At 68.9% G+C, this 54,621-nt stretch carries 54 protein-coding genes and 1 pseudogene (2 of these 55 only partly in view); 22 read left to right on the top strand and 33 right to left on the bottom strand.

Translation table 11 applies throughout. The features are described from left to right. From ACZ2G1_RS19010 to ACZ2G1_RS18990, 5 genes are all read right to left on the bottom strand, one after another. A protein-coding gene (locus ACZ2G1_RS19010) for a hypothetical protein (RefSeq protein WP_229587098.1) crosses the window boundary here: on the bottom strand, window positions 1–330 show its 5' portion. The gene continues 309 nt to the left of window position 1, outside the view; the window shows 330 of its 639 coding nt (coding positions 1–330); the start codon lies at window positions 328–330; its stop codon lies off the left edge, out of view. A 386-nt stretch (window positions 331–716) separates the two neighbouring features. Beyond that, a complete protein-coding gene (locus ACZ2G1_RS19005; RefSeq protein WP_470377810.1) occupies window positions 717–1,355 on the bottom strand; it encodes a class I SAM-dependent DNA methyltransferase in 639 nt (212 codons plus the stop codon). 210 nt (window positions 1,356–1,565) lie between these two features. Continuing rightward, window positions 1,566–2,087 (bottom strand): hypothetical protein, encoded by a 522-nt coding sequence (locus ACZ2G1_RS19000; RefSeq protein ID WP_470377809.1) that lies wholly within the window; start codon window positions 2,085–2,087, stop codon window positions 1,566–1,568. 173 nt (window positions 2,088–2,260) lie between these two features. Next, window positions 2,261–2,488, bottom strand: coding sequence for a hypothetical protein (locus tag ACZ2G1_RS18995; protein WP_470377808.1), 228 nt, complete (start codon window positions 2,486–2,488; stop codon window positions 2,261–2,263). 30 nt (window positions 2,489–2,518) lie between these two features. Next, window positions 2,519–2,968, bottom strand: a complete 450-nt coding sequence (locus tag ACZ2G1_RS18990) for a hypothetical protein (protein ID WP_470377807.1) — start codon at window positions 2,966–2,968, stop codon at window positions 2,519–2,521. A gap of 881 nt (window positions 2,969–3,849) precedes the next feature. Between ACZ2G1_RS18990 and ACZ2G1_RS18985 the strand changes: the two genes are divergently transcribed. The 5 genes from ACZ2G1_RS18985 to ACZ2G1_RS18965 all read left to right on the top strand — a co-directional run bounded on the left by ACZ2G1_RS18985 (window position 3,850) and on the right by ACZ2G1_RS18965 (window position 7,923). After that, window positions 3,850–4,623 (top strand): ABC transporter ATP-binding protein, encoded by a 774-nt coding sequence (locus tag ACZ2G1_RS18985; protein ID WP_470377806.1) that lies wholly within the window; start codon window positions 3,850–3,852, stop codon window positions 4,621–4,623. 26 nt (window positions 4,624–4,649) lie between these two features. Then, a complete protein-coding gene (locus ACZ2G1_RS18980; protein ID WP_470377805.1) occupies window positions 4,650–5,897 on the top strand; it encodes an ABC transporter permease in 1,248 nt (415 codons plus the stop codon). A gap of 49 nt (window positions 5,898–5,946) precedes the next feature. Beyond that, window positions 5,947–6,561, top strand: coding sequence for a hypothetical protein (locus tag ACZ2G1_RS18975; RefSeq protein WP_470377804.1), 615 nt, complete (start codon window positions 5,947–5,949; stop codon window positions 6,559–6,561). Between the two features lie 125 nt (window positions 6,562–6,686). Further along, window positions 6,687–7,364 (top strand): hypothetical protein, encoded by a 678-nt coding sequence (locus ACZ2G1_RS18970; RefSeq protein ID WP_470377803.1) that lies wholly within the window; start codon window positions 6,687–6,689, stop codon window positions 7,362–7,364. A 55-nt stretch (window positions 7,365–7,419) separates the two neighbouring features. Then, window positions 7,420–7,923: a hypothetical protein gene (locus ACZ2G1_RS18965; protein ID WP_470377802.1), complete on the top strand. Its 504-nt coding sequence runs from the start codon at window positions 7,420–7,422 to the stop codon at window positions 7,921–7,923. 118 nt (window positions 7,924–8,041) lie between these two features. Here the strand turns inward: ACZ2G1_RS18965 and ACZ2G1_RS18960 are convergent, their stop codons facing one another. After that, a complete protein-coding gene (locus ACZ2G1_RS18960) occupies window positions 8,042–8,548 on the bottom strand; it encodes a RidA family protein (RefSeq protein WP_219931179.1) in 507 nt (168 codons plus the stop codon). 58 nt (window positions 8,549–8,606) lie between these two features. Here ACZ2G1_RS18960 and ACZ2G1_RS18955 point away from each other — a divergent pair, with 58 nt between their 5' ends. Beyond that, window positions 8,607–9,359 (top strand): maleate cis-trans isomerase family protein, encoded by a 753-nt coding sequence (locus ACZ2G1_RS18955; RefSeq protein ID WP_109244444.1) that lies wholly within the window; start codon window positions 8,607–8,609, stop codon window positions 9,357–9,359. A 94-nt stretch (window positions 9,360–9,453) separates the two neighbouring features. Here the strand turns inward: ACZ2G1_RS18955 and ACZ2G1_RS18950 are convergent, their stop codons facing one another. Next, on the bottom strand, window positions 9,454–10,164 hold the full coding sequence (locus ACZ2G1_RS18950; protein WP_470377801.1) for a maleate cis-trans isomerase family protein: 711 nt from the start codon (window positions 10,162–10,164) through the stop codon (window positions 9,454–9,456). 121 nt (window positions 10,165–10,285) lie between these two features. On the opposite strand from ACZ2G1_RS18950, the gene ACZ2G1_RS18945 reads away from it, so the two are divergent. Further along, entirely contained in the window at window positions 10,286–10,789 is a 504-nt protein-coding gene (locus ACZ2G1_RS18945; protein WP_017831931.1) for a DUF3830 family protein, read from the top strand. A 111-nt stretch (window positions 10,790–10,900) separates the two neighbouring features. Further along, window positions 10,901–12,181: a Glu/Leu/Phe/Val family dehydrogenase gene (locus ACZ2G1_RS18940; RefSeq protein ID WP_109244442.1), complete on the top strand. Its 1,281-nt coding sequence runs from the start codon at window positions 10,901–10,903 to the stop codon at window positions 12,179–12,181. A 555-nt stretch (window positions 12,182–12,736) separates the two neighbouring features. On the opposite strand, the gene ACZ2G1_RS18935 is transcribed toward ACZ2G1_RS18940, so the two are convergent. Further along, window positions 12,737–13,738: a D-2-hydroxyacid dehydrogenase gene (locus ACZ2G1_RS18935; RefSeq protein WP_470377800.1), complete on the bottom strand. Its 1,002-nt coding sequence runs from the start codon at window positions 13,736–13,738 to the stop codon at window positions 12,737–12,739. A gap of 65 nt (window positions 13,739–13,803) precedes the next feature. On the opposite strand from ACZ2G1_RS18935, the gene ACZ2G1_RS18930 reads away from it, so the two are divergent. Genes ACZ2G1_RS18930 through ACZ2G1_RS18920 form a run of 3 tightly spaced genes read left to right on the top strand, consistent with a single transcriptional unit; the run spans window position 13,804 to window position 19,642 of the window. Further along, the gene (locus tag ACZ2G1_RS18930) at window positions 13,804–15,084 is read left to right on the top strand and encodes an aspartate aminotransferase family protein (protein ID WP_229587022.1); all 1,281 of its coding nucleotides are present in this window, start codon (window positions 13,804–13,806) and stop codon (window positions 15,082–15,084) included. Between the two features lie 8 nt (window positions 15,085–15,092). Further along, window positions 15,093–18,155, top strand: coding sequence for an FAD-binding and (Fe-S)-binding domain-containing protein (locus ACZ2G1_RS18925; protein WP_470377799.1), 3,063 nt, complete (start codon window positions 15,093–15,095; stop codon window positions 18,153–18,155). Then, a complete protein-coding gene (locus tag ACZ2G1_RS18920) occupies window positions 18,152–19,642 on the top strand; it encodes an NAD-dependent succinate-semialdehyde dehydrogenase (protein WP_470377798.1) in 1,491 nt (496 codons plus the stop codon). Before ACZ2G1_RS18925 ends, ACZ2G1_RS18920 begins: the two co-directional genes overlap by 4 nt. A gap of 241 nt (window positions 19,643–19,883) precedes the next feature. Here ACZ2G1_RS18920 and ACZ2G1_RS18915 read toward each other — a convergent pair whose 3' ends face one another. Then, window positions 19,884–20,546: a GntR family transcriptional regulator gene (locus tag ACZ2G1_RS18915; protein ID WP_229587019.1), complete on the bottom strand. Its 663-nt coding sequence runs from the start codon at window positions 20,544–20,546 to the stop codon at window positions 19,884–19,886. A 760-nt stretch (window positions 20,547–21,306) separates the two neighbouring features. Here ACZ2G1_RS18915 and ACZ2G1_RS18910 point away from each other — a divergent pair. Both ACZ2G1_RS18910 and ACZ2G1_RS18905 read left to right on the top strand, forming a co-directional pair. Then, window positions 21,307–22,722 carry an amidase gene (locus ACZ2G1_RS18910; RefSeq protein WP_470377797.1) on the top strand — a complete coding sequence of 472 codons (1,416 nt, stop codon included), beginning with the start codon at window positions 21,307–21,309 and terminating at the stop codon, window positions 22,720–22,722. A gap of 223 nt (window positions 22,723–22,945) precedes the next feature. Then, window positions 22,946–24,349, top strand: coding sequence for an MFS transporter (locus ACZ2G1_RS18905; protein WP_298590888.1), 1,404 nt, complete (start codon window positions 22,946–22,948; stop codon window positions 24,347–24,349). Window positions 24,350–24,636: 287 nt separating this feature from the next. Here ACZ2G1_RS18905 and ACZ2G1_RS18900 read toward each other — a convergent pair whose 3' ends face one another. The 4 genes from ACZ2G1_RS18900 to ald form a co-directional block, all read right to left on the bottom strand. Further along, window positions 24,637–25,839: a M20 family metallopeptidase gene (locus tag ACZ2G1_RS18900; RefSeq protein ID WP_470377796.1), complete on the bottom strand. Its 1,203-nt coding sequence runs from the start codon at window positions 25,837–25,839 to the stop codon at window positions 24,637–24,639. Window positions 25,840–25,875: 36 nt separating this feature from the next. Then, entirely contained in the window at window positions 25,876–27,168 is a 1,293-nt protein-coding gene (locus tag ACZ2G1_RS18895) for an aminotransferase-like domain-containing protein (protein ID WP_229587013.1), read from the bottom strand. A 7-nt stretch (window positions 27,169–27,175) separates the two neighbouring features. Beyond that, window positions 27,176–28,312: a M24 family metallopeptidase gene (locus ACZ2G1_RS18890; RefSeq protein WP_470377795.1), complete on the bottom strand. Its 1,137-nt coding sequence runs from the start codon at window positions 28,310–28,312 to the stop codon at window positions 27,176–27,178. Window positions 28,313–28,633: 321 nt separating this feature from the next. Continuing rightward, window positions 28,634–29,752: an alanine dehydrogenase gene (gene ald / locus ACZ2G1_RS18885; protein ID WP_470377794.1), complete on the bottom strand. Its 1,119-nt coding sequence runs from the start codon at window positions 29,750–29,752 to the stop codon at window positions 28,634–28,636. A gap of 121 nt (window positions 29,753–29,873) precedes the next feature. Between ald and ACZ2G1_RS18880 the strand changes: the two genes are divergently transcribed. Next, window positions 29,874–30,371, top strand: a complete 498-nt coding sequence (locus ACZ2G1_RS18880) for an Lrp/AsnC family transcriptional regulator (protein ID WP_470377793.1) — start codon at window positions 29,874–29,876, stop codon at window positions 30,369–30,371. Window positions 30,372–30,618: 247 nt separating this feature from the next. Here the strand turns inward: ACZ2G1_RS18880 and ACZ2G1_RS18875 are convergent, their stop codons facing one another. Further along, window positions 30,619–31,071 carry a hypothetical protein gene (locus ACZ2G1_RS18875; RefSeq protein ID WP_470377792.1) on the bottom strand — a complete coding sequence of 151 codons (453 nt, stop codon included), beginning with the start codon at window positions 31,069–31,071 and terminating at the stop codon, window positions 30,619–30,621. Window positions 31,072–31,676: 605 nt separating this feature from the next. Here ACZ2G1_RS18875 and ACZ2G1_RS18870 point away from each other — a divergent pair. The 4 genes and pseudogenes from ACZ2G1_RS18870 (at window position 31,677) to ACZ2G1_RS18855 (ending at window position 35,211) form a co-directional block, all read left to right on the top strand. After that, window positions 31,677–31,904: a helix-turn-helix transcriptional regulator gene (locus ACZ2G1_RS18870; protein WP_470377791.1), complete on the top strand. Its 228-nt coding sequence runs from the start codon at window positions 31,677–31,679 to the stop codon at window positions 31,902–31,904. Continuing rightward, window positions 31,901–32,446 (top strand): hypothetical protein, encoded by a 546-nt coding sequence (locus tag ACZ2G1_RS18865; protein WP_470377790.1) that lies wholly within the window; start codon window positions 31,901–31,903, stop codon window positions 32,444–32,446. Before ACZ2G1_RS18870 ends, ACZ2G1_RS18865 begins: the two co-directional genes overlap by 4 nt. Before the next feature lie 280 nt (window positions 32,447–32,726). Next, window positions 32,727–33,317, top strand: a pseudogene (locus tag ACZ2G1_RS18860) (dihydrofolate reductase family protein). A gap of 415 nt (window positions 33,318–33,732) precedes the next feature. Beyond that, window positions 33,733–35,211 carry a glutamine synthetase beta-grasp domain-containing protein gene (locus ACZ2G1_RS18855; RefSeq protein ID WP_470377789.1) on the top strand — a complete coding sequence of 493 codons (1,479 nt, stop codon included), beginning with the start codon at window positions 33,733–33,735 and terminating at the stop codon, window positions 35,209–35,211. 80 nt (window positions 35,212–35,291) lie between these two features. Here ACZ2G1_RS18855 and ACZ2G1_RS18850 read toward each other — a convergent pair whose 3' ends face one another. The 16 genes from ACZ2G1_RS18850 to ACZ2G1_RS18775 form a co-directional block, all read right to left on the bottom strand. After that, window positions 35,292–35,870: a DedA family protein gene (locus ACZ2G1_RS18850; protein WP_470377892.1), complete on the bottom strand. Its 579-nt coding sequence runs from the start codon at window positions 35,868–35,870 to the stop codon at window positions 35,292–35,294. 163 nt (window positions 35,871–36,033) lie between these two features. Further along, complete coding sequence (locus ACZ2G1_RS18845) at window positions 36,034–36,228, bottom strand: hypothetical protein (protein ID WP_470377788.1); 195 nt, start codon at window positions 36,226–36,228, stop codon at window positions 36,034–36,036. A gap of 123 nt (window positions 36,229–36,351) precedes the next feature. Beyond that, entirely contained in the window at window positions 36,352–36,582 is a 231-nt protein-coding gene (locus tag ACZ2G1_RS18840; protein WP_470377787.1) for a hypothetical protein, read from the bottom strand. A 249-nt stretch (window positions 36,583–36,831) separates the two neighbouring features. Beyond that, window positions 36,832–37,464, bottom strand: coding sequence for a potassium channel family protein (locus ACZ2G1_RS18835; protein ID WP_470377786.1), 633 nt, complete (start codon window positions 37,462–37,464; stop codon window positions 36,832–36,834). A 109-nt stretch (window positions 37,465–37,573) separates the two neighbouring features. Further along, window positions 37,574–38,092, bottom strand: a complete 519-nt coding sequence (locus ACZ2G1_RS18830; RefSeq protein ID WP_470377785.1) for a DUF421 domain-containing protein — start codon at window positions 38,090–38,092, stop codon at window positions 37,574–37,576. A gap of 265 nt (window positions 38,093–38,357) precedes the next feature. Further along, a complete protein-coding gene (locus ACZ2G1_RS18825; protein ID WP_470377784.1) occupies window positions 38,358–38,591 on the bottom strand; it encodes a hypothetical protein in 234 nt (77 codons plus the stop codon). 65 nt (window positions 38,592–38,656) lie between these two features. Further along, window positions 38,657–39,073 carry a CBS domain-containing protein gene (locus ACZ2G1_RS18820; RefSeq protein WP_470377783.1) on the bottom strand — a complete coding sequence of 139 codons (417 nt, stop codon included), beginning with the start codon at window positions 39,071–39,073 and terminating at the stop codon, window positions 38,657–38,659. A gap of 72 nt (window positions 39,074–39,145) precedes the next feature. Continuing rightward, window positions 39,146–39,568 (bottom strand): ChaB family protein, encoded by a 423-nt coding sequence (locus ACZ2G1_RS18815; protein WP_470377782.1) that lies wholly within the window; start codon window positions 39,566–39,568, stop codon window positions 39,146–39,148. Between the two features lie 133 nt (window positions 39,569–39,701). Then, a complete protein-coding gene (locus ACZ2G1_RS18810) occupies window positions 39,702–41,474 on the bottom strand; it encodes a thiamine pyrophosphate-requiring protein (protein WP_470377781.1) in 1,773 nt (590 codons plus the stop codon). A gap of 229 nt (window positions 41,475–41,703) precedes the next feature. Continuing rightward, window positions 41,704–41,910 carry a hypothetical protein gene (locus ACZ2G1_RS18805; protein ID WP_035923991.1) on the bottom strand — a complete coding sequence of 69 codons (207 nt, stop codon included), beginning with the start codon at window positions 41,908–41,910 and terminating at the stop codon, window positions 41,704–41,706. Window positions 41,911–41,959: 49 nt separating this feature from the next. After that, window positions 41,960–42,241, bottom strand: coding sequence for a hypothetical protein (locus ACZ2G1_RS18800; RefSeq protein ID WP_368796267.1), 282 nt, complete (start codon window positions 42,239–42,241; stop codon window positions 41,960–41,962). A gap of 713 nt (window positions 42,242–42,954) precedes the next feature. After that, window positions 42,955–43,146, bottom strand: a complete 192-nt coding sequence (locus tag ACZ2G1_RS18795) for a CsbD family protein (protein ID WP_470377780.1) — start codon at window positions 43,144–43,146, stop codon at window positions 42,955–42,957. A gap of 219 nt (window positions 43,147–43,365) precedes the next feature. Beyond that, window positions 43,366–43,977 carry a flavodoxin family protein gene (locus ACZ2G1_RS18790; protein WP_470377779.1) on the bottom strand — a complete coding sequence of 204 codons (612 nt, stop codon included), beginning with the start codon at window positions 43,975–43,977 and terminating at the stop codon, window positions 43,366–43,368. A 191-nt stretch (window positions 43,978–44,168) separates the two neighbouring features. Then, complete coding sequence (locus tag ACZ2G1_RS18785; RefSeq protein WP_470377778.1) at window positions 44,169–45,380, bottom strand: alcohol dehydrogenase catalytic domain-containing protein; 1,212 nt, start codon at window positions 45,378–45,380, stop codon at window positions 44,169–44,171. A 141-nt stretch (window positions 45,381–45,521) separates the two neighbouring features. After that, on the bottom strand, window positions 45,522–47,075 hold the full coding sequence (locus tag ACZ2G1_RS18780; RefSeq protein ID WP_470377777.1) for an alpha/beta hydrolase fold domain-containing protein: 1,554 nt from the start codon (window positions 47,073–47,075) through the stop codon (window positions 45,522–45,524). Between the two features lie 143 nt (window positions 47,076–47,218). Next, on the bottom strand, window positions 47,219–48,136 hold the full coding sequence (locus ACZ2G1_RS18775) for an SDR family oxidoreductase (RefSeq protein ID WP_470377776.1): 918 nt from the start codon (window positions 48,134–48,136) through the stop codon (window positions 47,219–47,221). A gap of 546 nt (window positions 48,137–48,682) precedes the next feature. Between ACZ2G1_RS18775 and ACZ2G1_RS18770 the strand changes: the two genes are divergently transcribed. Beyond that, the gene (locus ACZ2G1_RS18770; protein ID WP_470377775.1) at window positions 48,683–49,651 is read left to right on the top strand and encodes an NAD(P)/FAD-dependent oxidoreductase; all 969 of its coding nucleotides are present in this window, start codon (window positions 48,683–48,685) and stop codon (window positions 49,649–49,651) included. An 87-nt stretch (window positions 49,652–49,738) separates the two neighbouring features. On the opposite strand, the gene ACZ2G1_RS18765 is transcribed toward ACZ2G1_RS18770, so the two are convergent. The 3 genes from ACZ2G1_RS18765 to ACZ2G1_RS18755 form a co-directional block, all read right to left on the bottom strand. Further along, the gene (locus tag ACZ2G1_RS18765; protein ID WP_470377891.1) at window positions 49,739–51,139 is read right to left on the bottom strand and encodes a selenium-binding protein SBP56-related protein; all 1,401 of its coding nucleotides are present in this window, start codon (window positions 51,137–51,139) and stop codon (window positions 49,739–49,741) included. A gap of 154 nt (window positions 51,140–51,293) precedes the next feature. Next, window positions 51,294–51,626, bottom strand: a complete 333-nt coding sequence (locus ACZ2G1_RS18760) for a carboxymuconolactone decarboxylase family protein (RefSeq protein ID WP_470377774.1) — start codon at window positions 51,624–51,626, stop codon at window positions 51,294–51,296. Window positions 51,627–51,882: 256 nt separating this feature from the next. Beyond that, window positions 51,883–52,041, bottom strand: coding sequence for a zinc transporter permease (locus tag ACZ2G1_RS18755; protein ID WP_470377773.1), 159 nt, complete (start codon window positions 52,039–52,041; stop codon window positions 51,883–51,885). A gap of 351 nt (window positions 52,042–52,392) precedes the next feature. Between ACZ2G1_RS18755 and ACZ2G1_RS18750 the strand changes: the two genes are divergently transcribed. The 3 genes from ACZ2G1_RS18750 to ACZ2G1_RS18740 form a co-directional block, all read left to right on the top strand. Continuing rightward, the gene (locus ACZ2G1_RS18750; RefSeq protein WP_470377772.1) at window positions 52,393–53,211 is read left to right on the top strand and encodes an alpha/beta fold hydrolase; all 819 of its coding nucleotides are present in this window, start codon (window positions 52,393–52,395) and stop codon (window positions 53,209–53,211) included. Between the two features lie 84 nt (window positions 53,212–53,295). Beyond that, window positions 53,296–54,099 carry an SDR family NAD(P)-dependent oxidoreductase gene (locus tag ACZ2G1_RS18745; RefSeq protein WP_470377771.1) on the top strand — a complete coding sequence of 268 codons (804 nt, stop codon included), beginning with the start codon at window positions 53,296–53,298 and terminating at the stop codon, window positions 54,097–54,099. A gap of 131 nt (window positions 54,100–54,230) precedes the next feature. Continuing rightward, window positions 54,231–54,621, top strand: partial view of a haloacid dehalogenase type II gene (locus tag ACZ2G1_RS18740; RefSeq protein WP_470377770.1) — the 5' portion only. Its footprint extends 287 nt past the window's final position; 391 of the gene's 678 nt are visible here — the first part of the coding sequence; its start codon is at window positions 54,231–54,233; its stop codon lies beyond the right edge, outside the window.

Raw genomic sequence — 54,621 nt, 5'->3', positions numbered from 1 at the left:
CAGCACCACGCAGGTCAGTGCGGCGATCAGGAAGCAGAAGGCACTGAGCAGGATCGAGCACCACATCAGAACTAGGGCCTGCTGGGGGGCCTCGGTGACCACTAGCCGCAGCCGCTCGGCGAACACGGTTACCGTCTGCGGGTCCAGGGAGCCGGGGGGAAGTTCGTGGGTGGTGGGGACGCTGATCTGGATATCACCTTGTGCGAGGGTGCGCAGGGGATACCCAGTGAGGAACAGGGCCAGTGCTGCGGCCAGCAGGACGGCGACGGCGCCGGACAGGGCGCCGGCCCATCGGAGGATGGACTGTGGTGTGCGTTGTTGAAGTTCCATCAGGGGACCCCTCACTTTTATGTTTATCGTTATTAACGAATATCATAATGGGGCGCATGAGGGCAGGACGGGAGGCGCCCATGCAGGGAGCCCGTCGATGCGGGCGAATGGGTGTCGGTCGCAGCCGCCCAATCTGGAGGGCAGGAGAAGCGGTTCGCGTGTCGGTCCGCTGTGGGCGTCCTGGCCTGATCGTCGTCGGCGCCTCAGTGGGACGGTGTGCGCCTGATGCCGTCACGCCAGGCGGGACATGGATCCCGCGCTCACATTTCTTAGAGCAACCGCACCTTGTGGGGCAGTGCTACTCAGCCAGCGCGACGTCCTCCGCTTTACATATGGCCGGCTACCGGACACTGCCCACGGGAACGACGTTGCAGTAGCGGTTGCTGTCAGGGGCGACGTACGGCGGCCAGGTGGCATTCGGGAAAGCGGTGCAGCGGGTCAGGCCGGCTCACCGTGCGCCAGGCCTCGTCGAATCCGGCTCGGGCAAGCCACTGGCCCATCTCTTCGGGGTGCCAGCGCCAGGCTGGTGCCACCGCGTGATCGAACGGCACCGCCGGTTGCCTCTCGCCATCGGTGCTCTGGAAGGCCAGGAGCACCACGCCGCCAGCCGGCATGCGCTGCGCCCAGGAAGCCAGCACCCCGCTAATCAGGTAGGGAGCGATGTGGATCAGGCTGAACCGGGCCAGGACACCCCGCAGTGGAGCCAGCTGATCGGTCGACTCCGAAGATTCGTTTAGGTTGGCCTCACCGCGCCGGAACGCCACCTCGGAGTGGGACCTGCGGGCGATGCCCAGCATGGCTTCTGAGGGATCGATGCCCACGACGTGAAGGCCGCGGTGGGCGAGGTCGGCGGTGACGTGCCCGGTCCCGCATCCGATGTCCACCACGGTGCCCTCGCTGTGGTGCTCCAGGACCATGTCCGCGAAGGTGGCGACCGCATGCCGTTCCAGAGGTGTCTGGAACGGGTCCGGGAAGGTGAGCTCGTACTGTTCGGCCCGTTCGTCGTAGCCGGGTTGGGTTCCCACACCGGTCAGCCTCCCACACTGCGGTATCCACCGGGCGCTTCGCCTGCCTTCGGGGTGGTGGGTCGACCATCCCTGGCTTGCTCGCGGGGCGCCGGCAGGCTCCCGACAGTCGTGCAGCATCTGCGAGGCGCGCTGCAGCGACTGGACCCATAGCCGGTCTGATGCGGCAGAGGTTCCTATCCCGGGGCAGTGCGAAGAGCTTCGAGAGGTTTAGCGGCGGCCGCGCCCGCGGCCGCCGGAGCGCCGGCGGCTGGGCGAGGAGGGCTGGTGCTTGCGCCCGGTGTGGTTGGAGCGGCCAGTCGGTTCCGGGTCGAGCAGGTGCTCGGCGCCGGCCAGCAGCGTGGCAGCTGCCAGCAGCACCCCGCCGTCGTTGCCCAGCAGGAAATCCGAATCCAGCACGAGCGTGGAGCGCTTGGCCTCCAGGTCGTTGGTGACCCCGACGGTGAACCCGGCGGCCGCCGCGGTCGCCGGGATGGTCTCGAAGCGCTCCACGGCGGTGACCTCCACCTCGGGCAGCTCCTGGCCGGTGAGCCGGTACTCCTCCAGCACCTGCCGGCCCAGGGTCAGCAGCGCGGAGATCAGGGTGTTCGGGTTGACTGGTGCGTCCTGCGGTACGGCGACCGCCAGGCGCGCGCGGGTACCGGCGGCGGTCATGCGGACCTGGGCGGCGACGGCGAAGGAATCGACGACCGGAAGGTTCTCGACGGCAGGGGAGGGCGCGGCAGCGTTCAAGGGGGCTCCAAGGGGAGAGTGGTGGGGACGAGGCCAGACTCTCACACGCCCCGACGCGGCACCCAGGCGGGGGGTGCGGCAGGGCGGGCACATGAGGTGGATCAGCTGCCCGGAAGGTGCAGGCAGTCCCTATACCCGCGCGTTGCATAAGGGGTCCTTATCTGAATGGAACGCTATTCGTCTCCCAAACGCTGTTTCAGACGTTTCATCCGCTCTTGGTATTCCCGGTCGTGCCTTTTCATCCCTCGCCACACGATGACGAACATCGCGAAAGTGGTCAGGGCATTCACCACGGTGTTCCAGGAGCTTCCGCTGACGATGGTGATGATCACGGTGGTCACAGTTAGGAGGCCGCATGCGATGGTGAGGCTTCCGCTGATCGGGGCTTTTCCGGTGATCATGATGCCTCCTGTCGGGTTTCCCTGTGGGCTTCAGGGGCGGGCGTGGGAAGTGGCGTGCCGCCGGCGGACCCAGCGTGCAGTGGCCGCTGCCGCCGCGGCGGCGCCGGCGACGACCGCTGATGCCAGCAGCGCCAACACGCTCAGGAAGACGACCGTGCCGGCGATGTCGCGTAGGGCCTGGTCGGGAGGCAGGGCCCCCGGGGTGAACCAGCCGTTGTTCCACACCAGCACCGGGGTGCCCAACAACGCGGCCAGTAGGTAGGCGGCCGGCCAGAACGCATACGTGATCACCTGTTGCCCCTCGCGCCAGCCGCGCACGAGAGCCCACGGGACGCTGAGCAGCAACGGCCCAAGCATGGCGATGAGGGGGGCACCGATCACGGCCCCTCCGCCCTTGGGGGCGGTGACAATGATCCACCACAGGACCGCGGCGAAGGCCAGCGCCAGCACCACCGCCCACACCAGGACTCGCAGACCCAACCACAGCACCGCCCTCGGCCCGGGACGCGGGGCAACTGGTTGCCGTGGGTGCTCAGGCGCGTGCTCGTTCATCAGTTGTCCTATTCGTGGATGAAGAGGGCCACCGCCGGCAGGGCTGCACTGTCCATCGGCAACGCGGGACCCTTTCACCAGTTCGGATCGGCCCGGCCACGGCGGCCGAGGACCCGGCGGCGATCCAAGCGGTGGCAAGAGGTCTCCTGGCGGGCTTCATCTGGGTGGTCCTCCTGGAGCGGGTCCTGTTCTGGGCCCCGAGCAGGGGTGACCGGAACAGGATCAAATGCGAGGCCCCCTGCAGCACCGAATGCGCCTGAAACGGCAGCAGGTGGTACCCCGTGGATGCGGTGACCGGGGTGCAGGGGGTGTTGTGGGCTCACGGTAAGAGCCCACCCCAACAGTGAGCAAGGGCGGACTACTGGGGACACGGGGAACGACAAGGGTGGGATACGGGCCCGGAGTCCCTCCTCTCCCGAGGGGTCGTCGAGGGGCAGCAAGCCGGGCCGATCCGGGGCAGATCCTCCAAAAGGCACGCCCAGGGGTGAGGCCGACGGGGCGCACGGGTGTGTCCAGGAGGCGGGGGACTGCTGTTGCCGGTTCGGGCCTTGGACGGCGTGTCGGGACTGGGCGGGGCCGGTGGTACGAGGCCGAAGGGACGGTTCGTGCCCGGGGGTGACGCCTGAGAATCCGTGGCCGGGCACGGGGTGTCGGGGGCCGCCCCTCTAGTGGGGACGCGTGCCGCGTTCACCCCATCATGTGCTTTCGCACATGATGGGGTGGGGGTGAGACGCCGTCCCACACCGGCCATTCAGGGGTTCACTGCCCGACGTGGTCGCCGGCCGGCGTACGAGGAGGGGAGAACAGGAATGACGATGCCCGCGGTGCTCCAGGTGCAAGACCTGGTGAAGTCCTACGGTCAGGGTGATGCGGGGTTCACCGCCCTGGGCGGGGTGAGTCTGGCGATCGAGGCGGGGGAGTCGGTGGCGATCGTGGGGAAGTCCGGATCGGGCAAATCCACCCTAATGCACCTGCTGGCCCTGCTGGACGCCCCGACCTCCGGTGCCGTGGCCCTGCACGGGGCGCCCACCGCCTCGATGAGCGCCCGGGAGCTGAACCGGGTCCGCAACGGCTCCTTCGGGTTCGTGTTCCAGCAGTTCTACCTCACCGCGAACCAGACGGTGCTGGAGAACGTGGTGCTGCCCCTGAAGATCGCCGGAGTGGGCGCGGCCGAACGCAAACGCCGGGGCCTGGCGGTCCTGGAGCGCCTGGAACTGGCGGAGAAGGCCCACAGCAGGGCGGCGGATCTGTCCGGAGGGCAGAAGCAGCGGGTGGCGATCGGCCGGGCGGTGGTCAACGATCCGGCGGTGATCTTCGCCGACGAGCCCACGGGGAATCTGGATTCGGCCACCGGGACGGTGGTCCAGGACATCCTCTTCGAGCTCAACCGCCAACGGGGCATCACCTTGGTGGTGGTCACCCACGACGCGGACCTGGCGGGCCGCTGCGACCGCCGGGTGCAGCTGCGCGACGGGCGGATCGTGGCGGAACCGGTCCCTGCCGTCCCCGGGCCGGGCCCCGGCGGGGTGGAGGCCGCCCCGCAGGGTGGGGCCGCCCTCGGGGTCACCGGCGGTGTCCGGTGAGGGGGCGGGACCTGGTCGGCTCCGCGGTGACCAGCACGCTGCGGGGCCGGATCCGCACGGTGCTGACCGTGGTGGCCGTGTTCATCGGCGCCTGTGCCCTGACCCTGACCTCGGGGATGGGCACCGGGGTCAACCGCTACATCGACGTCACCGTCGCCACCTTCGGTGACGCCAGCGCACTGTACGTGCAGAAGTCCCAGCCGCTGATCGAGCTGACCGCCGGGTCCGGGCCGCAAAAATACGATCCGGACTCCACCCAGATCGCCACCGGGTTCGGAGTTTCCTTCGTGGGCCTGTCGGACCAGGACGTCGCCACCATCGAGGGGATCGACGGGGTGGGGGAAGTGGCACCGGTCTACAACGTGGTCCCCACCTATCTGCAAGCCGGGCAGGAGAGGTTCCAGCTGACCCTGGGCATCCCGGTCGACTCCGAAGGAGTGCAGATGGCCTCCGGGTCGGTCGCGGCCGAGGGTGCGGACGAACTGGCGATCCCCGACACCTGGGTCACCGATCTTGGCTTCGGCTCGCCCCAGGAGGCCGTCGGGGCCACCGTGCAGGTCGTGATGACCAACAAAGCCGGGCAACAGCAGGAATTCGACGCCCGCGTCTCCGGGGTGACCCAGGCCAGCCTGGCCGGGGTGTCCAGGAACCCCATCCCCTCGACTTCCTTCAACGAACGCCTCTACGCCTACCAGGTCAGCGGCAGCCCCGAGGAGGTCCCGGTCAGTTACATCATGGCCCGGGCCATCATGGACGACGCGGGCCGGGCCGGAGTGATCCAGGCCCAGCTGGAGGAGGCCGGGATGATCGGGCTGACCGTCGAGGACCAGCTGGGCATGTTCCGGACCGTCATCAACGCCATCATCTGGATCCTCAACGCGTGCGCGATCATCGCCCTGATCGCTGCCGGACTGGGCATCGTCAACACGCTGCTGATGTCCGTTCAGGAACGCACCCGCGAGATCGGGCTGATGAAAGCCATGGGCATGAGCGGGCCCAAGGTCTTCGGCCTGTTCTCCCTGGAAGCCGTATTCATCGGGCTGCTGGGGGCGGTGCTCGGGGCGGCCACCGGGGTAGCCGCCGGCACCTACCTGACCCAGACCCTGGCCGAGGGCTTCCTGGCCGGGCTGCCCGGGCTGTCCCTGTTCACCTTCCAAGCCCCGAGAATCGCCGTGATCGTGGCGGCCGTCCTGACCATCGCCTTCGCCGCCGGCACGATCCCGGCCGTGCGCGCCGCCCGGAAAGACCCCATCACCGCCCTGCGCCACGAATGACCACACCCACCGGCGGCACTGCTGCCGGCACAGCGAAAGACCACCGGCCATGAGCACCCCACCAGAGAACCCGGACAACCCCGGCCGCCCTGACGAGCCCGCCCGCGGTGGACCGCCCCGCTACGCCCCGCCCGGAGGGCACGACCGTGCGCGGGACGGTCACGGGCAGCAGCACGACCCTGCGCCGGCGCCACGACAACTCAAACGGCTGCTGGGTCTGACCGTGGCCTCCGGCGCCCTCTATGCGGCCCTCGGGGTCGTCGTCACGGTCATCTACACCACGATGGACTTCACCGCGCTGTACCAGCGCATGGGTGTGCCGGCCGAGGACGCCCGCCAGGTCGGGACCATGGTCGAGCAGATGCGCGGGATCTCAATCGCCTCCGGGGTGATCGCGGTCGTGGTGCTGCTGGGCCTGTACGCCACCGCCTACGTCTTCCTGCGCAAGGGCGCGAACTGGGCTCGGATCACCGGCACCGTGCTGGCGATCCTGAGCTCCCTGGGCTTCCTGGGCAACCTCTTCGGGTTCTGGCTCTACGGGCAGTGGGCGATCGTACTGATCACCATCGGGATCGCCTTCATCGCGGTCAACATCGCCTGGCTGGTGACCGCCTTCCGGGCCCCGCTGCGCGCCTGGTTCACCGCCCAGCGCTACACCCGGTGACACTGGCCTACCCGTCGGCGGTCACCGGGACACCGGTAGGGACGAAGCAGCCCCTGTGCGGTGGCCGCAACCCCGGCTGAGCATGGCCCGCCTCCACCCCCTCACGACGACGACAGGGACGCACCATGGCAGTCGAAACACGACCCACCACCGGCACACCCGGCCCGTGGTTCCGCACCCTGTGCGGGGCCATCACCCTGGGGCTGAGCCTGGTGTGCGTGCTCTCGTCCCTGCCGTACCTGACCACCACCTCCGGCAGCGAGCAACTGACCATCTGGGGGTTCTTCCTCTGGGGGGCCGGGCTGGCCGTCGGCGGGGCGTGGCTGATCCGCGGCCGGTCCAAGGGCCGGGACATCGTCTTCGTCCGGGACCGCCGACGCCTGCTGACCGTCGCGGCCCTGACCGTCGTGGTCGTCGGCATGGCGATCTTCTTCGCGACCCTGCCCGCCGAAGAGGGCGACACCTTCGACGCCTCTCTGGCGTACCGGACGATGTTCGCCAACCTCTTCGCGACCCTGCCGTTCCTGCTCTTCGACCGGGAGGGCCACCAGCAGTCCACCACCCCGATGCCGCAGGATCCCGCCGGGCGGCAGAGGGTGAAGCGGCGGATCGGGTTGCTGGTCATCGCCGGGGTACTGGCTTGGCCGGCCGGGGTGGCGCTGGGGGAGCTGGTGCACCCGTGGTTCGAGGAGATCCTGCCCCGCCTGGGCACCGGACTGCTGGCCGCGGCCGCCGTGCTGGGCTACCGGCTGCGGAAATCCCGGGCACAGGGAACCGGCCCGGACGCGTCCCCGGGCCGGTAGGACGTGAGCCCGGCCATGGCTACGGTGAGCCCACGACCCTGGGGGAGATCAGTCGATGTTCGTGGCACCGGGAACCGGTGAGGGGCCCGCCCCGAAGAAGGACCGGAAGTGGCTGTGGGGGCTGGGCGCGTGGCTGTTCTGGTTCATCATTGCCGACGAGCTGGTCGAGGCCGTACTGGCCTGGTTGGTGGCCACCGGCGGGTACGGGTTCTCCAACGCGATCATCGGACTGCTCACCCTGGGCGGGTGCTTCATCGGCATCCAACGGCTGCACGTCAAACACCGGCGCCTGGAGACCGAGGGCGACCCCGACCCGCTACCGGCACCCTACGACTACCAGACCCAGGCCCAGGGCGGAGTCTTCGCGGGCTGGGCGTTCGGGATCATCACCTGGGTCGCCACCGTCGCGTGGCTGATCTTCGTCGGGGTGGGTGCGGCGATGACGTTCTGGCCGATACTCGGGACGACGATCCTGTGGGTCGGGCGGATGGAGATGGCCCACGCGCGCGTCATGGACGCCCGCCGCGGTCAGCCGCCGGCACCTGTCGACCACGACTGAGCGAGGAAGGCCGAGGGTGCCCCAGACACCCGAACCACCTGAAGGCCCCGAGCCCCGGCTTTACATATGGCCGGCTACCGGCCATCAAACCAGTTCAGATGACCTGACCTACGGTGCATCAGTCCCGAAGGAGTATTACCAGGCTGACTTCCACGACGGCTCCGTCGGGGAGGCTCGTCACGCCAACGGCGGCCCGTGACGGACGACCGCTTTCTCCGAAGGCGGCCAGCAGCTCGTCGGAGGCTCCGTCGAGCACGGCAGGGTGGGCGGTGAACTCCGGCACTGCCGCCACGTATCCGGTCATGGACACCACGCGCTCGACACGGTGGAGGCCGCCCAGGTGGTGGGCGAGACTGGCAAGGCAGTTCCGCACGGCCAGCCGAGCACAGCCGCGGGCGTCTTCAGGGGTAGGTCCCTCCGATATGCCAATCATTCCTCGATGAACAAGAGTTCCCTGCACCGCGTGGGTGTGACCGGCGGTGAACACCAGTAGCCCGGCTTCTGTGACCGGCACGTAGGCGCCGGCGGGTGTGGGCGTGGGTGGGAGCGTCCGAAGGTAGGCATCATGGTCGGTGCGGGCGCGGCCCTGGGTGGATGGCTGAGTAGGTGGAAGATCAGGAATCACGGGATTCTCCTTATCATCAAATTATTGTCGACGATCAGACACTATGGGAAGATGAGACATGCCTAACATCCAGAGGTTCGTTCCCGAAGGCCCCGAGCCTGATCGCGTCATCGGCGTGGTCAATCCCTATGACATGGCGTTGGACCGGGAGCTGTGGCGCTGGATGCCCGACAACGTCTCTTTGGCTGTTGCCCGGACCCCCCACCACCCCATGGTGGTGGACGAGATTATGGCAAGTGCTCTCGGTGACGACGCCGAGATCCGCTCCACCGCCCGGTGCCTCACCGCAGTCGAGCCGGAGGCTGTGGTCTTCGCCTGCACGTCCGGGAGCTTCGTCAATGGGATCGAGGGGGCGCGGAAGATTTCCGCGGCCATCAGGGAGGAGACTCGTGCCCCCGCGGTGACCACGTCCGAGGCCCTGCTCGAGGCGTTGGACGTCCTGGGGATCACCCGGCTGGCCATCGCCACGCCCTACGTCCCCAAGTTGACGGAGCGGCTCGAGGACTTTTTGGCCGCCGACGGGCGCACCGTCGTGGGGACTGCGGGCCTGGGCCTGGACCGCCTGATCTGGCACGTGCCCTACAACGTCACTGCCGATCTCGTGCGCCAGGCCGACCACCCGGATGCGGAGGCCGTGTTCGTCTCCTGCACCAACCTGCCCACCTTCCATATCATCGCGGCCCTTGAGGAGGAGCTCGGTAAGCCCGTGTTGACCGCGAACCAGGTCACCGCGTGGGCGGGCCTGCGACGGCTTGGGCTGCCCTTGGTGACCCAGGATCAGCGCCTGGGTGAGGTGGGGCGCGCCGCCTGAGGCGGAGTGGCCCGACCAACGATGACGGATGGAAGACGACGACGACGCCCCTGAGGTGGGGCGTCGTCGTCGTCGAAACCGCTCAGCGTCTCGCTTAGTGACTGAACAGGGCACCGAGCCCCTCGGCGCGGGCTGGGTGGCCGGCTAGACGGAGCCCCTGCCAGGCGGTGACCTGGTTGGCGGTCAGCACGGGCACACCGAGGGTTTCCTCGAGCCGGGGTAGCGCGGCGACCGTATGCAGCGCCGTGTCCGGGATGAGCAGGCACTCCGCGCCGGTCAGATCGGCGGCGCGGGCGGTCTCCAGCACCCATTCCTCGTCCAGCAGGCCCGCGTCTTCGCCGCTGGGAACGTCGTAGGTGGACAGGGCGGTGACCGTGATCCCGTCCTGCTCGAGGAGCCGTGCGAAGTGCGAGGCGACGTCCTCCGGGTAGGTCGCGGCCACCGCGACTCTGCTCAGCCCCAAGTGGTGCACCGCCTGGACGAAGGCCAGGGAGGTGGAGGAGGACGGGACACCGGCGGCTTCCTGGACCCACCCCGCCTGTTCGCGGCACCCCTCCGACCCGTAGACGAAGCTGCCCGAGGTGCACGCCCACATCGCCGCGTCGGGAGAGAGGCTCCGGGCCTTTTCGGCGGACGGCACCAGGTTGGCTCGTGAGCCTAGCGCCAGCAACGCCTCGACGTCGTGGTCGGTGCTGCCCTCCCAGGTGTGGATCACGGGGAAGGAGGTGTCCGGGATGAGCTCTTCAAGGGCGGGGAACTCGTCCTCCGCGCTGTGGCCAGGGTAGAGGATGACGACGGTGTGCATGATGATGGAGACCCTTTCGTGGTGTGTTGCACGTCTCACGAAAAAGCTTACAGTTGGATTGTAGACAATCATAGGGTGCCGTTTCGTGGTGCCTCTGCCTTCGACCGAACGGGGACGATCCATGAGCCGATACATCACCATCACCTTGGAGAAGCGGGGCGTCACCGCCCGGGCGCGCTTGCTCGACGATGAGGCGCCGCGCACCGCTGAGGCGGTGTGGCAGGCCCTGCCCCAGTCGGGGCAGGTGTTCCACGGCAAGTTCGCGCGCAACGAGATCTACGCGCTCGTTCCCGCCTTCGCCGCGGAAGAGCCCGGTCCGGAGAATCAGACGATCACTCCGATCACTGGGGACCTGTGTTACTTCACGTTCGAGGGTGTACTCGACAATCCCGCCTACGGGTACGAGGCCTCGGCGGGGACCTCTGAGAACCGCTTGCTCATCGATCTGGCCGTCTTCTATGGGCGGAACAACCTTTTGGTGAATGGCGACGTGGGATGGGTGCCGGGCAACGTCTTCGCGACGATCGAGGAGGGGATGGAGGAGTTCGCCGCCGCGTGCCAGGACGTCTGGATGGGCGGTGCGCGCGGGGAGACGCTCAGCTTCGCCCGCGCCGAGACGGTCTGACTCGAAGCCCTGCGTCGGCGGGGCGGGGTGTCCCCGGAAGATTCATTAACGTAGGATTGTAAACAATCAGGCACTTGCCTGCTTGGTTCCGAATCCCAGGACACGAGGTCAATGACGACGACAACCGCACTTTCTGTCCCCGCCGAGCTCTCGGCCAACCCGCTTGACGACGCCCTCAGCCAGCTGAAGGCCGCCGTCGAGACCCTTTCCTACGGGCCGGGCCAGCACCAGATGCTGGCCCGGCCTCGTCGCGAGATGTCGGTGAGTATCCCGCTCCGGCGTGATGACGGCACCGTGGACGTGTTCACGGGGCACCGGGTGCAGCACAACTTCTCCCGCGGACCGGCGAAAGGAGGGGTGCGGTTCAGCCCCCACGTGACGCTGGACGAGGTGCGTGCGCTTGCCATGTGGATGACGTGGAAGTGCGCCCTGCTGGACGTCCCGTACGGCGGGGCCAAGGGTGGAGTCACCATCGACCCCCGGAACTACTCCCCGGCGGAGCTGGAGCGGGTCACCCGTCGGTACACGAGTGAGATCCTGCCGATCATCGGTCCGGAACGAGACATCCCCGCCCCGGACATCGGCACGGACGAGCGCACGATGGCGTGGATGATGGACACCTATTCCACCAGTGTGGGCTTCACCGTGCCCTCTGTCGTCACGGGCAAGCCGGTCAGCCTGGGTGGGTCGCTGGGCCGCTCTTCGGCCACGTCCAAAGGCGTGGTGCACATCGCCCTGGCCGCCCTGGCCCACCGCGGCCTGCGGCCACACGGGAGCACCGCCGCGGTCCAGGGCTTCGGCAAGGTCGGGGCGGGCGCGGCCGAGTTCCTGGCCGAGGCCGGGGTGCGGGTGGTGGCCGTGGGGGACCAGTACGGAGCGGTCCACGCGGCCAGCGGGCTGGACGTCCCGCGCCTGCTGGCGCATGCGGAGCGGACGGGGTCGGTCATCGGTTTCGAGGGAGCTGATGCGATCGGCTCCGATGAGCTGTTGGAGCTCGACGTCGATCTGCTGATCCCCGCCGCAGTGGAGGGCGTGCTGCACGAGGGCAACGCGCACCGTGTGCGGGCAGGCATCGTCGTGGAGGGAGCCAACGGTCCGACGACGGCCGCGGCCGACCGGCAGCTGCACACCCAGGGCGTCCTGGTGGTCCCGGACATCCTCGCTAACGCGGGAGGCGTCATCGTCTCCTACTTCGAGTGGGTCCAGGGCAACCAGGCCTATTGGTGGACGGCCGACGAGGTGGACGAGAGGCTTGAGCGCCGCATGCTCCAGGGGTGGACGAGTGTCCTCGAGACCGCGCGCCGCCGTGAGGTCACGCTGCGCGAGGCCGCCACCCTGACCGCCGTTCAGCGCGTGGCCGAGGCGCACACCACCCGGGGCCTCTATCCCTGATCGGCTGGTAGGCCGAGTGTGGCCTGCCGAGTCGGCGAGCAGCTACGTCCTGGTCAAGTAAGTGCGTAATCCGACCTACACCTCAAGGACCACTCCGTATCGGCACGCCATGGCATGGCGCGATGCTTGTCTCCGGCAAGCTGGGAGCGGAGGTTGGCATCGCCGAGAACCGGCGCGCCACCGAGATCATCTCCGCTCAACCGCCTGACGACCCCTGTCCCAGCGCCCCAGCTCCCTCGAACGGATCAGCTCGATCGTGAACCTAACGGTGCGCATCACCTCGGCCGGGGAAGTCCGCGACCGGTCCTCACTGGCCAAGGAGGTCTCCGGCGGCTGGAGGAGGTTTTCGGCGTGGCCGGCAGGGACACACGTGCTGTGTTCAGGGTCTACGAGCTCCCGCTCAGGGTCGCGGTCGAGCGACCATGATGGTTGAGGCGTGCTCGGCGGTTCAACGTGAAGGAGCGGGGCCGGGAGGATTCCCGGCCCCGCTCCCGTTTCATCTTTCTGCGCGCTCTACTGTCATCCGGTCCGCGCGGGGATATTAACTCCCGCGCCTCAGGCCCGGCGCACGTAACCCAGCTGCTTGTCCACCTGGTTGACCAGCTCCTCGCCGATACACCAGCGAGTGAGGTTCTGTACGAATTGGTCCGCCAGCGTGTTTCGCCAACCGACGACGTCCCCGCTCATGTGCGCGGACACATGCACGTTGTCCATCTGCCAGAACGGATGCTCGACAGGCAACGGCTCTTCATCGAAGACATCCAGCGACGCGGCTGCAATCTGGCCCTCTCGCAGGGCCTGGACCAGGGCCGGCTCGTCAACCAACGCGCCCCGGCCCACGTTCACCACATGGGCGGTGGGCTTCATCCGGGCCAGCACATCCGCGCCGAGCAGGCCGCGGGTGTCCTCTGTCAGGGGAGCGATGAGCACGAGGTGGTCCGCCCATCCGGCGTGCTCTGCCAGCTCCGCGCTGGGGACAACGGTCCCGAAGTCCGCGTCCTCCCCCCGCGCGGTGCGCCCGGCACCTCGCACCTCCAGGCCGAGGGTGCGCAACAGCCGGGCCGTGGCACGCCCGATCCCGCCCGTACCGACCACGAGCGCGTTTTGCCCCGCGCTACGCCTTACCTCGCGATGCTGCCAGACAGACCGGCGCTGAAGCTCCTTGCTGGTGTGCAGCTGCTTGTCGTGGGCGAGCACCGAGGCCAGGACGAATTCCGCGATGGGCCCGTCGAAGGCGCCGTGGGCGTTGGTGACTTGGACGGAGGACTCCCGCAGCTCGTCGAAGAGCAGGGAGTCCACGCCCGCGGCGGCCACGTGGACCCACTCCAGGGAGTCGGCGTAAGACCAGGCGTCACGCAAGGCTGGGGAGAAAAAGTCCCAGACGAACAAGACCTGGGCCCCGGGCAGGGCCCCAGAAAGACCCTCCGCATCAGCCCACACCACATCGGCGTGATCCTCGAAATCCAAGGCGTTGTAGGGGGCGCTCGTGCCGGGTGCCGTGAGGACGACAATTTTCGGGCGACGCTGAGAGGGCTGGGACTGCGCTGTCTCTTCCATGGGCCCACTGTAAGACCCCGGAAGATTGTTGACAATAAGTCGATCTGTTGGGAAGAATGTGAGCCATGACATCTCTGAGCCCCGTACTCAAGCAGGCGACCCCCGTGGTCGTGGACCACGCCCTGGGCAGCTGGATCTATGGCACTGACGGCCGGGACTACCTGGACTTCACCACCGGCATCGGTGTCACCAGCACCGGTCACTGTCACCCCAAGGTGGTGGCGGCTGCTCGGGAGCAGGTTGGCAAGATCATTCACGCCCAGTACACGACCGTGATGCACCAGCCTTTGCTACAGCTCACCGAGAAGCTCGGCGAGGTGCTTCCGGAGGGGCTGGACTCCGTGTTCTACGCCAACTCCGGCTCCGAAGCCGTCGAGGCCGCCATCCGTCTGGCGCGCATGGCCACGGCCCGGCCGAACATCGTCGTCTTCCAGGGTGGTTTTCACGGTCGCACCGTGGCCGCAGCCTCCCTCACCACGGCCGGCACGAAGTTCTCGGCCGGATACGCGCCGCTGATGGCCGGGGTGCACATGTCGGCGTTCCCCTACGCCTACCGCTACGGCTGGGACGAGGAGACCGCGGTGGCTTTCGCCCTCCAGGAGCTGGACTACCTGTTGAAGACCCGCACCGCGCCCAACGACACGGCGGCCTTCCTGATCGAGCCCGCCCTGGGCGACGGCGGCTACCTGCCGACCCCGCCAGCCTTCATGGAGGGGTTGCGGGAGCGGGCCGACCGGTACGGCATCCAGTTGATCTTCGACGAGGTGCAGGCCGGCGTCGGGCGCACGGGCAAGTTCTGGGGCCACCAGCACTCCACCGCCACTCCGGACATCATCATCACGGCCAAGGGCGTCGCCTCCGGCTTCCCCATCTCGGCCATCGCCGCCTCCACCGAGACCATGTCCAAGGCCTGGCCGGGCTCCCAGGGCGGCACCTACGGCGGCAACGCGGTCTCCGCCGCCGCCGGCGTGGCCACCCTCGAGGTGGTCAAGGAGGAGGGTCTAGTGGAGAACTCGCGGGTGCGCGGCGAACAGCTGCAGGCCGGACTGATCCAGATCCAGGAGCGCTTCCCCGTGATCGGCAACGTCCGCGGCCTCGGCCTGATGCAGGGCATCGAGTTCACCGCCCAGGACGGCACCCCGGACGCCGCAACGGCCGCGGCCGTCCAGCAGGCCACCACGGAGCAGGAACTGCTTACCCTCACCTGTGGGCCGGAGGGCAACGTGGTGCGCCTCATCCCCGCCCTCGTGGTCACCGAAGAGGAAGTTTCCCTTGGGCTGGAGCGCTTCGAGGCCGCTGTGGCCGCTGTGGTCGGTGCTGTCCCTGCGGGCACGACGGGAGCCTGAAAGCACGCATGAGCGAAGCCACCGTTCCCGCCCTCCCCGACGTCGTAGCCTCTGGCACGGCAGCTACTGCCGCCCGCAGGGAGGCCGCCGTCGACCCCGCTGTGCTGGGCCTCCTCGCCGCGGCGGGGGTAGCGGCGGACTCCTCGCCGCGCCGGCTGGCCGAGTACGCCTATGACGCCTCCAACTATCGGGTGCCCCCGCTGGCCGTGGTGTTCCCGCGCACCGTGGAGGAGGTGCTGGCCGCGGTGGCGGCCTGCCGGGAGACCGGTACTGCGCTGATCGGTCGCGGCGGGGGCACGTCCATGGCCGGCAACGCCGTGGGCCCCGGGGTGGTGCTGGATTTCTCCCGCTACCTCAACCGCATTCACGGCATCGACGAGGCCTCGGGCACCGTGGACGTGGACCCGGGCGTGGTCCTGTCGGACCTCACTCGGGAGGTGGAGCGCGCCACCGGCAACCGTTCCACCTTCGCTCCGGACCCCTCCTCGAAGAACCGTGCGACCGTGGGCGGGGCCATTGGCAACGACGCGTGCGGCAACCACTCCGTGCGCTACGGTCGCACTTCCGACCATGTGGTGGAGATCGACGTTGTCACCACCGACGGCGCGCGGCTGACGGCCACCACCACGGGTCTGCGCGCCACCGATCCGTCCGACGACGCGTCGGCCGCCCGTGCGGCCGAGCTGACGGAGTCGCTGATGCGGCTGGCGCGGGAGAACCTCGCCGCCTTCCGCGTCGAGCTCGGCCGGATCCAGCGGCAGGTCTCCGGGTACCACCTGGAGAACCTGCTGCCGGAGAAGAAGTTCAACATGGCCCGCGCGCTGGTGGGCTCGGAGGGCACCTGCGCCGTGGTGGTCCGCGCCCGGATGAAGCTCGTGCCCAAACCTGCCAGCGCGCTGCTGGTGTGCCTGGGCTACGAGGACGTCGTGGAGGCCGCACGGGACATCACCACCATCCTCGAGTTCTCGCCGGCGGCGGTGGAGGGCACCGACGAGGCCATCGTGGAGACCATGCGGTTCCGGCGCGGAGCGGGCTCCGTGCTGGGCCTGCCCGCCGGACGGGCCTGGTTGTTCGTGGATCTCGACGGATCCGAGCCCGAGGCGGTGGCCGCCGAGGCCGACCGCCTGCTGACGAGGCTGGCCGAGAACGGCCGGCTCGTGGAGGGTCGGGCCGTGCCCGACCTCGTGGAGCGCGCCTCGCTGTGGCGCGTGCGCGAGGACGGGGCGGGTTTGTCGTCCCGGCTGGCCAGCGGCGGGGAGTCCTGGCCCGGTTGGGAGGACTCCGCCGTGGCCCCGGAGGACCTCGCGGACTACCTCGCGGACCTGCGCGTCCTGCTGGCCGAACACGACCTGGACGGGGTGATGTACGGCCACTTCGGCGCCGGGTGCATGCACATCCGCATCACCTTCGACCTGCGCACCGACGCCGGGCGAGAAGTCTTCCGCCGCTTCACCCACGAGGCCGCCAAGCTCGTGGTCCGCCACGGCGGGTCGCTGTCCGGCGAGCACGGGGACGGGCGCGCCCGCTCGGAACTGCTGCCGATCATGTACTCCCCGACGGTGCTCGCCGCCTTCGCCCGGTACCGCCGCCTGTGGGACCCCTCCGGGATCCTCAACCCCGGCTCGATGACGGCCCCGGACCCCATGGACGCCCACCTGGCACTGGAGGGCATCCCGGCGCGGGAGTGGCGCACAAGCTTCGATCTGCGCCCGGTCGGCAGCCACGGCGGCGGATCGCTGGTGGAGACCGACGACCCGGCCACCGCCCATGGCGCGGGCACCGACCCGTGGGTCCACGCCGTCCAGGGCTGCATCGGCGTGGGCCGCTGCCGCGCGGACACCGGCGGGGTCATGTGCCCCAGCTACCGGGCCACCCGGGACGAGAAGGACTCCACCCGCGGCCGGGCGCGGGTGCTCCAGGACATGGTCCGTGGTGCGGCCACCGTGCAGAAGGGCTGGCGATCGGAGGAGGTGCGGGAGGCCTTGGACCTGTGCCTGTCCTGCAAGGCCTGCGCCACCGACTGCCCGGCCGGGGTGGACATGGCCACCTACAAGTCTGAGTTCTTCGACCACTACTACCAGGGCCGACTCCGCCCGATCTCACACTTCTCCCTGGGCTGGCTGCCGCGCTGGCTCAAGCTCACCGGGCGGATCGCCCCGCTGGTCAACGCGGTACTGGCCACGCCCCTGGCCAAGGTCGCCGCCGTCGTGGGTGGGCTCACCACTAAGCGCACCATGCCGCGCTTCGCCGGGGCGAGAGAGTGGCGCCGGGAGGTCACGGCCGCCGGCGCGCAGCAGCCGGGCGCCGGTACCGCGCTGCTGTTCGTGGACACCTTCACCCGGGGCTTCCGCCCCGAGGTGGCCGGTGCCGCCGCCCGCGTGCTCGCCGACTCCGGGGAGACCGTGGAGTGCTCCGCTGATGCCTGCTGCGGACTCACCTGGATCTCCACCGGCCAGCTGGGCACCGCCAAGAAGCTGCTGGCCCGGGCCGCGGAGACGCTCGACGACGGCACGGACCGCCCGATCGTGGTCGTGGAGCCCAGCTGCGCCGCGGCCCTGGCCAAGGACCTGCCCGAGCTCGTCCCCACGGAACAGGCGCGGCGGGTCGCCGCCCGGGTGCGCAGCTTCGCGGCGCACACGGCCGAGCGCGCCGCAGACGGGTGGACCCCGTCCCCGGCCCGCCCCGTGCCCGAGCAGGTGGTGCTGCAGACCCACTGCCACGAATACTCGGTGTTCGGTGCGGCCGGCCAGCGTGCCGCGCTCACCGCCGCGGGCGTAACCGACGTGGTCGACGCCACCGGCTGCTGCGGCGTGGCCGGCAACTTCGGCTTCGAGAAACAGCACTACGACGTCAGCATGCAGGTCGCCGAGAACGCCCTGGCACCGGCCCTGCGCGGCACGGGGGCCGAGACCGCCGTGCTCACCGACGGTTTCTCCTGCGCCATGCAGATCAACCAACTCGACGCCACCAGACCGGGCCTGCACCTGGCCCAGATCCTGGACCCGGGCCCGCCGCAGCCGGCCGCCTCCGACCGAACCCGCTCCACGACCCAGAAAGAGGACACCCCATGACCACCAACGTCAACGCCTCCCGCACCTCCCAGCAGGCCCTCGACGCCGTCGGCAAGGTCAGCACCGGCCTGTTCATCGACGGCCGGTGGTGCGAGGCGGCTTCCGGCAAGCGCTTCGACGTCGTCAACCCGGCCACGGAGGAGGTCGTGGCCACGGTCGCCGACGGCGGCCCCGAGGACGCCCAGCGCGCCATCGAGACGGCCGGCCGTGTGCAGAAGGACTGGGCGAAGACCCCGCCCCGGGTGCGCAGCGAGATCCTGCGCCGCGCCTACGACATCATCATGGACCGCCAGGACGAGCTCGCCCTGATCATGACCACGGAGATGGGCAAACCCTTCGCCGAGGCGAAGGGCGAGGTCGCCTACGCCGCCGAGTTCTTCCGCTGGTTCTCCGAGGAGGCCGTGCGCATCGGCGGCGACCAGACCACCACCGGCGACGGCAAGAACCGCATCCTCGTCTCCAAGGAACCGGTGGGCCCGTGCGTGCTGGTCACCCCCTGGAACTTCCCGCTGGCCATGGGCACCCGCAAGATCGGCCCCGCCATCGCCGCCGGCTGCACCATGGTGTTCAAGCCCGCCAACCTCACCCCGCTGTCCTCCCTCGCCCTGGTGGACATCCTCGTGGAGGCAGGCCTCCCCGAGGGCGTGCTCAACGTCATCTGCACCTCCAAGGCCTCCTCCGTGGTCGGCCCGTGGATGTCCAGCGGCATCGCCCGCAAGATCAGCTTCACCGGGTCCACCGAGGTGGGCGTGCGCCTGCTCGAGCAGGCCGCCCAGCACGTGATGCGCTCCTCCATGGAGCTCGGCGGCAACGCCCCGTTCGTGGTGTTCGAGGACGCGGACCTGGACCGTGCCGTGGAAGGCGCCGTCGCCGCGAAGATGCGCAACATGGGCGAGGCCTGCACCGCCGCGAACCGCCTGTTCGTCCAGCGCCCGGTCGCCGAGGAGTTCTCCCAGCGGCTCGCCGCGCGCCTGGGCTCGCTGTCCGTCGGCGACGGCGCGCAGGACGGCACCGACGTCGGCCCCCTCGTCGAGGAAAAGGCCCTGGCCAAGGTGCAGGAGCTGGTGGACGACGCGGTGTCCAAGGGCGCCACGGTCGTCTGCGGCGGGTCCCGTCCGGACGGGCCCGGATACTTCTACTCGCCGACCGTCCTGTCCGACGTGGACCCCACCGCGCAACTCATGAACGAGGAAATCTTCGGCCCCGTGGCCCCCGTGATCCCGTTCGACACGGAGGAGGAGGTCGTCCGCATGGCCAACGACACCCCGTGGGGCCTGGTGGGCTACCTCTTCACCCAAGACATCGACCGCGGCTTCCGGGTGGGCGACGCCCTCGAGGTCGGCATGCTCGGGCTCAACACGGGCATCGTCTCCAACCCCGCGGCACCCTTCGGCGGCATCAAGGCCTCCGGGCTCGGCCGCGAAGGCGGCCGCGTCGGCATCGAGGAATTCCTCGAGACCAAGTACATGGCCGTTCCCCGCGGCTGACGCAACGGCCCGGTGCGCCGGGCCCCGCACGCGCGGGTGCTCCTCGCCCGACTGTCCTGGCCGGGCAAGGAGCACCCGTGCGTTTCGGGTACGACTGGATGTGTTCTCGTCTGCCCTCTGCCCTCTGCCCTCTGCCCGGTGCCCACCCGTGGGTGACTCAGGGGCGGGCGGATGGGTCGGTCGGTGTCGACTGGGCCAGGACCGGCTCCGGAGAGTCCCGGACGTGAGTGGTGCTCTTCTATCAGCCCTCGGAGGGACTCAGGCGGCCGATGGCGTCCTCCATGTGATCCAGGAGCAGCCGATCGGCGCGCTCCACGTCGGATCGTCCGATCGCCTCGGCGATGCCCCGGTGCTCGTCCAGCCGGAAGATGTGGGAGTTGTACCGGCTCTCCAGCGCGGTGATGCACATACGGGTCTCCACCATGAGCGTGGTGTGCATCCGGGAAAGCCGGGCACTGCCGGCAAGGGCCACGAGCAGCGCGTGGAACTCCACGTCCGCCTCGGTGAGCGCGTCCGTGTCATTCTGCGCGACCGCAGCCGTCATCGTCCGCACCACCTCGAGGAGTCGTTCACCCGCGTGCTCAGCGTTGATCTGGATGACCCGTGTCGCGGCCGCCCGCTCCACGGCGGTGCGGGCCAGGTACATGTCCCGCACATCGTCGTCCGTCACCTCGATGACGAACACGCCCCGGTTCCTGATGCTGACCAGCAGACCCTCCTGGGTGAGTCGCTGCATGGCCTCCCGCAGGGGCCCGCGGCTCACACCCAGGCGGCGGCTGAGCTCGGCCTCGTTCAGCTGCTGACCGGGCACCAGGTCGCCCTCGCCGATGGCCCGGCGCAATTGCCGTGCGATGAGGGCAGGCGTCGTCTCCTGGACCACCGGTTGAAGTATGGGGCTGGTCATGGTGCCTCCGACCATAGGTAACCGTGCTGGACAAAAATATTGTTCACAATCATATCCCGAAGCGGACTAGAGCGAGGGCTGCACTGTGTCCCGATTTCGCTTCCCCTGCGGTGCTCCGCGCCTTCTGATGACCCGCTGGGCACCTTGACATTCCCCGTGCCCACCGCCTGGGACCTGCTCCGATACGCACGTCCGGGTGCCAGTTATGGGCAACCCTGCGGAGGAAGGGTATCGAGACTGCGGTAGCGGTCTCCAGGCTTATCCTCAACGGCTCCGGAGCCGGACCCACACCCCGCGGCGCGCCTCATGCCTTCTCCTTGTTGCCTAGCTCACATCAACACCATATGCTTCTTGTAGACAATCGTACGACGGGGGATGGTGATCACGTGTTTCCCAGTGCGCTCCCCGATGTGCCCATCCTGGACCGCTCGTTCACTGCTGACCGTGCGGCCGAGGTCCGGGGGGCAGTCAGCCGATTTCAGGACGCTACTGCTGGGCTGTGGCCCATCGGCGACTGCCATGGAGGAGCATGCCCGTGCCGTGCGGACACCCGGCCCGGCCACGGGGACCTGGCGGGCGGCGGTGATCCGGGCCGGCGTGGTCTTCCCTTCTCTCTCGTGGTCTCTCAACCTGACGCCCCCGGACCACGTCGTCTCGGATGCCTTGCTCTTCGTTCCGCAGGGCGGAAAGACTCCCGCGACCACCCGGAGTGGCCCCATCGTGGTCCCCGTTCGACCGACTTCGACCTAGAAGGAAGACCATGACTGATTTGACGGAACTCACGGCGCTCGAGCTGTTGGACGGCTACCGCCGGGGCAGCTTCTCCCCGGTCGACGCCACGCGGGCCGTGCTGCGGACCATCGATGAGCTGGACGGTGCGGTGAACGCCTTCGTGTCCGTGGACCACGAGCAGGCCCTGCGCTCGGCCGCCGAATCGGAGAAGCGATGGCATGCGGGGGAGCCGCTGGGTCCCGGCGACGGGGTCCCCACGTCCATCAAGGACATCTTCTACACCCGGGGCTGGCCCACGCTGCGCGGCACCCGGCTCATCGACGCGAACCGGTCGTGGGAGGAGGACGCCCCCTGTGTGGCCCGGCTGCGCGAGACCGGTGCCGTGCTCCTCGGCAAGACCACCACCCCGGAGTTCGCGTGGAAAGGGGTCACCGACTCCCTGCGCCACGGCTCGACCGGCAACCCATGGGGCGCTGACCTGACCTCGGGGGGTTCCAGCGGCGGCAGCGCCACGGCCGTGGGTATGGGCATGGGGCCCTGGTCCGTGGGAACGGACGGCGGTGGATCCGTACGGATCCCTGCCGCCTTCACCGGCACGGTGGCGATCAAGCCCACCTACGGCCTCATTCCGATGTTTCCGGCCAGTCCCTTCGGCACGCTCGCCCACGCCGGGCCCATGACCCGCACCGTGGCTGATGCCGCCCTGCTGCTGGACATCATCACGGGCTTCGACTCCCGTGACTGGTCCGCCCTGCCGACGCCCACCTGGTCCTTCCTGGAAGAGCTTGAGGGCGGGGTCGGCGGCCTGCGCATCGCTTTTTCGCCCACACTGGGGTTCGGGCAGAACGATCCCGAGATCGAGCGGCTCGTCCGCCGCGCCGCCGAAAGGTTTGTGGAGCTCGGGGCCGTGGTCGAGGAGGTGGATCCGGGCATCCAGGACCCGGTCGAGGCCTTCCACACCCTGTGGTTCGCCGGTGCCGCAAAGGTCCTGGAGGGCTACGGTCCCGGCGCGATGGAGGAGGTGGATCCGGGGCTGCGCCGCAGCATCGAGGAGCAGGGCGAGATCAGCGCCTCCGACTTCCTGGACGCCACGGCTGTGCGGATGGACCTGGGCGTGACCATGGGGCGCTTCCACGAAACCTATGACTTGTTGCTGACCCCCACCCTGCCGATCCCCGCTTTCCCCCGGGGCCAGGACGCGCCGGAGGGCTGGCACTCCCCGAACTGGACCAGCTGGACGCCGTACACCTACCCGTTCAACATGACCCAGCAACCGGCGGTGAGCGTGCCCTGCGGCCTCACCGGGGCGGGCCTGCCCGCGGGACTGCAGATCATCGGGCCCCGGCACGCGGACCGGATGGTGCTCCGCGCCGCCCAGGCATACGAGCAGGCGACCGCCTGGGGCACCCAGCCGCCCGCGCGGGCGGTGGTCAGCGGTGGCTGAGGGCCGCCTTGGTCCCGGAGCACCACTGCGTCGGATACCACGCGGCATCCGACCACGGCCGCGCACGAGGGGAGGGGGCAAGCACCCCTGACCCCGGTGCACCAAAAGCACCACGACACCTGACGAATTGTTGACCATCATTCACGCGGGCTGTTCCGTTCAAGGCAAGCCCAACACAACCGGGGCGCCAGCCGGTGCACCATCCGCACTCTTGGAGGATTCCATGAATTCACACCACGATCCTGGCCATTCCGGCGCCCGGCAGGACGGCCTGCCCCGCAACCCGGCAACAGGACGGCCCGAACCGGACGCCAAGACGGTCAACCGCGCCGTCGCAGCCTCCGCCATCGGCAACGCCACCGAGTGGTTCGACTACGGCGTGTACGCCGTGTCGGTCGTCTACATCACCCAGAACTTCTTCCCGGGCGAGTACGGCACCATCCTGGCGCTGAGCACCTTCGCATTCTCGTTCCTGGTCCGCCCTCTGGGCGGCCTGTTCTGGGGACCGCTCGGCGACCGCCTCGGCCGCAAGCGCATCCTCGCGCTCACAATCATCCTCATGGCCGGGGCCACCTTCTGCATCGGTCTGATCCCCTCGGTGGAGACCATCGGGATCGCGGCCCCGATCCTGTTGATCCTGCTGCGCGCCGTGCAGGGCTTCTCCACCGGTGGCGAGTACGGCGGCGCCGCGACCTTCATGGCCGAATACGCCCCGGACAAGAAGCGCGGCTTCCTCGGCAGCTTCCTGGAGTTCGGCACGCTGGGCGGCTTCGCCCTCGGCTCGCTCATCGTCCTGTCGGGTGAGGTGGTGCTGGGCAACGAGGCCATGAGCGAGTGGGGCTGGCGCATCCCGTTCCTGCTCGCCGGACCCATGGGCCTGGTCGGTCTCTACCTCCGGTCTCGGCTGGCGGACTCGCCCATCTTCCTGGAGCTGGAGGAGGCCGGCCACGCCGAGTCCTCCGCCGGGACGGCGCTCAAGGACCTGATCACCCAGTACTGGCGTCCCATGCTCACGATGACGGGTCTGGTGATCGCGCTCAACGTGGTGAACTACACCCTGCTGAGCTACATGCCGACCTACCTGGAGGGCCAGACCGGCATGGACTCCCGGACCGTGCTGACCATCATGTTCGTCGCACAGTTCGCGATGATGCTCGTCATCCCCTTCGCCGGGGCCCTGTCCGATCGGGTGGGGCGCAAGCCCATGTGGTACGTCTCGCTGATCGGGCTGTTCGTGCTGGCCATCCCCATGTACATGCTCATGGCCAACGGGTTCTGGTGGGCCCTTCTCGGGTTCGCGGTGCTCGGTCTGCTCTACATCCCGCAGCTGGCCACCATCTCCGCGACCTTCCCGGCCATGTTCCCCACCCACGTGCGCTACGCCGGCTTCGCGATCACCTACAACCTCGCCACGGCCGTCTTCGGCGGCACCGCCCCGCTCGCCAACGAAGCGCTCATCGAGGCCACCGGCACCCCGCTGGTCCCGGCGTTCTACATGATGGCAGCCTGCGTCGTCGGGCTCATCGCGGTCCGCACCATGAAGGAGACCGTCGGCGCGTCCCTGCGCGGCACTGAGATCCCGGAGACGAAGCCGCAGGACATCATTCGCGCCCGGGCCCGGGCCTGACCTTCCACCTGGAGACCCCCGCACCTCGATCCGAGGTGCGGGGGTCTCTGCCATCTCCACCCACGGGCCGTGACTGCCACCGGCGCAGCGCAGGGCCGTGACTGCCACCGGCGCAGCGCAGGGCCGTGACTGCCACCGGCGCAGCGCAGGGCCCCAGGCGCATCATCGACACGGGATGAGAGCTCGGGAGCACGGGAACGACCTGTGCTGGACTTTGAGACGTGGTGCGGCGGGGGACGTGGGTGTCCCGGTGACGCCGGAAGTCCCCCGCAAGCCGGGAACTTCAGTCAGGCGCCGAGGAGCCGCAGCGCGGTGAGGGCGTAGGCGCGCGCGGCGAGGACCAGTTCGTCCACGCCCACGGACTCGTCGACCTGGTGGGCCTGGTCATTGAGGCCGCCGGGGCCCATCACCACCGTGGGGACGCCGTGGTCCCGGGCGATGAAGCCGCCGTCGCAGGCCGCGCTCCACCCGCCCACCGACGCGGGGCCGCCGAGGTCGGCGACGGCACCGTGCACGGCGGTGACCAGGGGGTGGTCGAGGTCCGTGCGGAACCCCGGCATGGCCATGGTGACCTCGATGTTCACGGAGATGCCGTCCCCCGTGATGCCGGCCGCGTCCACGGCCGCCACCAGGTCCGCGGCGAGCCGGTGCGGGTCCTCGTCGGGCATCAACCGGCGGTCAAGCCACACCCGGCAGGACGGGGCGACCATCGAGGTGGTGCGCCCGCCCTCGATCCGCCCGACGTTCCAGGTGCCCGCGCCCAGCAGCGGATCGAGGTCCTGCTGCCGGCGGTCGTGGTCGGCGCGGACGAGCTCGAGCACCCGGGCCGCGGCGTCGATGGCATTGCGTCCGTCCGCGGGCCGCCCGGAGTGCGCCGGCACCCCGGTGACCTCGAGCTCCAGGTAGGCGTCGCCACGGCAGCCCACCACCGTCTGGAGGTCGGTGGGCTCGGCGACCACGCACCCGCAGAAACCCCGGCCGAGGCCTCGCCGTGTCAGGTGCCGGATCCCCAGGCCCAGGTCCTCCTCGTCCACGGTGCAGGCCAGCCGCACGGGCCCGCGCAGTTCCGCACCGGAGCGGCGTAGGGCGTCCATGGCCACCAGCACGGCCGCGAGCCCACCCTTCATGTCGGTGGCCCCCCGCCCGTAGACCCGGCCGTCCGCCACGACGGAGCGGAACGGCTCCCGGGTCCAGCCGGGCCCGGCGGGCACCACATCGGAGTGCCCGAGGAAGAGCAGACCGGGCCCGTCCCCGACCGGTCCGCCGGGGGCCAGCTCGACGTCCACGTTCGGCCGGCCCGGGGCGGCCGGGTCGATGCGGACCTCGAGCCCGCGGATCCGGCCAGCCTGTTCCAGGATCTGTACGGTGCGTTCCTCGGTGCCGCCGGGGTTCTCCCCGCCGGCGTCGACGAGGGCTCGGGTCAGCGCCACGACCTCGTCCGGGTCGATGAGGTCGAGGACGGCGTGCTCGAACTCGTGGGCAGTCTGCATGGTTCCTCCCGGACCGGGCTGCGCCCGCGTCGTCGTTCAGCGGTCGAGCTCCGCGCGGGCGATGTCCAGGGCGCGGGCCAGGCGCTGCAGCCCGACCTCCGTGCGCTCCGGGGTGGTCGAGGCGAAGCAGAGGCGGAAGGCGTCCTCGAACCGGCCCGAGGGGGACAGCGCCGGGCCGGGGATGAAGGCGACGCCCTCGGCGAGGGCGATCTCGAACAGCCGCGAGGTGGAGACCCGGGCGTCCTCGCCCTGAAGGGTCACCCAGAGGAAGAACCCGCCCTCGGGATCCGTGGTGGTCACCCGGGAGCCCAGGTGCCGGGCGATCGAGGCGTCCATGGCCTCCTTGCGGCGGCGGTACTCCGTGCGCAGACCGGCCAGGTGGTCGTCGTAGCCGCCCTGGCGCACGAAGCGCTCCACGATGTGCTGGGCGGGCACGTTCGTGCAGGTGTCCATGGCCTGCTTGCCGGCGATCAGCAGCTTGCGCAGCTTCGGGTCCGCGTCCACCCACCCCACCCGCAGGCCGGGGGCGAGGACCTTGGAGAAGGTCCGCACCGAGAACACCAGAGGGTCGTCCGGGCTGATCTCCCGGAAGCCCGGGACATCCTGGCCGGCGAAGCGCAGGCCCCCGTACGGGTCGTCGTCGAGGATCATCGATCCCCACCGATGGGCCAGCTCCAGGATGCGGACCCTACGGGCCTCGCTGAGAGTGGTGCCGGAGGGGTTCTGGAAATTCGGGATGGTGTAGATGACCCGCGGGGTCCGGCCGGATTCGGCCACCAGGGTCTCCAGGGCGTCCACGTCCATGCCGTTTCGGTCCATCGGGACCTCGAGGATGTCCGCGCCGTAGCTCAGGGCCGTGCCGGAGCCGTTCGTGTAGGTGGGGCTCTCGACCACCACGAGATCCCCGGGGTCCACGAACAGCTTGAACGCCAGGTCGAGACCCTGCATGCCCCCGGAGGTGATCACGAGGCGCTCGGGGCGGGTCGGCTCCGGGGTGGTCGAGTGGTGCTCTACCACCGTCTCGATCAGCCCTGGCTCTCCCTCGGTGGCCCCGTAGGTGAAGGAACTGTCGTCGAGCACCTCCGCGGCGATGCGGCGGAACTCGGCCGTGGGGATGACCTCGGCGGCGGGGGCGCCCATCGCGAAGCGGACGATGTCGTGGGACTGGGCGGCCAGCAAAGAGGTGGAGGAGTCGATGACAGAGCCGACAAGCCCGTCGGCCCGCCGGGCCAAGGGCAGCAACCCCTGGCCCGGGTCCCCACTGATCCCGTGAGTGGGCTTGACGGCGAGGTTCTCGACCGTGGTGAGGTGTGTGGTGGTGGTCGTCATGGGTTTCTCACTTCCTGATGAGTGCTCGGGGGAACGAGGTGAAAGTCTCCACCCCGGTGCGCGTGACGCGCACGGACTCGGAGACCTCGTACCCGTACCCGGTCATCCACATGCCGCAGATGACGTGGAAGGTCATGTTCTCGGCCAGCACGGACTCGTCCTCCGTGCGGATACTGATGGTGCGCTCACCCCAATCGGGTGGATAACCGATGCCGATGGAGTACCCGAGCCGGCTGTGCTTCTCCAATCCGCGCTCGGCCAGCGACCAGTTCCAGGCCCTGGCCAGCTCCCGGACCGGCACCCCTTCGGCCACGGTGTCGAGGACGGCCTGCAGGCCCTCGCCCACGGCCGCCTCCAGGCGCAGCAGCTCGTCCGTGGGCGGACCCAGCATCACCGTGCGGGCCAAAGGGACGTGGTAGCGCCGGTGCGCGCCGGCCAGCTCCACGACCACGGCGTCGCCCTCCCGCAGGACACGGTCGGACCATGTCAGGTGCGGGGTGTCGGCGGAGGCACCCGTCGGCAGCATGGGCACGATCGCGGGGAAGTCGCCCCACGCGTCGTCGACGCCCTCGGCCTGGGCCCGGGCGATCTGGGCGGCCACCCGATTCTGCGGGACACCGGGCTCGATCGCGTCGATCGCGGCCTGCATCGCTGCCGTGGTGACCCGGGCCGCGGTACGCATGTACTGGATCTCGGCCTCCGACTTCACGGCCCGCACCCAATTCACGAGCTCGAAACAGTCAACGAGTGTCCACTCCGGCAGCGCGTTGACCAGGGACCGGTATCCCTTGGGGGAGAAGAAGTGGGAGTCCATCTCGAGACCGACGCACCCGCGGGCGGCCGGGGCGATCTGGCCGCGCCGGCGCAGGTCGAAGGACACCCAGTCGAAGGGATGCAGATGGGGACGGTGGACGTAGCGCTCGGGATAGCCGACGATCTGATCCGGGGGCAGCCACGAGGTGCGGAAGGCCCCGTTAGCGTCCATCTCCCGCAAATAGAGGAGCATCTCGCCCTGTGCCGGCACGAACAGCATCTGCGGGGTGTAGAACGACCAGGCATCGTAACCGGTGAGGTAGAAGATGTTCGCGGGATCCGTCACGATCAGGGCGCCGAGGCCCTGATAGTCCATGCGCCCGCGCACCATCACCAGACGCTGTGCGTACTCCTCAGCGGAAAAGAGAGACGCACGGACATCGGCGTTGCCCTGTCGATCCGGGACACCGAGGCCCAAGTCTGTGATGTTGCCGGGGCCAAGCTTCGAGGTGGTCATAGCTCATCATCAAATCTGTCGTTCTTATTGTCAACAATAGACGGCTGGTTATGCCTTGGGCGACCGGTGCGGAAGTCATGGTCGTAAAGCTCTGCTGAGTCCTTGCTCAGCCGACCCCATCAAAGTCCCGCACCCTTACTGGTGCTGCCAAGCACGAGAAGCCTGGCCGATGGGGTTCACTTCAGTTCTATCCCGTCAGGCCGCGACCAGATCCTGCCGGTCGGTGTAGTCCAGGCCGTGGGCCTCGCTCACGGAGCGGTGGGTGACCCGCCCGGCGTGGACGTTGAGCCCGGCGGCCAGAGCCGGGTCGGCGGCCAGGGCAGCCTCGGCGCCCTTGTCGGCCAGGGCCACGGCGTAGGGGAGGGTGACATTGGTCAGCGCGTAGGTGGAGGTGTTCGGCACGGCCCCGGGCATGTTGGCCACGCAGTAGAAGACCGTGTCGTGGACGCGGAAGGTGGGGTCCTCGTGGGTGGTGGGCCGGGAGCCGGCGAAGCACCCGCCCTGGTCCACGGCGATGTCCACCAGCACGCTGCCGGGCTTCATGGCCGCGACCATTGCGCTGGTCACCAGCTTGGGGGCCCTCGCCCCGGGGATCAGCACGGAACCGATAACCAGGTCCGCCTCGGTCACGGCGCGCTCGACCTCGTAGGCATTGGAGGCGATGGTCGTGAGGCGCCCAGCGTACCGGTCGTCGAGCTGGCGCAGGCGATCGACGTTGATGTCAAGGATGCTCACGTCCGCGCCCAGGCCCACGGCCATGGCGGCGGCGTTGGTGCCGGCCACCCCCGCGCCCAGGACGGTGACCTTCGCCGGGCGCACCCCGGGCACCCCGCCCAGCAGCACGCCCTTGCCGCCGGCCGGTGCGGTCAGGGCCGCGGCCCCGGCCTGAACGGCCAGCCGCCCGGCGACCTCGCTCATCGGGGCCAGCAGGGGCAGGCGCCGATCCGCGGTCTGGACCGTCTCGTAGGCGATCGCGGTGACCCCGGCCTTCAGCAGTGCGGCCGTCAGCTCGGGTTCGGCGGCCAGGTGCAGGTAGGTGAACAGCACCAGACCCTCGCGGAAGCGGTGGTACTCGGAGGCCACCGGCTCCTTGACCTTCAGGACCATGTCGGCGCGGGCCCACAGCTCCTCCGCGTCGGCGAGGATCTGCGCGCCGGCAGCGGTGTAGGCGTCGTCGTCGATCCCCGAGCCGATCCCGGCCCCGGCCTCGACGAGGACCTCGTGGCCGTGGGCGACCAGCTCGTGCACGCCCGAAGCGGTGATGGCCACCCGGTACTCGTTGTTCTTCACTTCGCGGGGAACGGAGACAATCATGACGGACCTTCCAAAGAAACATGGACTAGACGAAGAAATTCTGTCGTATTCATGCCATCACTGGAGGTAGGATTGCAGATCCTTCGAGAGTTTGCGCCAAATCTACAGAATGGTAGAAAAGGTGACCCGCATCACACAACCCTCGCCGCAGGATCGACGCCCGCCCTACGAGCTCGACGACCTCGACCGTCGCCTGCTGGAACTGCTGCGAGCCAACGCGCGGATGACCAACCAAGCCCTGAGCGAGAACCTCGGGGTGGCCCCCTCCACGTGCCTGACGAGGATGAAGACCCTGCAGCGGGCCGGAGTAATCCGTCGCTTCACCATCGAGGTGGACCCCAAAGCATCGGGGCAGACCATCGAGGCGCTGATCAGCGTGCGCCTGCGCCCCGGAGCTCGCCAGCAAATGGCCGCCTTCGGCGAGAACTTGAAGAAGGTGCCGGAAGTTACCCAGTTCTTCTTCGTCGGCGGAGTGGACGACTTCCTGATTCACGTCGTCACGCGGGACACCGACCACATCCGCCAATTCGTGCTCGAACACCTGTCCTCGAACCCAATCGTGGCTGCCACCCAGACCAGTCTGATTTTCGAGCATGTGACAGGCCTCGATGCTCTCTGAATAACGCGCCACGACGACGGCAGGGCACGCCGCGCCTGCGCACAGGCAAGACAAAGTAGGTGTATCCGCGAGCTTGGAAGCGGGTCAGCCACTATCACCGTGTCTTGCTATTTATGGCACAGCTATTGCGAGGCCGCCTGGTCCATGCGGACGTGCAATCAAGAATTCTCTGAGTGTCGCGTCAGCACTTCAGGGGCTCGACTCTACATATGACCTGTATTAGTCGCGGATTCGATTGAGGAATTGATCAGTCGACACTGATGCTGGTGTTTTGGTCGGTCAGGATGAGGTCCCATCCGGTGCTTCCGCGCACGACGGTGGCGTGCTTGATTGTGTCGTCACCATCCATCCAGTGCAGCGCGTGGCCGCTGACAGCGGCTTGGTAGCCGCACTGCCGGGCCACCCAGGCGCCTTCTGCCAATGCCTTGACGTGGCTTTCGGGCCAGGTCAAGTGAGCCACTGCTGCCCAGGCGGCCACGACGAGACTGCTCAGCATGGCCACCACACCCAGAATTGGGGGAAGCCAGGGGAGCCAGGTGAGGCCCACGGACAGGGGCATGCCGATCAGCGCGATCGCGGCCGGGTTGTTCCACCATGTCGGCTCCGGCGATCGGGGGGTTGGCGCGATGTTGGGAAAGACCCGCACCGTCGTGTCGGTGGTGGGACGGTGCGGGTCGTCGAAGGACTGCTGCAGGCTCACAGGGGGCTCCAGAGGGCAAACGGGAACAAATGCAGATGGCGATGGGTCAAGGAAGCACGAGGATGATGGCGGCCAGCGGCACGGTGGCTGGCACGGACCCTCCCTTTCGGTTTATCACCGACTGCGGCCAAACTCCTCAGCGGGAGACCGTTGGTTTGCTCACACGCACCGGCCGGTCTGACCGACCCCTAGTCTCAGCACCGGTACTTGAACAAACCGGCGTCGAGGCCGGGAAGGTGGGACGGGACCAGAGCGACCATGCCATCCCGGACCGGGCACCGAATTCCCGCTTGCGGCTCAGCCCACCGCTTTACATATGGCCCGGCTACCGGCCAACGCCCATACGGACTGTGCTGTAGGGGCTCCTGGTAGTCATCTGGATCCGGTGGGGATGCCACCGTTGCTGTGCTCTTCTCGTGATGGACGTGGTCGTTCCGGAGCCACGGGTCAGGAACGCGTCGGGCGCTTGCCGTGGTGGGGACCCTCGTGCGGGGTTGCTGTGGCCGCGCTCGAGGCAGGCTGGACGAGCCTTCTATGACCCGGCGCCCACAGGCGGATGTCTAAGATCCTTGACTTTCAGTGTCAATGATCCTTAACATCACTTTATGGTGTTCCGAGCGGCTGAAACGGCGAATCCGGTGCGGGAGCTCCGGAAGGAGCGGCGCATGACGCAGGCCGAGCTCGCTGCGTCAGTAAGCGTCAGCCGGCAGACGATCATCGCTGTCGAGCAGGGCGACTACGCCCCCTCGGTCTATCTCGCCCTGCGGATCGCCCGCGCCTTGGGCGGGACTGTCGAGGAACTGTTCACCGACGAGACGGGAGAAAACCCATGACGCGCAGACCGAGCATGCTGGATCGGGTCGCGGGACGCATGATGGACCTCGACAGCCCGGCCTACGGTGATGAGCGAGAACGAGCTGTCTTCCTGGAGGCCAGTTCCTTCGGATTGACGACCGGGCTCTACGCGGGGCTGTTGAGCGCTCTCGTGGCCTCCGTCTTCGGATTCGTGTTGCTGCCGGTGGTGCTTCTGGTGGTGACGATCCTGCCGGCGGCGGCAGCTGTCTGGTATGCGAGGCGGCGCCACGTCAATGTGCAGAAGCTTGGGGAGAACGCCGGTGCGAGGTCGACGATGGTGAGCATCGTGGTTTTCGGCGCCATGATGGTGCTGACCTTCGCGGCCATGACGTACACCGTTTTCACTGGTCATCCGTTGCTGTCCGCTCCTCGACTCGAGGTGACTCCGGGGGAGGGTTTCTTCGGTGGGATGGCCCAGGGCGCTGTCATCGGTGGCATGATCGGTGGTTTTGCGGCGATCGTCGGAGGAATTTTCAGCTTCCGGCGCGCACACCGTCACCCAGACGAGTCCGACCGGTGACACCCGTGGTCGGTCCGCGGCCCGGGAATTCCGCCGCAGGCAGGTAGTTCCAAGCCGTCTGGCGGAAAACCCCGCCGATTCGATGAGAGCCGATCCTGATCGTTGGCCGGGTCTGCGGTGAAGGCTGGTCGGCGGCCTGATGGCGTTGCAATAGGGGTTCCTGCGCGAACATCCCGGCCATGTGCTGGACAGCTGTCCGCTGCCGGCCGATAGATTTCGTACTAGAGCGACAGCTGAAGGCACGCTAGTTCGGCGGCCAACCCCAGCAGAGGAGGGCCCCGTGGGCACGGTGGTCATGTACGGTTCGGTGTCGGTGGACGGCTTCATCGCGGACGAGAACGACCAGCCCGGAGTGCTGTTCGACTGGTTGCTCAGCGGTGACGTGCCGTTGGACGAGAGCGGGGCGTTGAACGTGTAGCAAGAGTCCTACGACTACACCAGGCCGTACTGGAACCAGATCGGGGCAACCGTCGTCGGCCGCCACGTCTTCGACATGACGGACGGCTGGGACGGGACGCCTCCGGCCGGGGTCGAGCACGTGGTGGTCGTAATTCACCGGCCGGCGCCGGCGGGGTGGGACCCCGAGGCGCCGTTCCACTTCGTCGATGGCGTCGAGGCCGCCGTGGCCAAGGCGCAGGAGCTGGCCGGTGAGCGCATCGTCGAGGTCGCCGCCGGTGACGTCGGTGGGCAGGTGCTTGCCGCGGGCCTGGTCGAGGTGGTGCGCATGGACGTCGTGCCCGTCGTGTTCGGGTCCGGCAGGCGCTACTTCGGGTCGGTCCACGCGCAGCACCTGTTGGAGGATCCCGACGTGGTGATTCAGGGCAACCGGGTGCTTCACCTGCGCTATCGGGTGCGCCGTGGATCGATCTGAGCGGGGACGCGCAGGAGTCCATCACGAACGGTGATACAAGATCGGGCCTCGGGACTGATTCGCAGACAAATGGCGTCTGACCGTGCCTCCGCCCCGCTATACATATGGCCAGCTACCGGCCACGCCTTAAGAGGCGGCGTTGCAGTGGGGGTTGGCGATCTGCGCCAATGGCACACCGTCCTGGCGGTTGCGGGTCTGACGCATGACGTCGTCACGGAACTCTCAGGGACGGGGGAGCAGGCACAGTGACATCCTCCCCGGCCGCTTTGGAGCTCTGATCAGTCGACTTGGGCCACGCCCAGGGTGTCACCGGCTCGACACGCGGCCAGCGCTTCTCGCCGGTTCGGTCGCTCGCGGGTAGGGACTCTGCATCTTGACGCTGGTGGAACGCTCCTTGACGCTGGTAGAACGGAGTATGGCCATCGACGCGTTCGAGCCCCACCCGATTGTTCGCCTGCTCGGCAAGCCCTCGGCCGACTTCACCGGCGGGGACCTCGTGCGGGCGGTCGAACAGCTGGGGCTGCGGCAGGTGAACCTGCGTTACGTCGGCGGCGACGGGCGTCTGAAGATCCTGGCTTTTCCCATCAATTCGCGCGATCACCTCGTCGAGGTGCTGACCCGGGGCGAGCGGGTGGACGGCTCGAGTGTCTTTGCCGGCACCAATGCCGACAACAGCGACGTCTACATTGTTCCGCGTCACCGCACCGCCTTCCTCAACCCCTTCGGCCAGCGGTGCTCGCTCGACGTGCTGTGCTCGTTCTACGACGAGGTGGGCAAGCCGCTGTCCTACGCGCGGGAGCAGGTGGTGCGCCGAGCTGCCGAGGTGCTGACGCAGGAGACCGGGATGACGCTGGAGGCTTTCGGCGAGCTGGAGTACTACCTCGTGGGCGAGCCCGAGCAGATCTACCCTGTCGAGGAGGAGCGCGGCTATCAGGAGTCGGGGCCCTTCTCGAAGGGCCAGCGGGTTCGGGAGCAGGTGCTGGGTCACCTCTGCGCCATGGGGGTGCCGTTGAAGTATGCCCATGGTGAGGTCGGCAACATCCTCGAGGACGACCGGCAGCTGGTGCAGCACGAGATCGAGCTCCAACCCGTGCCCTTGGAGCAGGCGGCCGACCACCTCGTCCTGGCGAAGTGGGTGGTGCGCGAGGTCGCCCACGCCCACGGTCTCGAGGCGACTTTCGCCCCCTTGGTGAGCGGCAAGGGCGCAGGAAACGGCCTGCACATCCACAGCCGGCTGGTGCGCAACGGTGTGAGCACCATCGTCGGCAAGGAGGGGCTCAACGACACCGGGCGTCGGCTGATCGCGGGCTACCTCTCGGCGGCCAGGGCGCTGACCGCGTTCGGCAACACGGTCCCCACGTCCTACCTGCGCTTCACCGACGGTGAGGAGTCACCCGAGGACATCTGCTGGGGTGAGAAGAACCGCACCGGTCTGGTCAGGGTCCCACTGGCCTGGGGCGGGGACGTGCTGGCCGGAATGGTCGCCCACGCCAATCCTGGCAGCGCAGAGCCCATCCCCGAACCCGCCGCGCATCCGCAGACCGTCGAGCTCCGGCTCGGCGACGGCTCGGCCGACGTGCACCTGCTGCTGGCCGGCATGGCCGTCGCGGCCAAGCGTGGGCTGAGTGATCCCGGGAGCTTGGAGCTGGCCGAGCGGCTCAGCACCGCCCACCACGACGACTTCGAGCGGCTGCCCACCTCGTGCGTGGAGTCGGCCGACGCGCTCGAGGCCGAGCGCGAGATCTTCGAGGCCGAGGGCGTCTTCCCCGGCGCGCTCATCGACGCCGTGCTCGCGGGCTTACGCGACACCGACGACGCCACCCCGGTCGGGGAGCCTGCGCAAGATGACGCTACTCGTGAGGAACTCATACGCCGCCACTGGCACGTCGGCTGAACGCGGTTAGCTCTCGGAAGTCGGGGCAGTCCCGTGGCGACCATGGCCAGCATGTGGGTCAGAGAGGCAGCGGAGACTTCTCAGGCTGCCTTCCGGTTGCGGCGGAGGCGTTTGAGCACCCACCAGCCCACGATCACCACGATGGCGCCCAGGACGACGCGGGAGAGGATCCCGGCGAACTGCTGGGCCACCTGCCAGTTCTGACCGAGGAAGTACCCGGCGAGCACGAAAAGACTGTTCCAGATCAGTGAGCCGGCCGCGGTGAGCAGCACGAACAGCCACAACGACATCCGTTCCACCCCGGCCGGGATCGAGATGAGAGAGCGGAAGACCGGCACCATGCGCCCGAAGAACACCGTGGACTTGCCGTGACGATTGAACCAGTTCTCGGTGCGGTCCAGATCGTGCAGGTCCACCAGCGGCAGTTTGTCCACGATGACCCGCAACCGGTCCCGCCCCAGGGCGGCGCCGAGCCAGTACAGGGCGATCGCCCCGACCACGGACCCCACGGTGGTCCACAGGATCGCCCCGACCAAGGAGATGTTGCCCTGGCTGGCGGTGAACCCGGCCAAGGGCAGGATCACCTCGGAGGGGATCGGCGGAAAGAGGTTCTCCAACGCCACCAGCAACCCCGCACCCGGGGCCCCGATGGCCTCCATGACGCTGACCGCCCACCCGGCGATCCCACCCAGTTCCTGGGAGCTGCCGCCCTGCTGAGCGGTGATCTGCCCCCCGCCCATGGCATAGGAAATGATTACCGCCCCGGGCACAAGGCCGGCGAGGGTGGTCATGCCGGTCCTGTGCTCCGGTGTCGGCGATGGGTCATGGCTGCTGGTCGTCGTCCGTGTCAGTGGGAGGTGCTGCCCCCAATTGCTGGTCGAGGGTTTCCGGGGTGGTCTCGGGGTGCGGGAGATCCGGGGCCCCGGAGACCTCCGGAGCGATCGGTGCCGGTGGGATTTCGTCGAGTTCCGGCAGCTCCGTGGCCTCACGGTCTTCACCGGAGTGGGTGGCATCCATGGTGGATCTCCTTCCGGGGCGTCACTGACAAATGCGGGACCATGAGGAAAGCGGCGCCGGAACTCTCCCACCCCGCAGGGTGGGAGCGTTCCGGCGCTCTGTGGGCAGGCACCCGTTGAGGTGTCAGCCGCCCTGGTTCTGCAGCCGCTGGGCGAGCATCTGCTTGCCCTGCTCGCCGGCCTTGCGGTTGTTCGCCTGGATCTTGCGGAACCATTCGGCCAGCTCGCTGTCGTTGGCGGCTTCCGCGTCGGCGATGAAGGTCTCCATCTTCCACACATTGTGCAGCGACGCTTCCAACGCCCACACGAGATCGTAGTGGGGGTCCTTCACCGGGCTCTGGGGCTCATCGGCCATGGGATCTTGCCTCCTCGATACCTACTGATGGATGTGCAGCCTTACCTGACATGCCGGGATCTTGTGGCACTCACCACGCTAGGGGCCCGCGCCAGCAGAAAGCAAGGGAGCTGAGGAATCAGGTGCGTGGATCCCGGCCGTGGTCGTGGGCGTAGGCGGTGAACACCTCGGCGGGGGTGTGGCCGGTGGGTGGAAAGTCGTCCTGGAGGTTCACGGCCAGTTGCTCCAGAGCCCCGGCCGGCGCTGCGCTCAGCCGCACCTCCGCAGCGGGGCAGCCCTGAGCGGCTTCCTGCAAGGCCAGGCGGAGGACAACTGGCGGGCCAGTGAGAGGTCGGGGCCTTCTTCCCGGACGTAGTAGGTCTCGGTGTGCTGGCTGAAATCGATGCGTGCTTTGGCGATCTCAGCGGCCAGGGTGTCCAGGACCCGGGAGACCACCACAGGATCCAGCTCGGGCAGCCGGACGGCGTGGTCCGGGTCGGCCAGGGACTTCAGCTCCAGGGCCAGGGACCGGCGCCGCGACAACGGCGGGTAGATCTGGGTGAACCAGTTCAGGGCAGCGGTCGGCAACGCGAACCCGGTGAGGGCCTCCAGTGGGGCGGCCGCCCGGGTCCACGGGCCGGTGGCCACGACATCGCCGAAGCCCAGCGTGGCCGGGCCCACCCCGGAGACATAGAGCGCCTCCACGAAGTCGTGGTACCGGGCCGGGTCGATGCCGGCGGAGTAGACGAAGCCGCCGGGGATGTGCGGGTAGCAGGTCAATGCCCAGCCCGCCCCCTGCAGGGCCACCCACACGACCACGACCGCGATCACCGCCGCCGGACCGACCGCCGAGCCGAAACGGTGCCCCGTCCATTTCGAGACCCGCCACACCCCGGCCAGCACCCACCGGCTGAGGTTGTCCCTTGCCGGTGGGGTGCATCAGTGAGTGGTACATATCGTGCAGCCCCACCACGATCAGCACCACCCCAGCACCGTCAGCAGCACGCCCGTGTCACTGCTCCTCGGTCTCGCGCAGGTCTTCCAGGGCGGAGCCGTTGCCGTACTTGCTGGAGGTGATGACGCTGAGCTTGCCGTTGGTCTCCAGCACCACCGCCGCCACCTGGGAGAGGTCTCCGGTGCCCTGCATCCGCACGGCCTGGCGCAGCTCGGCCTCGGTAAGCCGGTTGCGCCGCAAGGCGTCCAGGCGGATGCGGCCGTCGGCCAGGAGCACAACCGGCTGCGTGGTGATCACCCCGCGGGCCTGGGGCCATCGGGTGGAGATCCATGCGACGAGGTACTGCAGCCCGGCCAGCAGCCCGAGAGCGACCACGCCCTCGGACCAGGACACGTCGGAGCTGAGCAGGATGGTGGCCACCGTGGAGCCCAGGGCGACCGTGACGACGAAGTCGAAGGCATTGAGCTGCCCGAGGGTGCGCTTGCCCGTGATCCGCAGCACGACCACGAGGGTGACGTAGGCGGCGGCACCCACCAGCAGGATCCGGGCGATGTCAGCCCAGGAATCGAACCACATGCGTCTCCCCTTCCAGGGTGGTGCTCAGGTCACCGTCACCCACGTGCCACGGCATCTGCCGGAGCCGTGGCACGGTGAGGAGAAGTCACCTCAGCCGGTGGCGAGGACGGTCTTGAGCCAGCCTCTCTCGCGCCGATCAGGCTCGAGGTGGACCTCGACCACACCAGTGGCGGGTTCGTATCGGGTGAGGAGCACTGCGGGGTCGAACTGGCCGGCGACCAGCAGGTCCAGCGGCGGCAGGGCGCTGAGTTCAGCGGCCGGGTTGCTAGGCCCGGTCTGTGATCCCTTCGGCCCCGGCGTGCTGCGCACAGTGGGCGCAGCAGTAGATCGTGTCCCCGGCTTCCACGCCGTGGCCGAGGATGCGGCAACCGCAGTGGGCGCAGGTCGGGGCCATGGCGTGGGCGGCGCATTCAAAGCTGTCGAAGGTGCCGGTCCGTTCGCCCTGGGTGAGCGTGAAGGCTTTGTCGTAGTCGTTGCCGCAGGTGTCGCAGGTGGCCATGATGTCGTCTCCTGACATTGAGGTTCGGAGTCAGCTGGAGCGTGCTGGTGTCCCGGCGGGGGAGGTCAATCGAAGGAGATGAGTTCCACCAGCTCCCCGACCCGGTTCTCGGGCATGGATCGGGCGATGTCGGCCTGACTGACCATGCCCACGAGGTCGTGGCCGTCGATCACCGGCAGCCGGCGGACCTGGTGGTCGGTCATGGTCCGGATGGCCTCCTCCACGCTGTCGTCGGCGCCGATGGTCACGGGCTCGCCCTGGGCCAGTTGCCCGGCCTTGACCTGGCGGGGATCGGTGCCGATCGCCAGGCACTTGATGACGATGTCGCGATCGGTCACCATGCCCTGGAGCCGGTTGTTCTCCCCGCAGATGGGCAGCGCGCCGACGTCGAGGTCCTTCATCTTCCGGGCTGCTTCCTCCAGGGTCTGGTTCTCCCCGATGCACTCGGTGCCCGGTGTCATGATCTCGCGTGCCATGGTCATGGCTGCTCCTTCTCGGTGTTTGCTGATGTCATCGACTCGGCCGTTGCAAAGAGGTGCGGGGGCCGGTGCACCTCAGTCGTCGCGGGCCTGGCGGGTCCTGGCGTCATTGGCCTTCTGCAGGGCCTGGACGAGCTCGTCCTTGTCCATCGTGGAACGGCCCTCGATGTCGAGCTCCTGCGCCTGCTCGTAGAGGTGTTCCTTGGAGGCGTTGGCGTCCACCCCACCGGCGGTGTCCTTCGTCGAGTCCCGCCCTTCTGCGGCGTGGTCGTCCGAGGGTCCGGCCTCGTCCTTGGGTTCCCAGTGATCCCCGACCTTCTCGTGGGTGTGCTTGAGCGAGCTGTAGGCGGTGCGCGCGGCACGGCCCTTGTCGTCGTACTCCTCGGCGGCGGAGTCGTAGGTTTTGGCGAAGGTGTCCTGGGCCTTCTGGTCGGAGCGCTGCAGGGTCGAGGGCAGCTCGTTCTCCTTGGCGTGGTCGTTCTTTCCGGTCTTCGGCATGGTGTCCACCACCCTTTCATCAGCGAACTGAGTATCTCGTGGTCAGCCTAGGGGGCGCAGGGTGTGATTGTCTGCCCTGCCCTGCACCGGCGCCGGGACGGATGCCTCGATGTCGCCGGGTGCCGTGCAGGAACTACTGGCGCTGGTCCTCCTCGTGCGTGCGTTGAGCCCGTAGCTGCTCGGCGGCGTGGTCGTTGCCTTCCTGGGCGAGGCCGGTGAGCATCTGCTCCACCTGGGCGTCAGAGGCCCGCGGGGGCAGCAGGGGTGTGGCGGGGTCGACCACCGCTTCGATCACGGTCGGCCGGTCGGCGCTCAGGGCGGTGGCCCAGGCGTCGTCGATGTCCTCGGGGCGGTCAATCCGGATGCCGCCCAGGCCCAGGAGGCGGGCGTAGTCGGCGAAGGGGAAGGCCGGGACGTCCTGGGAGGCGGGGAAGCGGGGGTCACCCTCCATCTCGCGCTGCTCCCAGGAGACCTCGGCGAGGTCGCCGTTGTGCAGGACGAGCACCACGAAACGTGGGTCGGCCCAGTCCCGCCAGCGGGAGGCGAGCGTGATGAGTTCGGCGTTGCCGCTCATCTGCATGGCCCCGTCCCCGGCCATCGCCACCACCGGCCGGTCGGGGTGGGCGAGCTTGGCGGCCAGCCCGTAGGGCAGGCCTGCGCCCATGCAGGCCAGGGTGGAGGACAGGTGCGCGGGCACCCCGGGTGGTAGGCGCAGGAAGCGGGCGTACCAGTAGACGATCGAGCCGACGTCAACGGCGACCTGGGCGTCGGCGGGCAGATGGGTGGACAGGGCAGCGACGACGGCTTGGGGGTTGAGGGGCTGTCCCGGTTCGGCGCACCGGGCTTGGGCTACCTGTCGCCAGGTGGTGACCATGTCTTCCACCTCTTCGCGCCAGGGTCGCTCGGAGCCCGTCAGTCGGGGCAGCAGGGCTCGCAGGGTCTCGGTGGTGTCCCCGGCCAGGGCTACCTCGACGGGGTACTTCGCCCCGAGGTTGCGGGGGCTGATGTCGATCTGCACGGCCCGGGCCTGTCCGGGGGCGGGGTAGAACTCGGTCCAGGGGTCGTTGCTGCCCACGATCAGCAGCGTGTCGCACCCGGCCATCAGGTCGGCCGCCGCGGTCGTGCCCAGGTGACCCATCACCCCGCACGCATACGGAAGGGACTCGTCCACCACCGGTTTGCCGAGCAACGAGGTCGCCACCCCGGCGCCCAGCCGCTCGGCCACCTTCGCCACCTCCGTACCGGCGCCGGCGGCGCCCTGGCCCACCAGCAGTGCCACCCGTTCACCGCTGTTGAGCAACCGTGCCGCGCGGTCCAGGTCCTCCTCGCCCGGCATGACCCGAGGGGCGGCGCTGACCGGTGCGCTGGGCACGATGCCGTGGGCGTGCTCCTTGTCCGGGATCTCGGCCTGCTGGATGTCGTGGGCCACGATCACGCAGGTGGGGCTGGAGGTGGCGATCGCGGTGCGGAAGGCGTTGTCGAGCACCGCCTCGATCTGTTCCGGAGTGGAAATGGTGTGGACGTACTGGGCGCAGACGTCCTTGAACAGGGTGGGCAGCTCCACTTCCTGCTGGTAGCCGCTGCCCTGGGCGGTGGTGACGACCTGGCCCACGATCGCCACGACCGGTTTGCTGTCGAGTTTCGCGTCGTAGAGCCCGGCGAGCAGGTGCACGGCGCCGGGGCCTTGGGTGGCCAGGCACACCCCGACCTGGCCGGTGTACTTGGCGTGGCCGGTGGCCATGAACGCGGCCATCTCCTCGTGCCGGGCGGAGACGAACTCGATGTCCTCCCGGGTCCGGGCCAGGGCGGCCAGCAGGGGGTCCACCCCGTCCCCGGCGTAGCCGAACACCCGGTGCGTTCCCCAGGCGCGCAGCCGGTCCACGATCCCGTCGGCGACATTGCCCATCTGCGTCCTCCTCATCGTGCGCTTCTGGTCGGTGGTGCGGCTCCCCGCGCAGCTGTCGTTCGACTCATGGGTGTCTTTGACGATCGGTGGGCCCGAGAAGTGATGAGTCCGTGTCCTATCGTCATCCTCGCTTCTCCGCCCCGTAGAGAGGTCCCCGTTGTAGACCGGAGACCGTGCTCGGGGAAGGAGCCTCTTGTCCTCCCGGACGGATCCGACCCGCCCGGGGGCGCTACTGCTGGGTGTCCGGGCGGGGAGCGCGTTCGCGCTCCTCCACCGCGGAGCGCACCTCCGGGTCGTCGGTGTCGTCGACCCAGGGCTCGGTCTGGCGGTGCTCCTCCACGTGGTCGGGTTGGATGCCGGCCACCTCGCCGGCGACCTCGTGCTTCATCTGGTCGTCCAGTTCCGCGCTGTGCTTGGTGTTGCCTCGCTCGGCCATGTCGATCTCCTTGCAGGGATGGGACGGCGTACTTCGGTGGGACGACCCGTCAGGCGTTCCCGTCCTCCTCGAGCAGACCCCGCTGGGCGCGGTCGGCTGCTTCGGAGGCGTCTTCCGGCAGCGGGTCGGTGGCCGGTGGGACCTGCCCGGGCGCGTAGTCGGTCAGCCCGGCGGCCACCCGCTCCTGTTCGGTGGCTGCGGCCAGTGCCTCGTCGTCGAGATGCTCGGGCATCCCGGCGTGGCCCTGGTAGATGGGGTCGGGCAGGGCGTCGCCCTCGGGCTCGATGACGTCGTCGAGGTCCGGGGCGTCGTCGTTGTTCGGGGTGGTCATGGAGAACCTCCTGTGCTGAGCCGTGCCTCCCACCTTAGTGACCTGACTCACGGAGCGGAACGGCCCCAGGGCCAGGGCAAACAGATCAGGAGAAGGCCCCAGGCCTGAAACATCCCTATGAGCACGGCCTCGGAGGGGTGGCCGGTGAAGGGCAGGGTGCCCCGTGCCGGCCCCAATGAAAAGTGTGGCAGGTTGCCGCTGACGATCCCGGTCGGGATTCGCTGACCATTGCTGCGAAAGGGGTCGTCTGCGGCCCGCATCCGGCCCTGTTGCTGCTACGCCGTACCGGAGAGTTGAACTGCGACTTTCTATCGGGGCGCCGTGAGGGGGTGGCGCACTCCCCGGGTCGCTCTTCCTCGAACCCGTTCCACCGGAATGTGACCGCTCATGGCCCCAGGACGTGCTCATCGTCCCGGCGGTGTCATGGTGCTGCGTCTCGGGTGCGGGGGACTGTGAGCTTGGGCGGTAGGAACGGTTTCCCCATGTTGAGGACTTCGGCGGCGATCTCGACCGGTTCGCGGTGGCGGTGCTGGCCGGCCTTGGCCAGCCAATCAAAGGCCTGCTGTCGGGTGGTCCCGTGCCCGGACCATCACCACCTCGATGCAGGTACCCCAGGGGCACCGGAGGGAGTCCGGGTCGTCCCCGTACTCGGGCGAGTATTTCTGGTGCCTCGAGGTGGGATGAGATCAAGGGATCATGGTCGAGCGCGTCGACTACTTCGTGTCGTCGGTGATTTCCCGGGCGGTTTCCTCGGGGCTCTGGCCGGTTTTCTTGGCATGACCGACGGCGCTCTGCGCCTGACCCTCGGCCTGCAACTCGGGGTGGTCGATCACCGCACCGATCTTCTCCTTGGCGGCACCGGTGACTTTGTCGGCGGCGGCGCTGGTCGTGTCCTTGAGTCCCATCGGGTTCTCCCTGCGGTGGCGAACGGTTCCCGCCAGCCTATCGTCCGGCCAGCAGAGCCAGTGCGCCGCCCCTCCCTGCACGGGACACCTCCACGGTGTTCATGGGTGCTACCGGGACCGCCAATGCTCTGATCGACTGTCAGATGTGCCGCGTCGCTCAGGGCGTGGAATGACCAGTCAGCTCAGACCATCCCTTCACTGACCCCAACGGCTGTCTCCCTATGCTTCGGACGGGTAGGGGTTCTGGCGCAACAGGCGGGCGAGGTGGGCGGCGTTGCGGGCAGCCCCGGCCGTGGTGGCCGCGACCTTCTCCGGGACTTCGTCGAGGTCCTGGTAGTCCACGGTGTGCATGGCCTCGCCCACCCAGTAGGTCCCGGCTTGGGCCGGGACGGTGAAGCCGACGTCGCTGAGGGCTTGGGTCATGTCGGCGATCGTCTTGTGCGCGCCGTCCTCGTTGCCGACCACGGCCACGATCGCGGTCTTGTCGTACATGATCGGCCGACCCTGCTCGTCCGTTTCGGCGAGGTCGGCGTCGAGGCGCTCGATCACCCGCTGGGCGATGCTGCAGGGATGACCCATCCAGATCGGGGTCGCCAGCACCAGGATGTCCGCGTCCAGGACCTGCCGGCGCAGGGCCGGCCAGGCGTCTCCGGCGCCCATGTCCACCTGCACGCCGGGTTTCACGTCATGATCGACCACCCGCACGGAAGAGGTCGCCACCCCGTGCTGGGTCAGCTCCTCCAGCACGTGCCGGGCCATCAGCTCGCTGCTCGAGGGTGCAGGTGACGGGGTCAGGGTGCAGACCAGCGCGAGGGCTGAAAGTTCTGTCATGGCGTTTTTCTCCTACGGAGGTGCGGTTCGTGGTACGGCGCCGGGAGCCGGGGCCGGTGGGCCTTCACGCCGCTGCGCTGCACCGGGGCGGGGTCCTGGTGTGGAGGCAGGTGCTGGGTCGTTGGCGGATCGTGGGCCGGCGGCGGGACATTGCCCGCCGCCGGCTCACCTGTGGTCCAGCGGTTGTGGGATCAGTCAGTGGTGAGGACGGTCTTGAGCCAGCCCTCGTCGCGGCGGTCGAAGCTCAGGTACGCGTCGACCACGTCCTCGAGGGGCTCGCGCTGGGTGACGAAGGGGGCCGGGTCGAACAGGCCGGCGGCGACCAGGTCCAGCAGGGGCGGGGTGACCGAGCGGTGGTCGCAGTTGCCGGCGCGGATGGTGAGGTTCTTGTTGGTGGCGGCCCCGATGGGGAAGGAGGTCAGGTCCGGGGAGAACACCCCGATCATGCCGATCCGCCCGTACTTGGCCACGGACTCTACCGCCCATTGGGCCGACAGGGACGGGGCGTTGCCGGGCACCCAGTTCTCGCCCTGGACGTTGGTGTCCGGGGCGGTCTGGGCCACCTCGGCGTCGAACTGCTCGGCCTGGGCGGCGTACTTCTCGGCCGCGGGTCCGCGGCTGGGCCGCTGGGCGTCGACCCCGACGGCCTCGATCACGGCGTCCACACCCACACCCATCGTGGCGTCCATGATCGCCTCCACCGGGTCCTCGGCGTTGAAGTCGATGACCTCGGCGTTCTGCTCCAGCGCTTTGACCAGGCGGGTCTGCACGCCATCGACCGCCCAGACCCGGCCCGCACCCTGACGATAGGCGGCCGCGATCGCCAGCTGCCCCACGATCCCGGCGCCGTAGACGGCCACCGTGTCTCCGCGCCGGATCCCGGCCAGCTGCGCGCCGAACCAGGCGGTGGGGAAGATGTCGGAGAGCAGGATCGCGTCGTCGTCGGAGACGTTGCCCGGGATCGGGATCAGGGTGTTGGCCGCCCACGGGATGCGGGCGTACTCGGCCTGCAGCCCGTCCACGGGGCCGGTGGGGGCGGGGCCGCCGAAGAAGCAGGTGCCGGCGGCCGGGCCGTTGGGGTTGGCGACGTCGCACTGGGCGGTCTGGCCGGCCCGGCAGTAGCGGCACACCCCGCAGGACATCGTGGAGCACACGATCACCCGGTCGCCGGGGGACAGGCCGCGGACCGAGGCCCCGACCTCCTCGATGACGCCGACGGCCTCGTGGCCCAGGATCGTGCCCTCGTGCATGCCGGCCATGGTGCCGCGGATGAAGTGCAGGTCGGTTCCGCAGATCGCGGATCGGGTGATGCGCACGATGGCGTCGTTGGGATCCTGGATCGAGGGGTCGGCCACGGTGTCGAGGCGGATGTCGCCCTCGCCGTGCCATACCAGTGCCTTCATGAATCAAGCTCCTTCGTCGTCTCAGGGGAATTGCAGCAGCGCCGGAAGCTTCACCCGGCGGATCTACTGGGGGCCATGGCCCTGTCCGCCGCTCCGCCGCGCGACGGGGCGTGTGGTCGGCCGCGGGCCGCGGCGGGCGCTTCAGGCGGTGCGGAAGGCTGCGGTGAAGTGCGCGGCGGCCTCTTGCTGAGCGGCTTCGGCCTTGTCGAGGACGGCAGAGGCGCCGAAGAATTCGTGCATCACGCCCTCGTAGTGGCTGGCCGTGGTGGGCACCCCGGCGGCCTCGAGGTTCGCGGCGAACTGCTGGCCCTGGGACCGCAGGACGTCGCGTTCGTCGGTGATCACCAGTGTGGGGGGCATCAGTGCTAGGGACTCGGTGGGCCAGCCCAGCAGGTCGATCCGGGGGTCCTGCGCCGCTTCGGGGACACCCTCGAAGGCGTGCATCGCCATCCACGACAGCAGCGCACGGTTGAGCGGGCGGCCGTCGGCGGCGTCGTCCATGGACTCCCCGAACTGCTCACCGGTGGTCAGTGGGTAGACGCACACTTGGGCGGCGGGTAGGGGCTCCCCGGCCTCGGCGAGCTGGCGGATGGTGGCCGGGGCCATGTTCCCGCCCACCGATTCGCCGCCGATGCCCATCCGGGACGGGTCCCCGCCCAGCTGGGCGGCGTTGGCCGCGGTCCAGCGCCAGGCGGCGAGCACGTCGTCGTGGGAGGCGGGGAAAACGGCCTCCGGGGCGCGGCGGTAGTCGGGGGAGACGACGATCGCGCCGGTCTTGTTGGTCAGCCCGCGGCAGGAGGCGTCGTAGGTGTCGATGTCGAAGAGCACCCAGCCGCCGCCGTGGATCCACATGATGATCGGCAACGGGCTCTCCCCGTGCTCGGCTGGCGTGTAGACCCGCAGGGTCTGCTCGCCGCCGGCGGCGTCGGGGATCTTCAGGTCGGTGACCGAGCCGACGGGCTCGGGCCCCTGCAGGCCCTGGTCCGCCATGACCTTCTTGACCGCGTCGTCCGGGCCGGGCTGGGCGCGGGCCTGTTCGGGCTCGAGGATCTCGAAGGGCTGCGGGCCCAGCGAGGAGTGGGCGTCGACGATAGCCTGGGCCTGGGGGTCCAGCAGGCCGGAGGCGTCGGTGGCCAGCCGCTTCTTCTTGCCGCTCACGGCGGCCTTGACGGCGTCGACCGGCTTCGCCGCCGCTCCCACCAGCTTCTCGATCCGGCCCTCGTCCGGGGCGTGCGGGTGCGGAGCCGGCGGGGCCTGGCGCTTGGCGGCCAAGAATTCCTTGCCCAGCTCGGCCATCCGGTCCGCGCCGACCTTGGCGCGGAAGGCCGGCAGCTCCTCGCCCTCCTCGTCCTCCACGTGATGGCGGGTCACGGAGATCAGCTCGGACAGGGCCTTCTCGAACTCGGTCTCTCCGGGCTCGCTCTTCCCCAGGGTGACCAGGAGCTTTTTGATGTCGCCGTGCTCCTCGCGGGCGTCGTCGTCGAACTCGTCCATGCCGAGCTTGCGCCAGATCGGGTACATCACCGTCTCTTCCGCATACGCGTGCAGGGACAGCTCGAAGCTGATCTGGTCCACGAGGGTGCGGCGGTCACCGCGGCCGGCCTCGAGGTGCTGGAACTGGCGTTCGACGATCGCGTGGTCGTCGGCGATCAGGTGGTCGATGTCACCGGGCTGGGTGGGGTAGGACAGAGCCATGGGCAGGTCTCCTCACTGGGTAATGGAACGGTGGGTCCGCTCGGCACGGGGGTCGGTCCCCGGGCGCGGGTCGGGCAGCACGTGGATCGCGCGGGTAGCACGCGGTGGACCGGGCCGCCCGCGGGCCACTCGGCCCAGGTGGCTCAGGGCGTGGGCATCCCGCCGGTCGCGGCCAGGGTCTCGCCACTGACGTAGCTGGACTCCTGGGCGGCCAGGAAGACATAGGCCGGGGCCATCTCCGCCGGCTGTCCAGGCCGGCCCATCGGGGCCTCGGAGGCGCCGAACTCGGGCAGGTTCTCCTGCGGCTGGCCGCCGACGATCTGCAGCGGGGTCCACACCGGGCCCGGTGCCACGACGTTCACCCGGATGCCCTTGGGCGCCAGCTGGGCGGCCAGGGACTTGCTGAAGCCGTTGATCGCGTACTTCGTGGAGGCGTAGTCCAGCAGGATCGGGGCCGGCTGGTAACCCTGGATCGAGGAGGTGTTGATGATCGCCGAGCCCGGGGCCAGGTGCGGCACCGCCGCCTTGCACAGCCAGAACATCGCGTAGACGTTGGTCTTGTAGGTCTCGTCGAACTGCTCGTCGGTGAGTTCCAGGATGTCCGGGCAGTGCTGCTGCTTGCCGGCGATGTTGGCCAGGATGTCGATCCCGCCCAGCTCAGCCACTGCGGTGGCGATCAGCTGCTCGCAGTAGGCCTTGTCGGTCACGTCCCCGGGCACGGCTACCGCACGGCGCCCGGCGGCCTCGACGAGTTCCACGACCTCGGCCGCGTCCGCCTCCTCGGCGGGCAGGTAGGAGAGCACGACGTCGGCGCCCTCTCGGGCGTAGGCGATCGCCGTGGCGCGGCCGATGCCGGAGTCCGCACCGGTCACCACGGCCTTGCGGCCCGCCAGCCGACCGGAGCCGCGGTAGCTGGACTCCCCGGAATCGGGCTTCGGCGCCATCTCCCGCTGCAGGCCGGGCCCTTCCTGCTGCTGCTCGAAGCTCTCGTCGGGGCCCGGGTACTGGGTGGTCGGATCCTGCATCGTGTACTGATCGGCCATGCTAGCCTCCACATTCATCAGGTTGCTTTCCTTTTAACCTGTCACGCCATGGAGGTCACGTCAACGGTTCCGGCTCAGCGCGAACACCTACCGGCAGTGCACCAGTACTGCGAGAGACCTTCCTGGCGTATCGGGTATGCGCTGGCTTCCTGAGTCAGTTGTGGCTCTGCGACGGACCGGCAAGCTCGGAACGCCAGCGGCCCGTGAACAACGAGTGATGCATCCAAGCCGGGCGCCGGCAAGTTAGCTATCTCTGCCTGGAGGAAATCCCCTGGGGAGCCCTGGTGCCGACACACGTCGAGACTGCCGGATTCGGGCTTGCACGACGCTGTCATTGGAGGAGGATGCGCCCACGAGCACTGCAGGCAAGATCGAGCCAGTGCTTCTGCTTTACATATGGCCCAGTTAGCGGCAGACCGAGCTGCGGTAGAGGTTCCTGTTGCGGCAGATCCGGTTCTCGCGGGAAATCCCGAATTTTTTCGGGAGAGCGGGCTGGCGGGGACGGTTGCATAGAGTGGGTTGGACGACCGATGCAGTGCTCGCCCGAGCCGGAGAAGAGAACCCATGGCATCCGATTTGCTGTCCTTCGTCGATGTGCTCGTGGTCGGCGGTGGCCCCGCGGGTCTGTCCGCGGCCACCTGGCTGGGCCGCTATCAGCGCTCCACCGTGGTCGTGGACGCGGGGCAGCAGCGCAATCTGCCCGCCGAGGCGGCCCACGGCCTGCTGGGCAGGGACCCGACCACCCCGGGTGACCTGCTGGCCGAGGCGCGCGCCGGGCTGGCGCAGTACCCGCAGGTGACCCTCCATCACGGGACGGTCGCCGGCCTGCGCCGGGACGAGGACGGCCTGTTCCGCGCCGACGTCGACGGCGCGGAGATCGCCGCGCAGCGGGTCGTGCTGGCCACCGGGGTCCGCGACCAGATCCCCGAGATCGCCGGCATCGCCGACCACTACGGCGTCGACGTGCACCACTGCCCCGCCTGCGACGGGAACACCGCCCAGGGCCAGGTGGTGATCGTCCTAGGCTCCGGGCGGCACGTGCCGGCCTACGCCGCGGAGCTGCTCGATTGGGCCGACAGCGTGCGGATCGTCACCGGCACCACCGGCCCGGCCTTCGACGAGGAGCAGCGCGCGGTCCTGGCCGACCACGGGGTCGAGGTCGTGGACGGGGTCGCCGAGGCGCTGATCGGGGCGCCCGGCGCCCTGGCCGGCGTCCAGCTGGCCGGCGGGGAGCTCGTGGAGGGGGACAAGGTCTTCTTCTCCTACGCCCACCACCCCGGCAACGACCTCGCACGGCAGCTGGGTTGCGATCTCGACCACGAGGGACGCATCACCGTCGACGGGTTCCAGCTCAGCAGCGTCGACGGGGTCTACGCCGCGGGCGACATCACCGCCGGTCTGCAGCTGGTGCCGATCGCCATCGGCAAGGGGGCGGCCGCCGGGGTGGCGTGCGCCACCTCGCTGCGGGGCCACCCCGGTACCGGGTCGGCCCCCGTCCCGGCCCCGCCGACGCGCTGGTTCACCGCACGCTGAGGCCCGCCTCCGCTTCCTTGCTCCGTCACGCCGGCGGGGCCCTTCCGGACGTGGCGCCGGTGCCGGTGCCGGTGCCGAGCGTGCGGGTCAGGTGCGGTAGCAGTAGGAGTCGGAGGAGGCGTCCCCGCCCTGGAGGCGGATCTGGTGGACGCGCAGTCCGCGGAAGTCGTCCTGGTCCAGGAAAAAGTCCTTGTCGATGGACAGTCCGCCGTTTTCGGTGTCGGCGTCGATCTTGGCCATCCAGGCCCCGATCCCGTGCGGGTAGAGCTGGTCGTCCCAGGCTCCGTAGAGGGAGTTGGTGACGTAGATCCGGGTGCCGTCGCGGCTGGTCTCCACCATCTGGGGGCCGCCGCCGAGCCAGGTGTCCGGGGCGGAGGGGTGGGCCGCACGGTCCCCGATCCCGCCCAGGCGCACCGATCCGGTCTCGCGCGGGTGGGCCGGATCGGAGACGTCGTACTGCTTGAGCTCCCCGGTGCCCCAGCAGGAGACGTAGAGCCAGCGGTCGTCCACGGACAGGGAGATGTCGGTGACCAGCGGCGGCACGGCGCCGAAGGGGCGCAGGAACTCGGGCAGCTTCTCCGCCTCGAGCGGTTCGGCCGGAATGGAGATGACCTTCTGAGCGGTCCAGTCCCCGGACTCGGTGCGGTGCCAGTGGAAGATCGAGGCCGAGAGGTCCTCGGTGGAGATCACCGAGTCCACCAGCCCCCAGGTCGCCTCCGGGTCGTGGGCCGGGCGCAGCTCGAGGGCCATCTGGTGCTCTGCCCCCAGTTCCACCCGCTGCAGGTGCTTGCCCTGGGCGAGGTCCCAGAAGTGCAGGGCGTGGCCGTACTCCTGGTTGAGGAGCTGCTCGGGAACGATGCCGTTCTCCACCATGGCCGGGGTGCCCCACTCGCTGGTGACCAGGGTGTTGTGCATCAGGTGCCACCAGGCGTCGTAGGCCAGGTGCTGGGGGCCGCGGTCGGTCTCCCACTTGCCGATCACGTCGAAGGTGTTGTGGTCGAGCACCGCGATGCCGCCGGGTCCGCCGTCGCCGGACGCGGCCCCCAGGCAGGAGAGGTACACCCCGTCGGGGCCGCAGTGCAGGGTGTGCGGGCGGGAGTACCCGGCTTTCTCGGCCAGCTCCTCGGCAGTGATGGTCTTGACCACCCGCGGGTTGCGGGGATCCGGGTGGGTGTCGGCGATGTGCACGTTGGAGGACCGCAGTCCGGGCATCAGCAGGTACCGGCGGGACAGGCCGTCCATGTCGTGGCCTTCGTGCATGAAGGCGCTGCTGCAGGCGTTCCAGCCGAAGTGGTGCAGCTCGTCCCCGGTGCCGGGCATGTCCTCCCACCCGACCACGGTGCCGTAGGAGGCCGAGTCCGGGTCGAGGTCGACGACCGTGAGCGCGTCGGGGCGGTCGGCGGTGTGGTCGAAGGCGACCACATAGGCCAGTGTCTCCCGCGGGGCCGCCACCGCCGCCGCCGGGGAACGGTAGAACGTGGGATCCATCGCCGAGACCGCTTCAGCGTCGGACCCGTGGTCGTGGCCGTGCTGGCCGTGGTTGTGGTGGGAGTGCTGCTCGTCGGGGTTCATGGAGCCTCCTCGGAGGTGCGGAAGGACGGGTGGGTGCGGAAAGACCGGTGGGTGTGGAAGGACCGGTGGGTCAGGCCTCGTCGAAGATGCGGAAGGCCATGGTCCCGTGGGTGACCGCGGCTCCGGCGCCCAGACCGGCGGCGACCATGGCCGCCTCGGCGATCTGCGCCTTCGTGGCCCCGGCTTTCTTGGCGTGGGTCACGTGTACCTGGATGCAGTACGGGCACTGGGAGGAGATCGCCACACCCACGGCGATGAGTTCCCGGTTCAGCTGGTCGATCGCTCCGCCCTCGCGGCCGATCGTGCCGTCGAGCTTCGCGAAGGCCTGGAACTCCTGCGGGGCCAGCTCCTTGAACTCGGCCAGCTGCTGCAGGTCATCCGGGGAGTGGTAGTGGGTCGTCATGCTGGTTCCTTTCCGATCGGAAGCGCTGGGGCCGCCGTACTGGGTGAGATCAATGGTGATGGGAGGTGGCGCGGCGATCCGCCACCAGGCTTCCACGAGGCCGGTCACGTACGGCCGATGCCTTCAGAAACAATCCTCCGACGTCACGGTGTCACAGGGCTTCCAGCCCGTGAATTGAGGTGCCGCTGCGACCTTCTCAACCGAGCCGACTTCAATGACTCCCTCCCATGCGGCATCGGCACTTTCCTGGGAAGGGCTACTGGCACTCGTCGTAGTGCTCCTCGTGCTCGGAGTGCCGGTGGCCGTCGTGGAGGTAGTCCACGTGATCGCCGTGCTGCACGGTGTCGTGCCCACAGTTGTCCCCGTGGGTGTGTTCAGCCTTGGTGTGCTCGGCTCGCTCGTCGTGACCAGCCATGATGATCCCCTTGGTCGGGCGGACCCGGAGCGGGTCTGCACCTCCAGGGAAGCACCGACATCGAGACCTGGCAATGCCATCGGGCAGTTCATCGGCGCAAGAGCGTTCGTCGCTCCTGGTGCACGCACCGGGGATTCCACGGGTCTCTCCCCTTTTTGTAGCAGCCCGTCCTTCCGCAGCTGAAGCTGTTTCGCCAGGCGAGAACCTGGCCTGTGGCCAGTGCTGGTCGACTTTTTCCCTCAGGTGCTGTGCCCGTAGAGTGCACAGCATGCTGACGGATATTCCGGTGAGGGTCCGTCCACCGTTCAACATCGTCGGGTCCTGGCCCCGATTGGAACAGGAGAGCATCACATGGCCCACCCCTTGTCCCGCGAACAGATCGTGGTGGACGGGACGCCGCTGTCCGTCCTGACCGCCGGAGACCCACGGGCCCGGCCCCTGCTGCTGCTCCACGGCACCTTCTGGAGCCGGGTGTGGCAGCCGGTGCTGCCGGCCCTGGGCGAGGCTGCCCGGTGCCTGGCCCTGGACCTGCCCGGCTTCGGCGCCAGCGGTGGGGAGCTCGACGTGGAGGACGCCACCGTCCCGGCTCTGGCCGGCACGGTGCTGGCCGCGGCCGACGCCCTGGGGCTGGAGGAGTTCGACCTGGCAGGTCACGACATCGGCGGTGGGATCGCCCAGCACGTGGCCGCCACCAGCGGACGGGTGCGGCGCCTGGTGCTGATGAACTCCGTGATGTTCGACTCCTGGCCGGTGCCGGCGGTCGAGCGCTTCCGGGACCCGCAGGTGCGGGCGGCCACCACCGTGGAGGACCTGCTCACCGCCCGTACCACCTCCACCCGCGGCAGCGTGGCCCGGGAGCTGACCGAGGAGGAGCTCGCCGACTACTTGACACCCTGGCAGGACCCGGCCCGGGTGCGGTCCTGGACGGCGCTGGCCGCCGCGGCGGACCCGCGGTACACGATGCAGCTGGTGCCGGCCCTGCAGGAGGCGGCGCTGCCCACCCGGCTGGTGTGGGGCCGCGACGACGACTTCCAGAAGATCGGCAACGCCTACCGCTACGTCGAGCAGATCCCGGGCTCCGACCTGGTGGAGGTGGCCGGCAAGCACATCCCCACCGAGGACTCGCCCGCGGCGGTCGCCGAAGCCATCGTCGACCACCTCGCCGACTAGTCCGCTCCGGCCCGCCCGCGTGCGGCGGCACTCATCCGGGCATTGTTCATTATCCTGCACCACATCTCATAGGAGGCAATCTTCATGGACCTGACCGACCGCGCGATCCTGCTCACCGGAGCCGGCACCGGCATCGGCCGCGCCCTGGCCCTGGAACTGGCCCAGTACTCGCCCCGTCTGGCGCTGGTGGGCCGGCGCTCCGAGCCACTGGAGGAGGTCGCCGCCCTGGTGCGGGAAAAAGGCGGGAAGGCAGTGGTCATACCTGCCGATCTGACCGCCGACGGCGCCCCCGCCCAGGTCGTGGCCGCAGCCACGGAGCAGCTGGGCGGGATCGACGTGCTGATCAACAACGCCGGCAACGTCCGGGCCGGACGGCTGGAGGCGATCGAGGAGTCCGAGGTGCTGGCACAGATCGCACTGAACCTGTCTGCCCCGATTCTGCTCACCCGGGCCGCGCTGCCGGGCCTGCGGGCCTCGGGTGCGGGGCTGGTGGTCAACGTCTCCTCCGGTTTCGGCCTGCTCGGGATGGCGTTCTACGCGACCTACGGGGCGACCAAGGCCGGGATCGCCCACTTCGGAGAAGCCCTGCGCCGGGAGCTCTACGGAGAAGGCGTGCACGTGCTCAACGTCTTCCCCGGCGCCACTGACACCCCGATGATGGACAGCTCCGATGCTGAGGCCGAGCACGGCTTCGACTACGAGAGCCCCGAAGAGGTGGCCGCCGCGACGGTGGCGGGCATGATCGGGGGTGAACTCGCCGTGGTGCGCGGGGAGTCCATGGCCCAGACCCTGGAGTTGAACCGGCAGGACCCCGCCGCCCTGGACCGGAAGCTGGCCGAGGGCAAGGACGAGCTGGAGAAGGTCGTGGCCGGCCACTCCAGCCTCTGAGGTCTTCGAACAACACGGGGCTACGGTGTCACCGGTCTCGGTCACTCCGCAGGCTCGGCGGCACACCGGCCCCGGCCGGGGCGGTGTGCCGCCGCAACAAGGAACACCACAACGAGGAACGAGGCGCAACCATGGTGAACAGTCCGGACCTGATCGTGTTCGACGTCAACGAGACCCTTTCCGATCTGACTCCGCTGGGTGAGGCATTCGAGAAGGAAGGAGTGGCGGCGGGCCTGTCGCGCACGTGGTTCGCCGGCATCCTGCGCGACGGCTTCGCCGTGACGGCCACCGGTGGGAACATCGGTTTCGCCGAGATCGCCCAGGACAGCCTGCACCGGCTGCTGAGCGAGCACGGGATCACCGCGCCGGAGGAGTCCGTCGAACGGATCATGGGCACCTTCAAAAGCCTGAACGTGCACCCCGACGTGGTGCCCGGGATCAAGGCCCTGCACCAGGTCGCCGAGCTGATCACCCTCACCAACGGGGCCACCCAGGTCGCCGAGGCGCTGCTGAGCAGTGCCG

It is taken from the genome of Kocuria sp. KKT182, from assembly GCF_055635395.1.
The sequence above is the reverse complement of the archived record's forward strand: the minus strand, read 5'-3'. Positions and strand labels throughout refer to the sequence as shown.

Excerpts from the sequence above, each read along its gene's own strand:
- ACZ2G1_RS18995 (WP_470377808.1), bottom strand. The coding sequence starts at position 2,488 with ATGATCACCGGAAAAGCCCCGATCAGCGGAAGCCTCACCATCGCATGC.
- ACZ2G1_RS18985 (WP_470377806.1), top strand. The coding sequence starts at position 3,850 with ATGACGATGCCCGCGGTGCTCCAGGTGCAAGACCTGGTGAAGTCCTAC.
- ACZ2G1_RS18975 (WP_470377804.1), top strand. The coding sequence starts at position 5,947 with ATGAGCACCCCACCAGAGAACCCGGACAACCCCGGCCGCCCTGACGAG.
- ACZ2G1_RS18970 (WP_470377803.1), top strand. The coding sequence starts at position 6,687 with ATGGCAGTCGAAACACGACCCACCACCGGCACACCCGGCCCGTGGTTC.
- ACZ2G1_RS18965 (WP_470377802.1), top strand. The coding sequence starts at position 7,420 with ATGTTCGTGGCACCGGGAACCGGTGAGGGGCCCGCCCCGAAGAAGGAC.
- ACZ2G1_RS18955 (WP_109244444.1), top strand. The coding sequence starts at position 8,607 with ATGCCTAACATCCAGAGGTTCGTTCCCGAAGGCCCCGAGCCTGATCGC.
- ACZ2G1_RS18950 (WP_470377801.1), bottom strand. The coding sequence starts at position 10,164 with ATGCACACCGTCGTCATCCTCTACCCTGGCCACAGCGCGGAGGACGAG.
- ACZ2G1_RS18945 (WP_017831931.1), top strand. The coding sequence starts at position 10,286 with ATGAGCCGATACATCACCATCACCTTGGAGAAGCGGGGCGTCACCGCC.
- ACZ2G1_RS18940 (WP_109244442.1), top strand. The coding sequence starts at position 10,901 with ATGACGACGACAACCGCACTTTCTGTCCCCGCCGAGCTCTCGGCCAAC.
- ACZ2G1_RS18935 (WP_470377800.1), bottom strand. The coding sequence starts at position 13,738 with ATGGAAGAGACAGCGCAGTCCCAGCCCTCTCAGCGTCGCCCGAAAATT.
- ACZ2G1_RS18930 (WP_229587022.1), top strand. The coding sequence starts at position 13,804 with ATGACATCTCTGAGCCCCGTACTCAAGCAGGCGACCCCCGTGGTCGTG.
- ACZ2G1_RS18925 (WP_470377799.1), top strand. The coding sequence starts at position 15,093 with ATGAGCGAAGCCACCGTTCCCGCCCTCCCCGACGTCGTAGCCTCTGGC.
- ACZ2G1_RS18920 (WP_470377798.1), top strand. The coding sequence starts at position 18,152 with ATGACCACCAACGTCAACGCCTCCCGCACCTCCCAGCAGGCCCTCGAC.
- ACZ2G1_RS18915 (WP_229587019.1), bottom strand. The coding sequence starts at position 20,546 with ATGACCAGCCCCATACTTCAACCGGTGGTCCAGGAGACGACGCCTGCC.
- ACZ2G1_RS18910 (WP_470377797.1), top strand. The coding sequence starts at position 21,307 with ATGACTGATTTGACGGAACTCACGGCGCTCGAGCTGTTGGACGGCTAC.
- ACZ2G1_RS18905 (WP_298590888.1), top strand. The coding sequence starts at position 22,946 with ATGAATTCACACCACGATCCTGGCCATTCCGGCGCCCGGCAGGACGGC.
- ACZ2G1_RS18900 (WP_470377796.1), bottom strand. The coding sequence starts at position 25,839 with ATGCAGACTGCCCACGAGTTCGAGCACGCCGTCCTCGACCTCATCGAC.
- ACZ2G1_RS18895 (WP_229587013.1), bottom strand. The coding sequence starts at position 27,168 with ATGACGACCACCACCACACACCTCACCACGGTCGAGAACCTCGCCGTC.
- ACZ2G1_RS18890 (WP_470377795.1), bottom strand. The coding sequence starts at position 28,312 with ATGGTGCGCGGGCGCATGGACTATCAGGGCCTCGGCGCCCTGATCGTG.
- ald (WP_470377794.1), bottom strand. The coding sequence starts at position 29,752 with ATGATTGTCTCCGTTCCCCGCGAAGTGAAGAACAACGAGTACCGGGTG.
- ACZ2G1_RS18870 (WP_470377791.1), top strand. The coding sequence starts at position 31,677 with ATGGTGTTCCGAGCGGCTGAAACGGCGAATCCGGTGCGGGAGCTCCGG.
- ACZ2G1_RS18865 (WP_470377790.1), top strand. The coding sequence starts at position 31,901 with ATGACGCGCAGACCGAGCATGCTGGATCGGGTCGCGGGACGCATGATG.
- ACZ2G1_RS18855 (WP_470377789.1), top strand. The coding sequence starts at position 33,733 with ATGGCCATCGACGCGTTCGAGCCCCACCCGATTGTTCGCCTGCTCGGC.
- ACZ2G1_RS18850 (WP_470377892.1), bottom strand. The coding sequence starts at position 35,870 with ATGGAGGCCATCGGGGCCCCGGGTGCGGGGTTGCTGGTGGCGTTGGAG.
- ACZ2G1_RS18845 (WP_470377788.1), bottom strand. The coding sequence starts at position 36,228 with ATGGATGCCACCCACTCCGGTGAAGACCGTGAGGCCACGGAGCTGCCG.
- ACZ2G1_RS18840 (WP_470377787.1), bottom strand. The coding sequence starts at position 36,582 with ATGGCCGATGAGCCCCAGAGCCCGGTGAAGGACCCCCACTACGATCTC.
- ACZ2G1_RS18830 (WP_470377785.1), bottom strand. The coding sequence starts at position 38,092 with ATGTGGTTCGATTCCTGGGCTGACATCGCCCGGATCCTGCTGGTGGGT.
- ACZ2G1_RS18825 (WP_470377784.1), bottom strand. The coding sequence starts at position 38,591 with ATGGCCACCTGCGACACCTGCGGCAACGACTACGACAAAGCCTTCACG.
- ACZ2G1_RS18820 (WP_470377783.1), bottom strand. The coding sequence starts at position 39,073 with ATGACCATGGCACGCGAGATCATGACACCGGGCACCGAGTGCATCGGG.
- ACZ2G1_RS18815 (WP_470377782.1), bottom strand. The coding sequence starts at position 39,568 with ATGCCGAAGACCGGAAAGAACGACCACGCCAAGGAGAACGAGCTGCCC.
- ACZ2G1_RS18810 (WP_470377781.1), bottom strand. The coding sequence starts at position 41,474 with ATGGGCAATGTCGCCGACGGGATCGTGGACCGGCTGCGCGCCTGGGGA.
- ACZ2G1_RS18805 (WP_035923991.1), bottom strand. The coding sequence starts at position 41,910 with ATGGCCGAGCGAGGCAACACCAAGCACAGCGCGGAACTGGACGACCAG.
- ACZ2G1_RS18800 (WP_368796267.1), bottom strand. The coding sequence starts at position 42,241 with ATGACCACCCCGAACAACGACGACGCCCCGGACCTCGACGACGTCATC.
- ACZ2G1_RS18795 (WP_470377780.1), bottom strand. The coding sequence starts at position 43,146 with ATGGGACTCAAGGACACGACCAGCGCCGCCGCCGACAAAGTCACCGGT.
- ACZ2G1_RS18790 (WP_470377779.1), bottom strand. The coding sequence starts at position 43,977 with ATGACAGAACTTTCAGCCCTCGCGCTGGTCTGCACCCTGACCCCGTCA.
- ACZ2G1_RS18785 (WP_470377778.1), bottom strand. The coding sequence starts at position 45,380 with ATGAAGGCACTGGTATGGCACGGCGAGGGCGACATCCGCCTCGACACC.
- ACZ2G1_RS18780 (WP_470377777.1), bottom strand. The coding sequence starts at position 47,075 with ATGGCTCTGTCCTACCCCACCCAGCCCGGTGACATCGACCACCTGATC.
- ACZ2G1_RS18775 (WP_470377776.1), bottom strand. The coding sequence starts at position 48,136 with ATGAATGTGGAGGCTAGCATGGCCGATCAGTACACGATGCAGGATCCG.
- ACZ2G1_RS18770 (WP_470377775.1), top strand. The coding sequence starts at position 48,683 with ATGGCATCCGATTTGCTGTCCTTCGTCGATGTGCTCGTGGTCGGCGGT.
- ACZ2G1_RS18765 (WP_470377891.1), bottom strand. The coding sequence starts at position 51,139 with ATGGATCCCACGTTCTACCGTTCCCCGGCGGCGGCGGTGGCGGCCCCG.
- ACZ2G1_RS18760 (WP_470377774.1), bottom strand. The coding sequence starts at position 51,626 with ATGACGACCCACTACCACTCCCCGGATGACCTGCAGCAGCTGGCCGAG.
- ACZ2G1_RS18755 (WP_470377773.1), bottom strand. The coding sequence starts at position 52,041 with ATGGCTGGTCACGACGAGCGAGCCGAGCACACCAAGGCTGAACACACC.
- ACZ2G1_RS18750 (WP_470377772.1), top strand. The coding sequence starts at position 52,393 with ATGGCCCACCCCTTGTCCCGCGAACAGATCGTGGTGGACGGGACGCCG.
- ACZ2G1_RS18745 (WP_470377771.1), top strand. The coding sequence starts at position 53,296 with ATGGACCTGACCGACCGCGCGATCCTGCTCACCGGAGCCGGCACCGGC.